This window comes from Mesorhizobium sp. M0159, from assembly GCF_040322295.1.
Lineage (GTDB): Bacteria > Pseudomonadota > Alphaproteobacteria > Rhizobiales > Rhizobiaceae > Mesorhizobium.
In genome coordinates this window covers 1-55,274 of sequence record NZ_JAMYTF010000015.1, presented here as the reverse complement: position 1 = coordinate 55,274, position 55,274 = coordinate 1, and the positions used below count along the sequence as shown (strand labels likewise).

The 55,274-nt window shown below is 61.9% G+C and carries 57 protein-coding genes, 3 pseudogenes and 1 riboswitch; of the genes and pseudogenes, 24 read left to right on the top strand and 36 right to left on the bottom strand.

Going from position 1 to position 55,274, the window contains the following annotated elements:
* Positions 1-21: 21 nt before the first annotated feature.
* From ehuB to NKJ32_RS16825, 5 genes are read left to right on the top strand one after another with little or no spacing between them, the layout of a single operon-like run.
* A complete protein-coding gene (gene ehuB, locus NKJ32_RS16845) occupies positions 22-891 on the top strand; it encodes an ectoine/hydroxyectoine ABC transporter substrate-binding protein EhuB (RefSeq protein WP_352592569.1) in 870 nt (289 codons plus the stop codon).
* A gap of 53 nt (positions 892-944) precedes the next feature.
* A complete protein-coding gene (ehuC, locus tag NKJ32_RS16840) occupies positions 945-1,673 on the top strand; it encodes an ectoine/hydroxyectoine ABC transporter permease subunit EhuC (RefSeq protein ID WP_352592572.1) in 729 nt (242 codons plus the stop codon).
* Positions 1,670-2,329, top strand: a complete 660-nt coding sequence (gene ehuD / locus NKJ32_RS16835) for an ectoine/hydroxyectoine ABC transporter permease subunit EhuD (protein ID WP_352592574.1) — start codon at positions 1,670-1,672, stop codon at positions 2,327-2,329. The genes ehuC and ehuD overlap by 4 nt, the downstream gene beginning before the upstream one ends.
* A complete protein-coding gene (gene ehuA, locus NKJ32_RS16830; protein WP_023717024.1) occupies positions 2,326-3,105 on the top strand; it encodes an ectoine/hydroxyectoine ABC transporter ATP-binding protein EhuA in 780 nt (259 codons plus the stop codon). Before ehuD ends, ehuA begins: the two co-directional genes overlap by 4 nt.
* Positions 3,102-3,833: a GntR family transcriptional regulator gene (locus NKJ32_RS16825; RefSeq protein WP_023674261.1), complete on the top strand. Its 732-nt coding sequence runs from the start codon at positions 3,102-3,104 to the stop codon at positions 3,831-3,833. Before ehuA ends, NKJ32_RS16825 begins: the two co-directional genes overlap by 4 nt.
* A gap of 145 nt (positions 3,834-3,978) precedes the next feature.
* Here NKJ32_RS16825 and NKJ32_RS16820 read toward each other — a convergent pair whose 3' ends face one another.
* Both NKJ32_RS16820 and NKJ32_RS16815 read right to left on the bottom strand, forming a co-directional pair.
* Entirely contained in the window at positions 3,979-4,410 is a 432-nt protein-coding gene (locus NKJ32_RS16820; protein ID WP_352592577.1) for a VOC family protein, read from the bottom strand.
* A 92-nt stretch (positions 4,411-4,502) separates the two neighbouring features.
* Complete coding sequence (locus NKJ32_RS16815) at positions 4,503-5,273, bottom strand: helix-turn-helix domain-containing protein (RefSeq protein ID WP_352592580.1); 771 nt, start codon at positions 5,271-5,273, stop codon at positions 4,503-4,505.
* Positions 5,274-5,560: 287 nt separating this feature from the next.
* On the opposite strand from NKJ32_RS16815, the gene NKJ32_RS16810 reads away from it, so the two are divergent.
* Together NKJ32_RS16810 and NKJ32_RS16805 are read left to right on the top strand one after the other, a co-directional pair.
* A complete protein-coding gene (locus NKJ32_RS16810; protein WP_352592683.1) occupies positions 5,561-5,926 on the top strand; it encodes a VOC family protein in 366 nt (121 codons plus the stop codon).
* 30 nt (positions 5,927-5,956) lie between these two features.
* Positions 5,957-6,289 carry a DoxX family protein gene (locus NKJ32_RS16805; protein WP_352592583.1) on the top strand — a complete coding sequence of 111 codons (333 nt, stop codon included), beginning with the start codon at positions 5,957-5,959 and terminating at the stop codon, positions 6,287-6,289.
* An 81-nt stretch (positions 6,290-6,370) separates the two neighbouring features.
* Here the strand turns inward: NKJ32_RS16805 and NKJ32_RS16800 are convergent, their stop codons facing one another.
* The gene (locus tag NKJ32_RS16800) at positions 6,371-6,613 is read right to left on the bottom strand and encodes a DUF1127 domain-containing protein (RefSeq protein ID WP_352592586.1); all 243 of its coding nucleotides are present in this window, start codon (positions 6,611-6,613) and stop codon (positions 6,371-6,373) included.
* Positions 6,614-6,870: 257 nt separating this feature from the next.
* On the opposite strand from NKJ32_RS16800, the pseudogene NKJ32_RS16795 reads away from it, so the two are divergent.
* A pseudogene (locus NKJ32_RS16795) lies at positions 6,871-7,735 on the top strand (tetratricopeptide repeat protein); the annotation flags it as partial.
* 33 nt (positions 7,736-7,768) lie between these two features.
* Here NKJ32_RS16795 and NKJ32_RS16790 read toward each other — a convergent pair.
* Together NKJ32_RS16790 and NKJ32_RS16785 are read right to left on the bottom strand one after the other, a co-directional pair.
* On the bottom strand, positions 7,769-8,161 hold the full coding sequence (locus NKJ32_RS16790) for a GFA family protein (RefSeq protein WP_352592589.1): 393 nt from the start codon (positions 8,159-8,161) through the stop codon (positions 7,769-7,771).
* A gap of 167 nt (positions 8,162-8,328) precedes the next feature.
* Positions 8,329-9,177, bottom strand: a complete 849-nt coding sequence (locus tag NKJ32_RS16785) for a beta-keto acid cleavage family enzyme (RefSeq protein WP_352592592.1) — start codon at positions 9,175-9,177, stop codon at positions 8,329-8,331.
* A gap of 96 nt (positions 9,178-9,273) precedes the next feature.
* Between NKJ32_RS16785 and NKJ32_RS16780 the strand changes: the two are divergent.
* The 10 genes and pseudogenes from NKJ32_RS16780 to NKJ32_RS16735 all read left to right on the top strand — a co-directional run bounded on the left by NKJ32_RS16780 (position 9,274) and on the right by NKJ32_RS16735 (position 21,271).
* Positions 9,274-10,178 (top strand): annotated as a pseudogene (locus tag NKJ32_RS16780) (MurR/RpiR family transcriptional regulator).
* Positions 10,175-11,506, top strand: a complete 1,332-nt coding sequence (locus NKJ32_RS16775; protein WP_352592595.1) for an aspartate aminotransferase family protein — start codon at positions 10,175-10,177, stop codon at positions 11,504-11,506. The pseudogene NKJ32_RS16780 and the gene NKJ32_RS16775 overlap by 4 nt, the downstream one beginning before the upstream one ends.
* Before the next feature lie 95 nt (positions 11,507-11,601).
* Positions 11,602-12,555 carry a TAXI family TRAP transporter solute-binding subunit gene (locus NKJ32_RS16770; protein ID WP_352592598.1) on the top strand — a complete coding sequence of 318 codons (954 nt, stop codon included), beginning with the start codon at positions 11,602-11,604 and terminating at the stop codon, positions 12,553-12,555.
* Between the two features lie 56 nt (positions 12,556-12,611).
* Positions 12,612-15,212 (top strand): TRAP transporter permease, encoded by a 2,601-nt coding sequence (locus tag NKJ32_RS16765; protein ID WP_352622856.1) that lies wholly within the window; start codon positions 12,612-12,614, stop codon positions 15,210-15,212.
* Between the two features lie 88 nt (positions 15,213-15,300).
* Entirely contained in the window at positions 15,301-16,206 is a 906-nt protein-coding gene (locus NKJ32_RS16760; protein WP_352828100.1) for a DMT family transporter, read from the top strand.
* 147 nt (positions 16,207-16,353) lie between these two features.
* Positions 16,354-17,073 (top strand): FadR/GntR family transcriptional regulator, encoded by a 720-nt coding sequence (locus tag NKJ32_RS16755; protein WP_352452148.1) that lies wholly within the window; start codon positions 16,354-16,356, stop codon positions 17,071-17,073.
* A 51-nt stretch (positions 17,074-17,124) separates the two neighbouring features.
* The gene (locus tag NKJ32_RS16750; RefSeq protein WP_023717039.1) at positions 17,125-18,099 is read left to right on the top strand and encodes a sialic acid TRAP transporter substrate-binding protein SiaP; all 975 of its coding nucleotides are present in this window, start codon (positions 17,125-17,127) and stop codon (positions 18,097-18,099) included.
* A gap of 143 nt (positions 18,100-18,242) precedes the next feature.
* A complete protein-coding gene (locus NKJ32_RS16745) occupies positions 18,243-18,815 on the top strand; it encodes a TRAP transporter small permease (RefSeq protein WP_352455843.1) in 573 nt (190 codons plus the stop codon).
* 3 nt (positions 18,816-18,818) lie between these two features.
* Positions 18,819-20,225, top strand: coding sequence for a TRAP transporter large permease (locus tag NKJ32_RS16740; RefSeq protein ID WP_352622855.1), 1,407 nt, complete (start codon positions 18,819-18,821; stop codon positions 20,223-20,225).
* Positions 20,222-21,271 carry an L-idonate 5-dehydrogenase gene (locus NKJ32_RS16735; RefSeq protein ID WP_352592608.1) on the top strand — a complete coding sequence of 350 codons (1,050 nt, stop codon included), beginning with the start codon at positions 20,222-20,224 and terminating at the stop codon, positions 21,269-21,271. Before NKJ32_RS16740 ends, NKJ32_RS16735 begins: the two co-directional genes overlap by 4 nt.
* 189 nt (positions 21,272-21,460) lie before the next feature.
* Here NKJ32_RS16735 and NKJ32_RS16730 read toward each other — a convergent pair whose 3' ends face one another.
* The 12 genes and pseudogenes from NKJ32_RS16730 to NKJ32_RS16675 form a co-directional block, all read right to left on the bottom strand.
* Positions 21,461-21,769: a type II toxin-antitoxin system RelE/ParE family toxin gene (locus tag NKJ32_RS16730; protein ID WP_352592611.1), complete on the bottom strand. Its 309-nt coding sequence runs from the start codon at positions 21,767-21,769 to the stop codon at positions 21,461-21,463.
* The gene (locus NKJ32_RS16725; RefSeq protein WP_352452153.1) at positions 21,766-22,026 is read right to left on the bottom strand and encodes a CopG family ribbon-helix-helix protein; all 261 of its coding nucleotides are present in this window, start codon (positions 22,024-22,026) and stop codon (positions 21,766-21,768) included. Before NKJ32_RS16725 ends, NKJ32_RS16730 begins: the two co-directional genes overlap by 4 nt.
* A gap of 54 nt (positions 22,027-22,080) precedes the next feature.
* Positions 22,081-22,416: an ABC transporter permease family protein gene (locus NKJ32_RS16720; RefSeq protein ID WP_352786856.1), complete on the bottom strand. Its 336-nt coding sequence runs from the start codon at positions 22,414-22,416 to the stop codon at positions 22,081-22,083.
* A gap of 59 nt (positions 22,417-22,475) precedes the next feature.
* Positions 22,476-24,219, bottom strand: a pseudogene (locus tag NKJ32_RS16715) (relaxase/mobilization nuclease domain-containing protein).
* On the bottom strand, positions 24,216-24,467 hold the full coding sequence (locus tag NKJ32_RS16710; protein ID WP_156937256.1) for a hypothetical protein: 252 nt from the start codon (positions 24,465-24,467) through the stop codon (positions 24,216-24,218). The pseudogene NKJ32_RS16715 and the gene NKJ32_RS16710 overlap by 4 nt, the downstream one beginning before the upstream one ends.
* Positions 24,464-25,510 carry a lytic transglycosylase domain-containing protein gene (locus NKJ32_RS16705; protein ID WP_352592620.1) on the bottom strand — a complete coding sequence of 349 codons (1,047 nt, stop codon included), beginning with the start codon at positions 25,508-25,510 and terminating at the stop codon, positions 24,464-24,466. Before NKJ32_RS16705 ends, NKJ32_RS16710 begins: the two co-directional genes overlap by 4 nt.
* A gap of 4 nt (positions 25,511-25,514) precedes the next feature.
* Entirely contained in the window at positions 25,515-25,841 is a 327-nt protein-coding gene (locus NKJ32_RS16700; RefSeq protein WP_352592622.1) for a DUF736 domain-containing protein, read from the bottom strand.
* A gap of 44 nt (positions 25,842-25,885) precedes the next feature.
* The gene (locus NKJ32_RS16695) at positions 25,886-26,446 is read right to left on the bottom strand and encodes a S26 family signal peptidase (protein ID WP_352592625.1); all 561 of its coding nucleotides are present in this window, start codon (positions 26,444-26,446) and stop codon (positions 25,886-25,888) included.
* A 438-nt stretch (positions 26,447-26,884) separates the two neighbouring features.
* Positions 26,885-27,175: a helix-turn-helix transcriptional regulator gene (locus NKJ32_RS16690; RefSeq protein WP_352828097.1), complete on the bottom strand. Its 291-nt coding sequence runs from the start codon at positions 27,173-27,175 to the stop codon at positions 26,885-26,887.
* Between the two features lie 114 nt (positions 27,176-27,289).
* A complete protein-coding gene (locus NKJ32_RS16685; protein WP_352452158.1) occupies positions 27,290-27,814 on the bottom strand; it encodes a DUF2285 domain-containing protein in 525 nt (174 codons plus the stop codon).
* 46 nt (positions 27,815-27,860) lie between these two features.
* On the bottom strand, positions 27,861-28,046 hold the full coding sequence (locus NKJ32_RS16680) for a transcriptional regulator domain-containing protein (protein ID WP_352455880.1): 186 nt from the start codon (positions 28,044-28,046) through the stop codon (positions 27,861-27,863).
* 167 nt (positions 28,047-28,213) lie between these two features.
* Entirely contained in the window at positions 28,214-28,492 is a 279-nt protein-coding gene (locus NKJ32_RS16675) for a DNA -binding domain-containing protein (RefSeq protein WP_023674289.1), read from the bottom strand.
* 126 nt (positions 28,493-28,618) lie between these two features.
* Between NKJ32_RS16675 and NKJ32_RS16670 the strand changes: the two genes are divergently transcribed.
* Positions 28,619-28,834 (top strand): helix-turn-helix domain-containing protein, encoded by a 216-nt coding sequence (locus NKJ32_RS16670; RefSeq protein WP_023674290.1) that lies wholly within the window; start codon positions 28,619-28,621, stop codon positions 28,832-28,834.
* Between the two features lie 192 nt (positions 28,835-29,026).
* Here the strand turns inward: NKJ32_RS16670 and NKJ32_RS16665 are convergent, their stop codons facing one another.
* The 5 genes from NKJ32_RS16665 to NKJ32_RS16645 form a co-directional block, all read right to left on the bottom strand.
* Positions 29,027-29,356, bottom strand: a complete 330-nt coding sequence (locus NKJ32_RS16665) for a DUF736 domain-containing protein (protein WP_023674291.1) — start codon at positions 29,354-29,356, stop codon at positions 29,027-29,029.
* A 195-nt stretch (positions 29,357-29,551) separates the two neighbouring features.
* Entirely contained in the window at positions 29,552-29,791 is a 240-nt protein-coding gene (locus NKJ32_RS16660) for a hypothetical protein (RefSeq protein WP_352826971.1), read from the bottom strand.
* Positions 29,792-30,204: 413 nt separating this feature from the next.
* Positions 30,205-31,140, bottom strand: a complete 936-nt coding sequence (locus tag NKJ32_RS16655) for an SLOG family protein (RefSeq protein WP_352592630.1) — start codon at positions 31,138-31,140, stop codon at positions 30,205-30,207.
* Between the two features lie 313 nt (positions 31,141-31,453).
* Positions 31,454-32,500 (bottom strand): DUF7146 domain-containing protein, encoded by a 1,047-nt coding sequence (locus NKJ32_RS16650; RefSeq protein WP_352622878.1) that lies wholly within the window; start codon positions 32,498-32,500, stop codon positions 31,454-31,456.
* Positions 32,500-32,739, bottom strand: a complete 240-nt coding sequence (locus tag NKJ32_RS16645) for a hypothetical protein (RefSeq protein WP_352828095.1) — start codon at positions 32,737-32,739, stop codon at positions 32,500-32,502. The genes NKJ32_RS16650 and NKJ32_RS16645 overlap by 1 nt, the downstream gene beginning before the upstream one ends.
* 1,030 nt (positions 32,740-33,769) lie before the next feature.
* Here NKJ32_RS16645 and NKJ32_RS16640 point away from each other — a divergent pair.
* A complete protein-coding gene (locus NKJ32_RS16640) occupies positions 33,770-35,041 on the top strand; it encodes a tyrosine-type recombinase/integrase (protein WP_352622847.1) in 1,272 nt (423 codons plus the stop codon).
* Positions 35,042-35,587: 546 nt separating this feature from the next.
* Here the strand turns inward: NKJ32_RS16640 and NKJ32_RS16635 are convergent.
* From NKJ32_RS16635 to NKJ32_RS16570, 14 genes are all read right to left on the bottom strand, one after another.
* Complete coding sequence (locus tag NKJ32_RS16635) at positions 35,588-36,655, bottom strand: ABC transporter ATP-binding protein (protein ID WP_352707120.1); 1,068 nt, start codon at positions 36,653-36,655, stop codon at positions 35,588-35,590.
* On the bottom strand, positions 36,655-37,443 hold the full coding sequence (locus tag NKJ32_RS16630) for an ABC transporter permease (protein ID WP_352622846.1): 789 nt from the start codon (positions 37,441-37,443) through the stop codon (positions 36,655-36,657). Before NKJ32_RS16630 ends, NKJ32_RS16635 begins: the two co-directional genes overlap by 1 nt.
* Positions 37,443-38,312 carry an ABC transporter permease gene (locus tag NKJ32_RS16625; RefSeq protein WP_352622845.1) on the bottom strand — a complete coding sequence of 290 codons (870 nt, stop codon included), beginning with the start codon at positions 38,310-38,312 and terminating at the stop codon, positions 37,443-37,445. Before NKJ32_RS16625 ends, NKJ32_RS16630 begins: the two co-directional genes overlap by 1 nt.
* Before the next feature lie 67 nt (positions 38,313-38,379).
* Positions 38,380-39,441, bottom strand: coding sequence for an ABC transporter substrate-binding protein (locus tag NKJ32_RS16620; protein WP_352786862.1), 1,062 nt, complete (start codon positions 39,439-39,441; stop codon positions 38,380-38,382).
* 39 nt (positions 39,442-39,480) lie between these two features.
* Positions 39,481-40,467, bottom strand: a complete 987-nt coding sequence (locus tag NKJ32_RS16615; RefSeq protein ID WP_352592648.1) for a PfkB family carbohydrate kinase — start codon at positions 40,465-40,467, stop codon at positions 39,481-39,483.
* Positions 40,464-41,522, bottom strand: coding sequence for an ADP-ribosylglycohydrolase family protein (locus NKJ32_RS16610; protein ID WP_352786863.1), 1,059 nt, complete (start codon positions 41,520-41,522; stop codon positions 40,464-40,466). Before NKJ32_RS16610 ends, NKJ32_RS16615 begins: the two co-directional genes overlap by 4 nt.
* Before the next feature lie 3 nt (positions 41,523-41,525).
* A complete protein-coding gene (locus NKJ32_RS16605; protein WP_352622844.1) occupies positions 41,526-42,251 on the bottom strand; it encodes a GntR family transcriptional regulator in 726 nt (241 codons plus the stop codon).
* Between the two features lie 849 nt (positions 42,252-43,100).
* Positions 43,101-43,874, bottom strand: a complete 774-nt coding sequence (locus tag NKJ32_RS16600) for a hydroxymethylpyrimidine/phosphomethylpyrimidine kinase (RefSeq protein WP_352708191.1) — start codon at positions 43,872-43,874, stop codon at positions 43,101-43,103.
* The gene (locus NKJ32_RS16595) at positions 43,865-44,470 is read right to left on the bottom strand and encodes a thiamine phosphate synthase (protein WP_352596356.1); all 606 of its coding nucleotides are present in this window, start codon (positions 44,468-44,470) and stop codon (positions 43,865-43,867) included. Before NKJ32_RS16595 ends, NKJ32_RS16600 begins: the two co-directional genes overlap by 10 nt.
* On the bottom strand, positions 44,467-45,240 hold the full coding sequence (locus NKJ32_RS16590) for a thiazole synthase (protein WP_352786865.1): 774 nt from the start codon (positions 45,238-45,240) through the stop codon (positions 44,467-44,469). The genes NKJ32_RS16595 and NKJ32_RS16590 overlap by 4 nt, the downstream gene beginning before the upstream one ends.
* A gap of 1 nt (position 45,241) precedes the next feature.
* Positions 45,242-45,439 (bottom strand): sulfur carrier protein ThiS, encoded by a 198-nt coding sequence (gene thiS / locus NKJ32_RS16585; RefSeq protein WP_352828091.1) that lies wholly within the window; start codon positions 45,437-45,439, stop codon positions 45,242-45,244.
* Positions 45,408-46,409: a glycine oxidase ThiO gene (gene thiO / locus NKJ32_RS16580; protein ID WP_352643587.1), complete on the bottom strand. Its 1,002-nt coding sequence runs from the start codon at positions 46,407-46,409 to the stop codon at positions 45,408-45,410. The genes thiS and thiO overlap by 32 nt, the downstream gene beginning before the upstream one ends.
* Positions 46,406-48,241 (bottom strand): phosphomethylpyrimidine synthase ThiC, encoded by a 1,836-nt coding sequence (thiC, locus tag NKJ32_RS16575; protein ID WP_352624553.1) that lies wholly within the window; start codon positions 48,239-48,241, stop codon positions 46,406-46,408. The genes thiO and thiC overlap by 4 nt, the downstream gene beginning before the upstream one ends.
* Positions 48,242-48,345: 104 nt before the next feature.
* Positions 48,346-48,462: riboswitch (TPP riboswitch) on the bottom strand.
* Positions 48,463-48,644: 182 nt separating this feature from the next.
* Positions 48,645-50,189, bottom strand: a complete 1,545-nt coding sequence (locus NKJ32_RS16570) for a Fic family protein (RefSeq protein WP_352624551.1) — start codon at positions 50,187-50,189, stop codon at positions 48,645-48,647.
* A 1,142-nt stretch (positions 50,190-51,331) separates the two neighbouring features.
* On the opposite strand from NKJ32_RS16570, the gene NKJ32_RS16565 reads away from it, so the two are divergent.
* The 4 genes from NKJ32_RS16565 (at position 51,332) to NKJ32_RS16550 (ending at position 55,164) form a co-directional block, all read left to right on the top strand.
* Entirely contained in the window at positions 51,332-51,787 is a 456-nt protein-coding gene (locus tag NKJ32_RS16565; protein ID WP_352596050.1) for a YybH family protein, read from the top strand.
* Positions 51,788-52,305: 518 nt separating this feature from the next.
* Positions 52,306-54,303, top strand: coding sequence for a conjugal transfer protein TraG (locus NKJ32_RS16560; protein ID WP_352624550.1), 1,998 nt, complete (start codon positions 52,306-52,308; stop codon positions 54,301-54,303).
* 4 nt (positions 54,304-54,307) lie between these two features.
* Positions 54,308-54,742 (top strand): CopG family transcriptional regulator, encoded by a 435-nt coding sequence (locus NKJ32_RS16555; protein ID WP_352596062.1) that lies wholly within the window; start codon positions 54,308-54,310, stop codon positions 54,740-54,742.
* A gap of 245 nt (positions 54,743-54,987) precedes the next feature.
* Positions 54,988-55,164, top strand: a complete 177-nt coding sequence (locus NKJ32_RS16550; protein ID WP_352708175.1) for a hypothetical protein — start codon at positions 54,988-54,990, stop codon at positions 55,162-55,164.
* Positions 55,165-55,274: the final 110 nt, after the last annotated feature.

Here is a 55,274-nt window from a genome sequence, read left to right as displayed (position 1 = left end):
GTTGTCCAATGGGAGAAAAGCATGCTCAAATCATCGATATCGCGCCGTATGGTCGTGAAGGCGGCTGCCTGCATCGCGCTCGCCGCGACGTCATTGACGTCGTTGTCCGCTCACGCGGAAACCACCCTCGAACGGGCCAAGAAGGACGGCTACATCCGCGTCGGTTTCGCCAACGAGGCGCCGTTCGGTTACGCCACGCCAGACGGCAAGCTGACCGGCGAGGCCCCTGAAGTCGCCAAGGCGGTGCTCGCCAAGATGGGCATATCGCAGGTCGACGGTGTTTTGACCGAATTCGGCTCGCTCATTCCGGGTCTCAAGGCCGGCCGCTTCGACATCATCGCCGCCGGCATGTTCATCACTCCGAAGCGCTGCGCCGAGATCAACTACTCCGAGCCGTCCTACGGCATCGGCGAGGCTATGCTGGTGGCAAAAAGCAATCCGAAAGGCATCAAGGATTTTTCCAGCATCAAGGACAATCCGGATCTCAAGCTTGCCGTGATGGCCGGCGCCGTTGAAGGCGGCTTCGCCAAGGAAGCGGGCGTTGCCGATGGGCAGATCGTCTCCTTGCCTGACCAGTCCAGCCTGGTCGCCGCCGTCCAGTCGGGCCGCGCCGACGCTGCCGCGCTGACCGCTCTTTCGATCGCCGACATGGCCAAGAAAGCCGACGGTGTCGAATCGACCAAGCCCTTCGGCGAGGTTGCCGGCAAGTCGGTGAAAGGCCATGGCGGCTTCGGCTTCCGCAAGGAAGACACCGACCTGCAGGAGGCGTTCAACGCCGAACTGAAGAAGTTCCTCGGTTCGCCGGAGCATATCGCGCTGGTCGAGCCACTCGGCTTCGGCAAGGACTATCTCCCCAACAAGACCACCGCAGAGCTCTGCGCGGGCAAATAGGCTCCCAACTGCTGGCGGCGCGAAAGCGCCGCCCTTTTCCTTCGGGGAATCGCATGGGTATCCGTACGCTCGTTGCCATGCTGGTCATCGCGCTTGTCGTGATCGGTGCCTTGGCAACACAGGAATCATATCAAGTGTTTATGCCGGGGCTGCTGCAAGGCGCGGTCCTGACAATCGAGATCGCCGTCCTCGGCAGCCTGCTCGCAATTATCATGGGCGTGCTTGCAGCACTTGCAAGGATGTATGGCCCGACGCCGCTCAGATGGCTGGCCACGGTTTACGTCGAGATCTTCCGCGGAACGTCGGCACTGGTGCAATTGTTCTGGCTGTTTTTCGTGCTCCCGCAATTCGGCGTCACGATCAACGCGTTCGTGGTGGCGGTGCTCGCGCTCGGCCTGAATGTCGGCGCTTACGGATCGGAGTGCGTGCGCGGCGCGATCCAGTCCGTCGCCCGCGGCCAGTGGGAAGCGTGTACTGCATTGAACATGAGCCGCCCGCAGATGTTGCGTCGGATCATCCTGCCGCAGGCCTTTGTCGCGATGATCCCACCCTGGGGTAATCTGTTCATCGAGCTTCTGAAATCGACGGCGCTGGTCTCGCTGATCACGCTTTCGGACCTCGCCTTCAAGGCGCAGCAAATGAACCAGAACACGTTCAAGACCATTCCGATCTTCACCCTCGTTCTTTTGATGTACCTGGCAATGTCGCTGGTTGTGACCATCGGCATGCGGCTTCTTGAAAGGCGGGCGTCGCTCGGACTGGCGCGGGGGAAGGCGGCATGATCTGGGATTGGGGATTTGCCCTGGAAATCCTGCCGGTGCTTGCTCGCGCCGCCGTCATTTCCATCGAAGCGACGCTGATCGGCTTTGCGCTTGCCGCCTCGCTCGGCCTGGTGCTGGCCGTTGTCCGCATCGCCGTGCCATGGACCAGCTGGACGATTTCGGTGCTGGTCGAGCTGATCCGCTCGACCCCGCTGCTCATCCAGATATTCTTTCTCTATTTCGTCTTTCCGAAATTCGGTGTCGTGCTCGACGCTTTCACCGCCGGGGTGCTGGCCATCGGCATCCACTACGCCGCCTATTGCTCCGAGGTTTATCGCGCCGGATTCGACAACATCCACCGCGGCCAGTGGGAAGCCTCGATCGCGCTCAATCTTTCGTCCTGGACGACGTTCCGCGACATCATCATTCCGCAGGCGGTCCCGCCGATCGTTCCGGCGCTCGGCAATTATCTGGTGGCCTTGTTCAAGGAAACGCCGTTGCTTTCCGCAATCGCCGTGATGGAACTGATGCAGACCGCCAAGATCATCGGCTCCGAAACGTTCCGCTACACCGAGCCGATCACGCTGGTCGGCCTGTTTTTCCTTGCCATGAGCCTGGTTTCGGCGGCGCTCATCCGCTCCCTCGAAGGGCTGCTCAACCGGAGGACCACCCGATGACTGAACAACCGATGGTCCGCTTCGACAATGTATCGAAACGCTACGGCACGTTAACCGTTCTCGACGGGCTCAATCTCGAAATAGCGCGCGGCGAAAAAGTCTCGGTCATCGGTCCGTCGGGTTCGGGCAAGACGACGGTGCTGCGCATGCTGATGACGCTGGAGACGATCAATGACGGCGTCATCTGGGTCGAAGGCGAGCCGCTGACCCATATGGAGAGGAACGGCAAGCTTGTTCCCGCCGATCTCGCCCACATCCGCAAGATCCGCGCCAAGATCGGCATGGTGTTCCAGTCGTTCAACCTGTTTCCGCATATGACGGCGATGCAGAACTGCATCGAGGCGCCGATAACGGTGCTCGGAATGAAGCGGGCGGACGCCGAGGCACGAGCGGCCGAGCTGCTGGAGCTGGTCGGTCTGGCCCAGAAGAAGGACCACTATCCGTCACAGCTTTCTGGTGGCCAGCAGCAGCGCGTCGCCATCGCCAGGGCGCTGGCCATGCGGCCCAAGATCATGCTGTTCGACGAGGTGACGTCTGCGCTCGACCCGGAGCTTGTCGGCGAAGTGCTGCAGGTGATAAGGCAGATCGGGCGCGAGCATGATCTAACCATGCTGATGGTCACCCATCAGATGGGCTTCGCCAAGGAGTTTTCCGACCGCGTTTGCTTCTTCTATCAAGGCAAGATCTGCGAGCAGGGGCCGCCAAGCGAACTGTTTGGTGCTCCCAAGAACGAGCGGACACGGCAATTCCTGCACGCTGTCCTGGAGGCTGGGTGACGATCGAGACAGAGGCCAAGCCGCCCACGACGGTGACCGCCGCGCCGCCGCGCCCGCTCTCCGCGCGGGAGCGGTTCGAGCGCATCTACCGGATATTGCGTGACCGCATCTGCCTGCTCGATTATGCGCCGGGAAGCCACCTGTCCGAGGAAGAACTTGCCCAGGAATTCGAGATCAGCCGCACGCCGGTCCGGCGCGTGCTGGCGCGCCTTGAATCCGAGGGTCTGGTTCAATCCGTCCACGGCGTCGGCACGATCGTCACCGACGTCGACATCGAGGAATTGCAGCAGGTCTATCATCTGCGCCTGGAGCTGGCGCTCCTCGTCGGCAAGCTTTCGCCGATCCCGCGCACGGCGGACGACCTCGACCGGATACGGGCGCTCATCGCGCGCTGCGATTCCGACATACTCAATCCCGACCAGCGCGCTTTCCTGCGCCTCAACATGGATTTTTTCTACGAGCTCACGGCGATGACCGGCAACCAGCCACTGCGCGAGATCAGCGAGCGCCTGTATTTTCAGGTCGCGCGCGTCGTCCTGAAGCTGATGCCGCAATTGGGCCTCGTCGAGGAATTCACCGCGTTCCGCCGCGAAATGGAAGAGGTCCTTGCCGCGGCCGAAATCGGCGACTGGGAGTCCATCGGGCACATAAGGCGGGCGCATATCTCGATGAGCTTCCGCCGCATGATGCGCCATGCAGGCGAGGCGAATCTGGATAGAGCTACATAATCAGCCCCGTAAGATTGTGCTAGTGGACTGCCGTCGAACTGGCTTCGTTTGCCAGGGAAAGCAGGCCGCCCGCCCCGATCCCGACAGAATTTGCCAGCACCGGGAATGACCAGAACGGCCCGATCCTGCAGGCCCATACCTGCCCTCAGAGAGCGTCCTCATTCGGTATGTTGGCGGGGTTCCAGACGACCTCCCACAGGTGTCCGTTCGGATCGCGGAAGTATCCGGCATACCCGCCAAAGAATGTGTCCCGAGCAGGCTTGATGATCTCGGCTTCGGCGCGAGCGGCCTCATCCATCACTTGATCGACTTCTTCGCGGCGCACAACGTTGTGGCCGATTGTGAACGAGGTCGAGCTGATCGGCGCCTTGGGCAGGCCGGTGTCGCAGGCGAGGTCGTCCTGAGCCCAGATCGCGAGCTTCAACCCGCCGGACAGCGTGAAGAACGCGACGGCGCCATGCTCGAACTCGCGGCCGATGATCCCTTCCGTCGGCAAGCCGAAACCGTCGCGGTAGAACGCGAGAGAACTCTCGAGGTTGGCGACAGCGATAGTCAAAACCGAAATGCGCGGTTTCATGGCAGTCTCCTGTGGTTGTCGGAGACACCAGGATAAAGTCGGGCGACAGTGAAGACTTGAACAAAACGGCCAATGAAGAGCGCGACGTGGTTTCACCCGTTCTGCAGCAGGTGATGAATCTGTCGCGGGGTGCTTCCCGTCAGGCGGCGGCTCTCGCGGACAAGATGCGCCTGGTCGGAATAGCCCGCCTCGGCTGCCAGGATGGCCGTAGCGCTGTTCGATTGGCTCGAAAGCCGCAGAAAGCGCTGGTAGCGGAGGATACGGTCAAGCGTCTTGGGGCCATAGCCGAAGCTCTCGTCGAAGCGCCGGCGCAACGTTCTTTCGCTCATCTCGAGCGCGCGCATCAACCAGGGGACGAGAGGCGCGTCGGGTGGCGGCCCGCGCTCGATCAAGCGATATGCCGCCTGCATGGGAACGTCTGTCGCGTGGGAGGCCATTTCCTCGGCGACGACCTGTTCGAGCGAACAGGCGAGATCCTCGAGATTGTCACCAGCGCGCACGCGGCTGGCGAGGCGCCGGGCTCGCGCTCCCCATAAATCGTCGAGGGACAGCCTCTGGCCGACAAGCTCGATTTGCGGCACGCCGAGCCATGCCGCCGCCGTGGCAGGATAAAAGCGCAAGCCGATCACGACCTCGTCTGCCGCCAGAACCTCGGTCTGCGGCTCCTTGTCGGGGCCGGCAACTCGGAAGCTGCCTCCGATCCATTGCAGATCGATCGTTGCGTCGGGCATGACGACGATTGGCGGTGCGCCCGCCGGGTCCATTCGATGCACCCACACCGAAGCAAAGCATCCGCGAAGCCGCGCCGACGGTGGACGTTGCTGAAATGAACCCGTTGCCTGCGCTGGGACGGGATCGCTCATCTCGCTCCTCTTCGGATTACCGGCGGTGAACCTACGACGCAGTGGCTGCGCCCGCCGTCGCTCGAGACAAGAATCTGCACGACCGACAACGTCTGCCAATCGAGAACGGTTGCAAGAATCGGTTGTTTTCTTCCGGCCGGAAGGAAGAGGGCAGGTGAGGGGTGATGCTACGTGCATCGCCATCGGCAGCGCCGTGTGCGGCTCATACGGCGATGGCCGTTTCGTTCAATCCGGCAAGCGAGATGCGTGCTTATCTTTCGGCGTCGTACATCACACGAGAGGTATGCATCATGAGCAACAACAACGATCAACGGATCGACTACGTCGAATTCAACGTGAAAGACATTCAGCGGTCACGCGACTTCTACGGAAAGGCCTTCGGCTGGACCTTCACTGACTACGGCCCGCAATATTGCGAGTTCAACGACGGGCGCTTGTCAGGTGGCTTCGCCGCTGGCCCAGCGAGGTCCGGAGGAGGCCCGCTCGTCATCCTCTATGCAGATGATTTGCCGGGAACGGTCAAGCGGGTCGAGCAGGCGGGAGGCAAGATCGTCAAGCCGATCTATGGATTCCCGGGCGGCAGGCGCTTCCATTTCGCGGACCCGGATGGTTACGAGCTTGCGGTTTACACCGAGGACGGCAGCAAGGAATGATCGCGTTCTTCCACCACCTCGGATTGGTTTTTGCTCGGCGGCGTCTTTATCTGGGCGGGCGCCGGGCATTTTCCTCAGATTCCGGGCGATTGTAGCGTCCCTGGCCGAGCGGCCTTTCCTGCTCCCAGGCCTCTTCTCGCGGCCGGATCGGTGCTGGAGATCCCAGGCGGCTTTTGCCTCGCAACGGGCCTTGGTGGGCCCTTTCCCGCCGCGGCATTGGCCGTATTCACCATTGCAGCGTCCTTCATGGCGCTCAATTTCTGGCGCTACAGCGGCGATGAACGCGAAGCCCTTCGTACCGTCTTCACCATCAATGTCGCCGTCTTGGGCGGATTGATTGTCGCCGCGACCAGTAGCCTGTGACGTCGTTTCGGGGCGGCGGCTTCGTCTTCATCTGCCATCAGCCGCTGGTCGTTGGCGATCCGGCGTCTTTGCAGCATTCGCCTATCGCTGCCAGAAGGGCAGCTTCGCGATCTCTTCCTCGGCCTGTCGTCTCGTCAGACCGATATCGTCGATCAGATGGGGATTGGTCTCCGCCAATCGCTTGAGGTCCCAGCGAAAGCGTGTCGGCTCGCGCCCGGCCGCGATAATGCTTCGCAGCGTCGTCAGGCTGTAGCGCCGACGCGACGCTTCCGCCGGCCGCGCTGCCTGAAGCGGGGCCGAGGCAAGGGTGGGAATATCGCTCATGGCAACCTCCATATGGTTTGAGGGGGCCCTTACGGTTTGGGGGGGCCTCGTCCTGAAAGAGGCTGAATTCTGCAGGATACGACCGGCGTCGTAATTAAGATCTCCCAAATAGTTCTCAAAACTTCCAAACGGGCTATAGATGCGCCGTATGCAGGGACCGCGCTTTGCCTTTGGTCCGTTCGTGCTTGATCCGGGTGCGGGAACGCCGCAAGCAGCTTTAGTCCGCGGTAGCTGACGGCAACGGGGACATCGTTCCGAAGGAGCGCTTCGATCGCAGCCTGGAAGATATTTTTGCCGTTCAGGACGAGGTCACCGGCAAGATCGTCGAGGCGTTACTCGGCCGGCTGCGTGCACCGTCGCCGCGCAATCGGCCCCAAAATCTCGAGGCCTACGATCTCTGCGTGCGGGCGCGCAAGCTGATGGATGATTCGCCGCAGACGGCGCAGGAAGCGCATCTTGATGCTGACCCGCGCGGTTTCACTCGATCCGGAATATGCCGAGGCCTATCGCTGGCTTGCCATGAACCACTGGATGGGATGGGTGCATTCCGGCGGACCAACCGACGCATCCCGTAGCGCTGGTTTGGAACTGGCGCGCAAAGCCGTGGCGATCGACCCCAACGATGCCGGCTGCCGCTGGGTTTTGGCTTACCTGCTTGCCTACGAGCGCAGCTTCGCCGAGGCGGATGCGGAATTCGCCAAGGCGATCGAGCTCGACCCGAACGAGGCCGATGCCTGGGCGGCATTGTCCGACATCGCGGTCCTGGCCGGACGGGTCGAGGAGGGTCTTGAGCACATTCGCAAGGCGTTCCGGCTGAATCCGTTTCCGGCAAGTTGGTATTATCTCGCGCTCGGCCAGGCGCAATATGCGGCCGGCGAATACGAAGCCGCTGTCGGGACACTGCGCAGGGACGAGACTTATCGTACAAGCTCACGCCGTTTCCTGGCGGCAAGCCTTGCCCAACTGGGGCGGCTCGACGAGGCGCGCGCAGAGGTCGAACTGTTCCTCGTCGGCAACCCGCATTTCACAACCCGCCACTGGGCCACGACGGAGCCATTCCGCGACGCTGCGGCGCTTGAGCATTTCGTCGATGGCTTCCGCAAGGCCGGCCTTCCGGAGTGACGCGCGCCGGCGCCTTCGCACCGTTCGTGCAACCTACTCCTCAAAGCGACCCGAGGCGTCACGATCGCGCTCGTATCGTCTGGTGAGCGGAAACGGCGGCAACCAGGACTCGCGACGAATGATCCAGCTTTCGTAGGTTGGCATCAGCTGGTCAGGCGCATCCAGGGATCCCAGGTTCACTTCGATTTCGTCGGCGGTGCGTCCGAAAATGGACGAGCCGCAGCGGGGACAGAAAAACCGCCCGGCGTAGTCGCGTGTTTCGCCGTCGATCGTCACCGCATCCTCAGGAAAAATCGCGGAAGCGTGAAAAAGGGCGCCATGGTGCTTGCGGCAGTCAAGACAGTGACAAAGGCCGACCCGGTATGGGCGCCCCGACGCGATAATTCGAACGTTGCCGCACAGGCAACCGCCGGTGATTCGGTCCATGCTGCGTCTCCTCCAAAATCAAGCCGCCGGAATGGTTACAACGACCGGCACTGTTGTTGCAATCGCCGCGCCGGGGGCGGGGACACGTCGTTCTTCCGTGGCGATGACATTGCAGCCGCCTGTCTATGCCTTGCGCGAGCTTGCCGCCGAAAATAGGCTTTGGTTTGTTATATGGAACGAAACGGCGCGTTCCATTGTGCCGCCAACTCGGCGGCCGAGGCGATCTTGATGCCGCAGTCGGCGAGTATGCGTGCGACGGTCGCTACCGGTTCGGCGTTGGACGAGGCTATGCTGCCGTCCGGAAGGAAAAGATTGTTTTCGAACCCGACCCGGACATGACCGCCGAGCAGTGCCGCGGCCGTCACACACGCCCCTTCGTTGCGGCCGAAGGCGCAGACGCTCCAATGATCGAAGCGCGGCATGTTCGCCGCGAGGAATGGCAGGAGATCGGCAGGAACGGACGTCTGTCCCGGCGTGTAGCGGCCCAGCACGTAGAGAACCGGTATGCTTGCCCAGGGGATCAGTCCGCGTTGCTGCATATCCGAAAGCCTGACAGCCTCCTCGGGCGAATAGAGGATGATCTGCGGCGCCACACGCTCCTTATGCAGCCAGGCCATGAAGCGCGCGAAGGCGGGTTCCGATCCGGCATCTGGAACGATTTCGCGAAGCGCCAGGGAGACCGCTTGCGGCTTCACATCTTGTACGACGGCCATCTGTTGGACCGGCGAATAGATACCGAGCGCTTCGGAAGTGATCTGAATTAACAGCCGGTCACCGGCAGCACCGCGGATGGCCGCGATTGCCTGGCGGTAGGCGTCGGCGTCGAGCAGATGGTTGCCGCTTCTGTCGCGGACATGAACGTGGATCATAGCCGCACCGGCATCGGCGCATTCCGCGGCCGTCCGCGCCAGCTCGGCCGGTGTGAGCGGAATCGCCGGATGGTCGGCCTTGCTGCGACGCCCCCCGTTCGGCGCGACGGCTATGGCGATGCGGCCGAGACCAGTGGCCGGCTTCATGGAGACGGTTTTCGGGCGATAAGAGTCATATGAATCAATCTTTGACCATATTGAAACAGACGTTGCAATCGCCGGTCTGGCGAGCTAGCAATATCCATGGACCAGGGAGAGCTTGCTGGACAGATCATCAGTGCCTTCGACGGCATGTCGGCGCAGCTTCGGTCCGCCGCGCGGTATGTCCTTGATAAACCGTATGATGTCGCGCTGTTGTCCATGCGCGAGCAGGCCCGGCACGCAGGAGTGCAGCCGGCGACGATGACGCGGTGGCCCAGCATCTCGGCCTTGATGGCTACGAGACCGTACGCGATATTTACGCCGCCGCGATCCGGGACGGCGAAATCGGTTTCGCCGGCAAGGCGGGCCTCCAGGTGGCCAGCCAAAAGCTCAAGGGCGACCACGCGCTGGCGGCCGATATTCTGGATTCGATTTCCAGCCAGCTTTCCCATCTGGCCGAAGGTAGGTCGATCGACCGTCTGGTCGAGACGGCCAGGGCGCTGAGTGCGGCAAGGCGCGTCTATTGCCTCGGCCTGCGCTCAAGCCACGCAGTCGCCTGGCATCTGCATTACATCCTGTCGCTGATCGGCGAGAAGTCGGTGCTGCTGCACGGCATCGGCGGAACCGATGGCGACGCTCTGGCCCATGCGACCAAGGACGACGTGCTGATCGCCGCCAGCGTCCTGCCCTACACGCGCTTCACCATCGAGCTTGTCGAGTACGCTGCCGGCCGCGGCGTACCGGTCATTGCGATCACCGACAGCGGGGTAGCGCCCTTGGCGCTGCTTGGCGATCACCTAGTCGTCGTGCCGACCGGCAGCCCGTCCTTTTTCCACACCATGACGCCAGCTTTCATCGTTGCTGAGATCCTCGGTGCTCTTGTCGCAGGGCAGGCAGGCGAGGGCGCTGTTGAGTCCCTGCGACGTTTCGATGAGCAGGGCGCCGCTCTCAAGACCCATCTGAACCAACGTCCGCCGAAGAAAATGCCCATGAGGGACCGTCGATGACACACATTCTTCATCGAATCATCCACTCGATGCTGCCGGTCGCCATTCGCGGCCAAGGCATCGAACTGTTCGATGCCGAGGGCAAGTCCTATTTCGACGCGTCGGGCGGCGCGGCCGTGTCCTGTCTCGGCCACGGCCATCCCGACGTGATCGCTGCACTGCACACCCAGCTTGACCGCATCGCCTACGCCCACACCAGCTTCTTCACCACCGAGGTGGCGGAGCGCTTGGCGGATCGGCTGGTCGAGGACGCGCCGAAAGGCTTGGACCACGTCTATCTAGTCAGCGGCGGCTCGGAGGCGGTCGAGGCCGCGCTCAAGATGGCCAGGCAATATTTTGTCGAGAAAGGCGAGCCGCAACGGCGCCATCTCATCGCACGCCGGCAGAGCTATCACGGCAATACGCTCGGCGCTCTCGCCACCGGCGGCAACGAGTGGCGGCGCGCCCAGTTCAGGCCGTTGCTGATCGAGACCCACCATATCGACCCCTGTTACGCCTATCGCTATCAAAAGCATGGCGAAAGCGACGAAGCCTATGCGGCGCGCGCCGCCCAGCAGCTCGAAGACAAGATCCTCGAACTCGGCGCGGACGAGGTCATCGCCTTCGTCGCCGAGCCGGTGGTGGGTGCCACGCTCGGCGCGGTGCCGCCGGTCGCGGACTACTTCAAGCACATTCGCGCGATTTGCGACCGCTACGGCGTGCTGCTCATTCTCGACGAGGTGATGTGCGGCATGGGCCGTACCGGCACGCTGCATGCGTGCGAGCAGGACGGCATCGCTCCCGACCTGCTGACCATCGCCAAGGGACTCGGCGGTGGCTACCAGCCGATTGGCGCGGTGCTGCTCGGCCGGCATATCTTCGACGCCTTTGCCCAAGGCTCGGGCTTCTTCCAGCATGGGCATACCTATATGGGCCATCCAATGGCGGCGGCGGCCGGCCTTGCCGTGCAGGAGGTCATCCGGCGTGACGGTCTGCTCGACAACGTCAGCGCAATGGGCGCGCAGCTGGACGAACGCCTGCACCACCGCTTCGATAACCACCATAACGTCGGCGACATTCGCGGGCGGGGTCTATTTAGGGGAATCGAGCTGGTGGTTGATCGCGCCAGCAAGGAACCATTCGACCAGAGGCTTGAACTCAACGCCCGCATCAAGCGCGAAGCAATGGCCCGCGGCCTAATGATTTATCCGATGGCCGGGACGATTGACGGCGTGCGGGGCGTTCATGTGCTTGTGGCGCCGCCTTTCATTATTTCCAAACAGGATATCGATCGGATCGTCGAACGGCTCGGTGAGGCCATCGACGCTGCGATCGCTTCAGCGGCCTGACCTGCACGACGCGGACCGCCTCAACCCAGTTCCAACGCGTCATCGGCGACGGGGCCGGGACAACCACCAGAGAGGTAGCAACCATGTTTAATTCAATGAAAACCCTGATCGGCGCGGCGGCCTGCATGCTGCTGGCGCTGCCATCCGTCGCTGCCGAGCAGCACTTCGTCACGGTCGGCACCGGCGGGGTCACCGGCGTCTACTACGCTGTTGGCGGCGCCATTTGCCGACTGATGAACAAGGACCGGCAGAAAACCGGCATCCGATGCTCGACGGAGTCGACCGGCGGTTCGGTCTTCAACGTCAACTCCATCCAGACCGGCGACCTCGATTTCGGCTTGACCCAATCGGACGTCCAGTACCAGGCCTATGAGGGGACCGGAAATTTCGACGGCAAGTCGTTCAAGGATCTGCGCGCCGTGTTCTCCGTCCATCCCGAGCCGTTTACCGTGCTAGCGCGGCCGGACGCCGGCGTCACCAAATTCGAGGACTTCAAAGGCAAACGCTTCAACGTCGGCAATCCCGGGTCAGGCACCCGCTCGTCCATGGAGGAGTTGCTCAAGCAGATGGGCTGGACGCTCGGCGATTTCTCGCTTGCCGCGGAGCTGAAGGCGGACGAGCAGGGCAGCGCGCTGTGCGACAACAAGATCGACGGTTTCTTCTACGGCGTCGGTCATCCTTCCGCCGCGATCCAGGATCCGACCACGGCCTGTGGCGCCAAACTCATCCCGCTGACCGGTCCGGCAGTGGACGCGCTGTTGGCAGCTCATCCGTACTATTCAGTCGCCACCATCAAGGGCGGCATGTACGCCAACAATCCGGACGACGTGACGACATTCGGCGTCCGCGCGACAGTGGTGACGAATGCCAGCACGCCCGATGAGGTGGTCTACGAACTGGTGAAGTCGGTCTTCGAAAATTTCGACGACTTCAAGAAACTGCATCCGGCTTTCGCCAATCTCGATCCCAAGGAGATGATCAAGACCGGTCTGTCGGCGCCAATGCATCCGGGCGCGGAGCGCTATTACAAGGAGAAGGGCTGGCTCTGAGGCCTTCAATGCGAGGCGCCACAGGCGCCTCGCATCGCAAATAATTGTGGGGAACGATGACAGATCAAAGCCAGCGGGCGGCAGGGCCTGACCAACCCGTTATCGGCATTGACAAGCTTAGCGAGATCGTCGCCGAAGCCGACACCGGTGGGCGCAAGCCGACCGGCCGCACCGCGAAGCTGATCCTCGGCGTATCGCTGGCATGGTCGCTGTTCCAGCTCTGGTATGCCTCGCCCCTTCCGTTCATGCTCAATTTTGGTGTCGTCAGCGACGGCATCGCCCGCTCCATCCATCTGGCCTTCGCCCTGTTTCTGGCGATGCTGACGTTTCCGGCCTTCAAGACCTCGTCGCGCAGCCGGGTGCCGCTGCCCGACTGGGTGCTAGGCATCGCCGGGGCGGCGTCCGCCCTCTATCTGTTGGTCTTTTACAGCGATATCGCCCATCGGCCGGGCCTTCCTACTACGGCTGACCTGGTCGTCTCGATCGCCGGCGTCCTCATCCTGCTCGAGGCCGCCCGTCGCGCCGTCGGGCCTGCTATCACCGTCATCGCGGCGATCATGCTGATCTATATCTTCGCCGGGCCTCACCTACCTGGCCTGCTCGGCCACAAGGGCGCGACGTTATCGCGCGCAGCCTCGCAGATGTGGCTGACGTCGGAGGGGGTCTTCGGTGTTGCCCTCGGTGTGTCCACCAACGTCGTCTTCATGTTCGTTCTGTTCGGAACATTGCTGGAGCGCGCCGGCGCCGGCGGCTTTTTCATCCAGCTTGCCTTCTCGCTGCTCGGCAAATACCGCGGCGGTCCGGCCAAGGCCGGTGTCGTGGCTTCCGGCCTGACCGGCATGATTTCCGGGTCGTCGATCGCCAATGTCGTGACCACCGGAACCTTCACCATCCCGCTGATGCGCCGGGTCGGATATTCTGCGGTGAAGGCGGGCGCCATCGAATGCGCGGCCGGCGTCAATGGTCAGCTGATGCCTCCGGTGATGGGCGCCGCCGCGTTCTTGATCGCGGAATATGTCGGCATCTCCTATGCCGAGGTGGTCAAGCACGCCTTCTATCCGGCGCTGCTGACCTACGGCTCGCTGTTCTACATCGTCGATATCGAGGCGATGAAGACGGGGATGAAGGGCCTGCCGTCACGCAGCACGCACTCCGCATTTCAGGGCGCGCTGCGCGGGCTGATGGGCGTATGCGGTTTCATCATCCTCGCAGGGCTTGTCTATTACGGCATTGGCTGGACGAAGATCGTTTTGGGCGCGGCCGCGACCTGGATGATCACTGCCGCGCTGATCGCCGTTTACATCGGCCTTGTCGCCTACCGGGCGCGTTATCCCGACCTGCCGCTGGAGGATCTGGAGGGCGAGATCGTCAGGATTCCCCACTTCGGCGAGACGGCGCGCACCGGCCTGCATTTTCTGCTGCCTGTGATCCTGCTGATCTGGTGCCTGATGGTGGAGGAGTTGTCGCCCGGCCTGTCGGCATTCTGGGGCGCTGTCGCCCTTATGGCGCTGATCGTCACGCAGCGGCCGCTCACCGCCTTTTTCCGCAAGGACCGCGCGCTGGCGCAGCATTGGCTTCACGGTTTCGACGATCTGGTCGGTGGGCTGTCCGCCGCCGCACGCAACATGACGACGGTCGGCATCGCCACTGCGACGGCCGGCATCATCGTCGGCACGGTTCTGCTCACGGGCATCGGGCTGGTAATGACCGAGCTGGTCGAATTCATCTCGGGCGGCAGCTTCATCGTCATGCTTTTGTTCACCGCGGTGATCTGCATCATTCTCGGCATGGGCATGCCGACCACCGCAAGCTATGTCGTCGTCGCCACCTTGATGGCGCCGGTCATCGTCGATTTGGCGGCGCAGAACGATCTCGCTGTGCCGCTGGTCGCCGTCCATATGTTCGTTTTCTATTTCGGGCTGATGGCGGACGTGACGCCGCCAGTGGGCCTGGCGGCTTATGCTGCTGCGGCAATTTCCGGCGCCGACCCGGTGAAGACCGGAATTCAGGGTTTCAAATACGAGATCCGTACCGGTCTCTTGCCGTTCATCTTCATCTTCAACACCGGGCTGCTGATGATCGATCTCGAAGGTCCGTTCGACTTCGTCGCGATGGTCGTGACATCGACACTGGCCATGGTCTCGTTTGTTGCAGCGACGCAGAATTGGATGCTCGTGCGCAACCGCTGGTACGAGACGATTGCGTTGCTTGTGGCCTGTTTCATCTTGTTCAGGCCGGGATTATTGCTCGATCAGGTGAGCGAACCGTATCGGGCAGTACCTGCCTCCCAACTCAGCCGTATCGTCGACGAGACAGCCGAGGGGGGCGCAGTTCGCTTGCGCCTGACGACACTGAACCTCAACGGCGATGAGATATCGAAGCTGGTACGTCTACAACTCGGGCCTGCAAATTCATCGGCAGAACGCCTGAAGGCCGCGGGCCTGGACGTCAGTGCGCTTGGCGATAGCATGACGATCGGCGTGGTGCGGCTGGGCAGCCAGGCGGCCAAATTCGGCCTGCAGCCCGGCGACGAAATCAACCAGGTGCTAGTCCCTGCGGAACGGACGTCGCGCTATTGGTTCGCCATTCCGGCTCTGCTGTTGCTCGGTCTCGTCGTCTGGGGCCAGAAGCGGCGAAGGCGGGCGGTTGGTCTGTAAACGTCTTGTGAGCGGAAGCGTCTTGGCCAGCATGTCGGTAACCAGAGAACCAAACGACGCCCCGGAGCCGGCTAACGCGGAAATGCGCATGGCGACGCGCGACCGCCCCTTCGAACCCGTCGACTACGGGTTTTACGCGCTGACGGTCATTGCCTGGAGCGCATCGTGGTTCGCGATCGAGCTTCAGGTCGGCAGCGGCGTGTCGAACGAGGTCAATCTGGTTTGGCGCTTCGCCATCGCCACGCTGCTGATGTTTGCCTGGGCAGGTTTTTCCGGCCGGCGGCTCCGCTTTTCGATCACCGATCATCTGCGCTTTGCAGTGCTCGGCATCCTCATCTTCTCGTCGAACTTCCTGTTTTTCTATTACGGCGCCGGCTATCTCGTCAGCGGCTTGCTCTCGGTCGTCTTCTCGCTCGCCTCGGTAATCAACATGCTGCTCGGTGCCTTGGTCATCGGCGAGCGCCCGGCGCCGCGCATTCTCGCCGGCGGCCTCATCGGCTTCGCTGGCATAGCGCTGATGTTCTTTCCCGAAATCGCCGCCAACGGGCTTTCCGGCGGCACGTTGGTGGGCCTTCTTCTGTGCCTCTGCGGCACGCTGAGCTTCTGCGTCGGCAATCTCGTCTCCGTCGCAAACCAGCGCCGCGGCCTGCCGCTCGTTTCAACGAGCGCCTGGGGCATGCTTTATGGCACTCTGTGGTCGACGTTCCTGGCCTTGCTGCTTGGTGAGCCGTTCGTGTTCGCGACGACCGCCTCTTTTATCGGCTCGCTGGTCTTCCTCGCCGTCATATCGACCGTCGTGGCTTTCGCTGCCTACCTGACGCTGCTCGGACGCATTGGCGGCGCCCGCGCCGGCTATGCGACCGTCATATTTCCCGTCTTTGCGCTTTTGATCTCCACGGCGCTGGAAGGCTATGCCTGGACCGCTTACGCGATCGCCGGGCTCGTCCTCGTCGCCGCCGGGAACGTCCTGGTCATTCGCGGGGGACGGCGCTGACGCATGGAATGCTTGCGCAATGCCGCCGAGTTCCGGTTGTGCGGGCCGCGGTTCTATCGAGCTTGACTCTCCGCATCCTCTGTCTAAGCTGCGGTCAATGGGTCAGACCAATGTACCAGGGTTGGCCCGGGAGGGAACTAAACGCGCATGCCGATCCAGGCCGTTGAACCTCGCCGGCTATACCGACAGGTCGCCGATCAGCTCAGGCAGCTGATCGATGCCGGCGAGTTTTCCGTCGGCGACCGTCTGCCGACCGAGCGGGATCTGGCCGACCAGCTCGGAATTTCCCGCCCGACGGTCCGTGAAGCGTTGATAGCGTTGGAGGTCGAAGGCCGCATACGCATCCGAGTCGGCTCGGGTATCTACGTCACCGATCCGCCGAGCGCCGCCGCCTCCGAACCCGAAGTCGAGGAAGGCCCGTTCGAGCTGTTGCGCGCGCGCGAATTCGTCGAAGGCGCGATCGCCGCCGAAGCGGCCCTCCATGTCCGGCCTGCAGATATCGAACGGCTCGACGACGTGCTGCGCCGGATGGAGGCCATGCGTCACCCCAACAAGATGACCATTGCGCTCGACCGGGAATTCCACACCGCTGTCGCCGGCATTCTCGAGAACGCGGTGCTGGTGCGCTTCATCGGCGAGCTTTTCGACCAGCGCATGAACCCGTACTTCGAACGCCTGTCGATCTATTTCGAGACCAGCGATTCCTGGCAGGTCGCGGCAAAGGAACATCGTGCCGTGCGCGATGCAATTGCCGCGCGCGACCCCGAGCGGGCCAAGGCCGCCATGCAGCAGCATCTGCGCCAGTCGCAAATCAGATTCTCACGCAATTTCGATGAGAGAGCCGCAGCCAAGGAGGTTGCGGAATAGCAGTTGGCCGGGGGGAGATCCGGCCGTCAAGTTCAACCAGGGAGGAATTAGATGCTGAGAAAATACGCAGTTCTGCTCGGTGCGATCGCCGCAATTGCCATACCCATGGCGTCGGCCTCGGCGGAAACGGTCCTGAAATGGGCACATGTCTACGAGACGACGGAGCCCTTCCACACCGAATCCGTGTGGGCTGCCGACGAGATCAAGAAGCGCACCCAGGGCCGCTACGCCATCGACGTCTATCCGGCCTCGCAGCTTGGCAAGGAAGCAGACATCAACCAGGGCCTGATGCTCGGCACCGTCGATATCATCATTTCCGGATCGAGCTTCGCGGCGCGCGAATATCCACCCATCGGCGTCACCTATTTCCCATACACTTTCCGCGATGCCGACCATCTGCTGAAATACACCAAAAGCGACGTCTACAAGGCCCTGACCAAGGGCTATGAGGACAAGACCGGCAATCATATCGCCGCCACCACCTATTACGGCACGCGGCAGACCACCTCGAACCGGCCGATCGCCAAGTGCTCCGACATGCAGGGCCTGAAGATGCGCGTTCCCGACGTGCCGGCCTATCTGGCCATGCCGCGTGCCTGCGGCGCCAACACGGCGCCGATTGCCTTCGCCGAGGTCTATCTGGCCCTGCAGAACGGCACCGTGGAGGCCCAGGAGAACCCGCTGACCACCATCGAGGCGAAGAAATTCTACGAGGTGCAGAAGAACATCGTGCTCACTGGCCATATAGTCGATCATCTCAACACCATCATATCGGCGTCGCGCTGGGCCTCGCTTTCCGATGAGGACAAGAAGATCTTCACCGAGGTGATGCAGGAGGCTGCCGCCCGCGCCACGGCAAAGATCGTCGCCCGCGAAAAGGAACTGGTGCAGGTATTCAAGGACCGCGGCATCAGCGTAACCGATGTCGACCGTGCCGACTTCGAGAAGAATGTGCTGGAGAAGGTCACCTTCGAGGAGTTCGGCTACAACAAGGCCGATTGGGAAGCGATCCGCGCTATCAAGTAGAGCATCGGAAACCCGATGCTCAATCAAGAGGATAGGGCGGCAATCGGAATCGCCGCTTTAACCTGCCCATCCGTCCGGCTTCAAATTGCGCCGGACGGCCTTTTCAATCCTTGACGACCCACCAGCTTCGGGAGCCCGCGCCGATGGCCGAGGAACACCACACCGAGATCACCGTCGAAGAGATCGCGCACGCCTTCGAGGAGGTGCCGGTACACGTCGACCTGTCGGACCACGGCATCGAGGACTGGATCACGCTTGCCGTTTTCTGGGGCATGGTCGTGTGTGTCTTCCTGCAGTTCTTCACCCGCTATGCGCTGAACAACAGCCTTGCCTGGACCGAGGAGATCGCCATCAACGCGCTCGTCGTCGTCGTTTTTCTGGGTGCCGCCATGTGCGTGCGCCTTTCGCGCCATATCCATGTCGACGTGCTTTACCACTATCTGCCGGAGCGCGTCGGCCGCTGGCTGGCGCTCGCCGTCGATGTTATCCGCATCGCATTCTTCGCCTACGGATCTTGGCTGATGTGGCGCTACGTCACGATCGTGGCGCATGAGCGCATGGTCACCGTCAACCTGCCGCGGCGCTGGTTCTTCTACGCCGTACTGGCCGGGTTCGTGCTGATGCTTCTGCGCTCGATCCAGGTCTTCATCGGCAATTACAGGCGCGGCTATTCGGTGCTCGAGCGTCCTGGTGCGTTCGAGACGGCGGGGGTCTGAGCGATGCTGCTTCTGGTAGGGGGCTTTCTTGTCCTGATGCTCATCGGCGTGCCGGTCGCCGTTTCGATGGCGGCCGCGTCGATCCTTTACCTCGTCATCTACGGCGTCGCGCCCGATATCATCGCGGCCCAGCGCATGATCGCCGGGGTGGAGAGCTTTCCGCTGCTCGCCGTTCCGTTCTTCATCCTGGCCGGCAACCTCATGAACATCGCCGGCGTCACCGGGCGCATCTATTCCTTCGCCCTTGCCCTGGTCGGCTGGATGAAAGGCGGCCTGGCGCAGGTCAACATCATCGGATCGGTGATCTTTTCCGGCATGTCGGGCACCGCGCTCGCCGACGCTGCCGGCATTGGCACCATCGAGATCAAGGCGATGAAGGACCACGGCTATCCGATCGACGCCGCGGTCGGGGTTACCGCCGCTTCAGCCACGCTCGGACCGATCTTCCCGCCTTCGCTGCCCTTCGTCATCTACGGCATGATGGCCAATGTCTCTATTGGCGCGCTGTTCATGGCCGGCATCCTGCCCGGCGTGGTCATGACCGTGCTGATGATGATCACGGTCGCCATCTTCGCCTACAGGCGCGGCTGGGGCTCCGACACATCCTTCGAGCTTCGGCGGCTGGCCGAAGCGGCGGGCGAGGTGCTGGTGGTGGCTGCCTTTCCGATTGGCTGCTATGTGCTGGTGCAGCTTGGCCTGTCGATCAATATCGCGGTCGGCATAGCGCTGCTGGTGCTGATCGTGGCGGACTGGTATTTCGATTTCTCTGCGGTCATGGCGCTGATGACGCCGGTCATCCTGATCGGTGGCATGACGATGGGCTGGTTCACGCCGACCGAAGCGGCGATGGCGGCTGTGATCTGGTCGCTTTTCCTCGGGCTGGTGCGCTACCGCACGATGACGCTGCGTTTGCTTGCCAAGGCCAGCTTCGACACGATCGAAACGACCGCCTCGGTGCTGTTCATCGTTACCGCCGCATCGATCTTCGCCTGGCTGCTCACCGTCAGCCAGGCAGCACAGCTGTTTTCGAACTTCATCTTCGCGCTCACCGAAAACAAGTGGGTCTTCCTGATCCTGGTCAACATCCTGATGCTGGTGGTCGGCTGCTTCCTCGATACGATCGCCGCGATCACGATTCTGGTGCCGATCCTGCTGCCGGTCGCTGCCGTCTACGGCATCAACCCTGTGCATTTCGGGCTGATCATGACGCTCAATCTGATGATCGGGCTTTTGCACCCGCCGCTCGGCATGGTGCTCTTTGTGCTGTCGCGCGTCGCCAAGCTCTCGGTCGAGCGCACCACCATGGCGATCCTGCCGTGGCTGGTGCCGCTGATCGTGGCGCTGCTTCTGATCACCTTCATACCCGCCATTACGCTCTGGCTGCCGACCGAGATGGAACTGATCCGGTGAGTGGCCAGGTGATTGCCGCGACGCTGTTCGGCCCGCAGGACCTTCGCGTCGTGGAGCATCCGCTCGAACCGCTGGCACCAGGCATGGTGCGTGTGCGCTTCGGGGCAGGGGGCATCTGCGGCTCCGACCTGCATTATTTCCGCCATGCCCGTACCGGTGACTTCGTCGTCACCTCGCCGCTTGTCCTCGGCCACGAGATCTCGGGCGAAATCGTCGAGATCAACGGCGCCGCGCCCGGCCTGGGCGTCGGCGACCATGTCGCGGTCAATCCGTCGCGCTGGTGCGGGCATTGCGCGCGATGCCTGGAGGGGCGGGCCAATCTCTGCGAAAACATCTACTTCATGGGCTCGGCATCGAAGACACCGCATATGCAGGGCGGCTTCGTCAGTCTGTTCGACGCCACGCCCGCGCAATGTTTCAAGGTTCCACTTGATGTGGCCTACCAGGCGGCGGCACTTGCCGAACCACTGGCGGTGAGCCTGCACGCCGCCGCGCGGGCGGGCGACATCAGGGGCCGCAACGTCATCCTGTTCGGTGCCGGCCCCATCGGTCTCTTGACCATGCTCGCGGCCAGGCTTGCCGGCTGCGCTGAACTGACCGTCGTCGATATCGCCGCCGCGCCGCTCGCCTTCGCCCGCAGTTTGGGCGCCGACAGGACGATCGACCTTTCCGGCGGCGACGCCGAACTCCAGGCGCTTGCTGCCGGCGGTTCGCTTGATGTGGCGTTCGAGATTTCAGGCACTGCCGCCGGCCTTGCCGCGGCGATCGCCAGTGTCCGGCGCGGCGGCACGGTGGTCCAGGTCGGCAATCTTCCCGGTGGCCAGATCCCGCTGCCGGCCAATGCGGTGATGGCCAAGGAGATCGACCTCAAAGGCACATTCCGCTTCGGCACGGAGTTCGGCCGGGCGGTCGATCTCATCGTGTCGGGGGAGGTGGACGTCCTGAAGCTGATGACAGCGGAGCGCACGCTTTCTTGCGCCCCCGATGCCTTCCGACTTGCCGCCGACCGTTCACAGAGTGTCAAGGTCGTGCTGACCGCGGACTGAATCGTGGTTTTTGCCAGATCGTTAGCAGCCATAACTCATTGCGAACGGACGAAACTCAGAACGTGCTCGACGTATATGCTCCCACCCAGGTCTCCGGTTAAACTCGGGAGCAATACCCGGCAGCTTGCTGTCAAAATTGTTGGCAGCAAATCCGCTCGCGATTAAAGCCCCTTCGTCGCGAGATCTCGCTCAGTTCGGCCATTCCTCGTCCTGCCAACCGCGCGCTGCGTGGATCACCCGCAAAATTGAAATGCTTTCCCGGCCGCCCTTGGCGGTCACGGCGTAAGCGATGATGTAGGGCAGGCGACTCAAAGGCTTTTCATAGGTGCCGGATACACGGCCGGGTCGCCCGGTTGCCATTTCCCCAAGCGCGGCCCCTGCTTCCAGAATCCGGTCTGCGACCAGGCGCGCAGCGCGCGGATTATCCTGCGAGATATAGGCGATCTGTTCCTTGATGTCGTCCAGCGCACCGCGAGACCACTGAACGGCTCGCGTCACACCTTGCGGCCCGTGCCTGCATCAATCGCGGCATAAATTTCTGCCATGGCCTTATCATGAGACACGATGCGCCCAGCTTCGACATCAGCAAGGCCGCGCTTGATACCTTCAATGATTTCAAGCTCGCGATCGACATACGCTGCGACGGCTTCACCTGCGAGGAACGACTTGCTACGCCGGGTGTCGGTTGCGATCCGGTCGAGCTTTTCCTTTACATCGGGACTGACGCGAATTGTCATAGTGGTGCTAGCGGCCATAGCGGTGTCCTGTTGATCTGTGTACACCTTAGCACAGAGCGCCGCGCTGGTCCATTATCCCTTGACCGCCGAGCCGACGATCGAATCCACGAAGAAGCGCTGCAGGAAGGCGAAGAGCATCAATGGCGGCAGCACGGCGAGCGTGGCGCCGGCCATGACCAGCCCTGTATTGAGGGCGCCTCTGTTGTAGCTGAGCAGGCGGCTGAGGCTAATGACGATCGGATAATCCTCTGCATTGCCCTGCAAAACTGTCAGCGGCCACAGATAGCTGTTCCAATGATAGACGAAGGCAAACAGCGCCAGTGCCGCGATCGCGGGCGCCAGACTGAATCGAGGATGCGCAAAGTCCCTGTTTTGCGAGGCAATCGGCGCTTCACTGCGCGGGTACAAATAGAATGTGCGACCGTGCTGGCTTCCCAGCATCAGGATAGAGCATACGCCTGTAACCTTCATAGCCCGATGCCGCGCTTCTTTCCCAGGTTCCAATCCACGCCCCCCGTATCCGAGCACACGATCCCGATGACTTGATTACCCAATCGCTTTTCGAGCGACGGCGACCAGGGCACGAGCTTGAATTCGAGCCCATTGTCGATCATCGCGAGCCGGCCTGAAGCCAGCGAGAAACGCCGCCGGTAAATCCCAGCCACATGATCGCCGTTGGCAGCCTTCGTGAATGAGAGGCCCGTCTCGGCGGCGAGGCGGGCACCGAGCGATTCCACCTCATGATCGTGTAGAGTATCGATCAGATTGCGCACAAGAATGACGCGCTGTCCCTCGCGCCTGGCCAGATCGCGGCTGACAAGGTGGTCGACCCGATCTTGCAGTGCCTGTCTTACGTCCCTGCCAAAGCCGCCGTCACCGAATTCGGCAGGCTCGCGTGCAACGAGTTGGCGATCGAGCCAAGTCGCGCCGGAAGCATGGACCTGCTGTTCGATTGAGAGGTCGGAGCGGACCGCGAGCGTGACCCGGCCACCGCCATTTGCACTCGCATCGCGGCACAACTCCACGACCGAGCCCGGGTCGGAGTCTCCGGCCGCATCAGGGTCATGGAAGCGAATGTGGTGCGTGCGTCCATCAATGCCATCGACGATGGCATAGGCCGCGCCGCGCCGTTCGTCATCAAGGCCGCGTTCGAGCAGTCGGCCGATCACGGGCGCATCAATCTTTTCGGCGGCCAGCACATAGTCGGCCGTCCCTTTTTCTAGCCCATGCACAGTGAGGCTGCGGTGCATGCGCTTGATGATGTCGCCGCGTTCACCGAGGGCGCGCAAAGTGGCCTCGGCCTCTTCGACCACCATCCACTGGCCGGGACGGATCTCGTTCGCGAGGCCCAGGCTTTCCAGTTGCCGCAGCCGGCCGACTTTGAGCCCCAGGAACTCGTCGGGCCGGCGATCAGGGTGTGGCGCGAGATCAATGATACCATGACGGTCGGCGTCACGAACAAGCTGGCGATCGAGCTGCGTCCAGCGCTCAGTGTCGACCTGGTGCTCGATGGCCTGGCGGATGTCGAGGTCCGTGCGGAGCCCAAGCGTCTGGGTGAGAATGTCGCTCGCCCGATCGCGCATGCCCTGGCGGATGTAGTCGCGCGAGATGACAAGGCTCTCGCCATCGTCGGCAACGCCGCGAACGAGGATGTGAACGTGCGGATGTTCGGTGTTCCAGTGATCGACGGCTATCCAGTCGAGCCTCGTGCCGAGGTCGCGCTCCATGTCGACCATCAGGTCACAAGCGAAGTTCTTGAGGTCGCCGAGCTCCATTGCATCCTCCGGCGAAACGATGAAACGGAAGTGATGCCGATCATCCTTGCAGCGGTCGCAGAAGGCGTCATGATCTGCATCTTTGGTGTCGGGACCGAACATCCTCGCCTTCTCACCATCACGTGTAACACCTTCGCGGCGAAGATATTTGAGATGGGTGGCGAGTGGCGCAGACCCTCTGAACTGCCGTACCACACGGGTCTTGACGACGGCGCCGCGTGAGCTGTCAGAGATCGAGGCGACTGGCGCGGATGCTCGCTGACCGGCCGCGGCCAAACGTTGAAGCTCGCGGGGAGGTGATCCGACCCTCGCGTGTAAGGTGCCCGCCGGCGCGCTGTGTGGCCGCAAGAGCCTGGAAGATGAAGGGTCGTGCGCGCTGGCCGGCGCGGGAGCGGATGCGACCGGGGCGGACGCGAAAGCTATCGTCACGCTTCATGCTAGACGGCCACGAGGTGCGGTTTCCATTGAAAGACTGAAAAATTGGGAATAGCGCACATCGCTGATTGTGCCAGCACATTGCGAAATGAGACGAAAATCGTAAGGAAAACAATCGGCCGAACCGAGCCGCACCTCGCGGCCCTTTATCCTGCCAATCTCTCTGTTCTCATCCACAGCCAACCCTTCCGCCGCAATTTCCGCGACGGAACAGGCCGGAATGCAATTGAGGAGGAACGTGGCGATCATCGCGATATGGCTAAAGAGGGTTGAGCGAATAGGCCGGAAACAGCGTGGTTCGATTGGAAATCGGTTTCACCCGGCCGTGGCTCGATCGCGGTCAGGTCCGCAACAGGATTGCCCATTGGCGACCGCATTGCGGACGAATGAATCGCCGCAAAGATCGTCTCGCCATAACCATTGCCATCCGATGCAGTGGCGTTCCGAATGTCATGGGGATGCGCAAAGATCGTTGGACGGAGAGAGCTGGCTCTGCCCCTTCCTTGCCGCGCGCGCCGCGGACTGAGAACTGCACCATCGAGCAGCGGCGCGAGTTTCCTGACGTAGTCGACCGTCTCGCGTGGCAGCGGACGGCCGGTTAAGAGATGTTCCGTGTACCGACCAGGACCGGCATTGTAAGCGGCAAGAAAGCCGCTGCGCCCGAAGCTGTCGAGCATTTCGCGAAGATATGCTGCACCTGCAAGAATGTTGTCACGCGGTTGATAGGGATCGTCACCGAGACGGTATTTGATGCGCAGTTCTTCCCACGTCGCCGGCATGATCTGCATCAAGCCCATTGCGCCCTTGCTTGAAAGCGCACGAACATCGCCGACGCTCTCAACATGCATGACGCCGCGCAGCAACCGCTCTGGAATGGCGAAGCGTTTTGACGCTTCCCGGATATGCTGCGACCACGGGCCAGCCGACAAGATCGTCGACTCGGAGTGCGCCGGCCGTTCACCAGCAGAGGAAGCCGCTGCACCAGTTTCGGGCGCCACGAAGCCGAGCATGACACATGCGGCAAACGTCGTCATGCCTCTGTGGGCTGCATCCCGCAGACCGCAGAACCGATGCGCTGCCAGCCTGCGACGGTGTTCGCTTCCGTTAAGGGCAGGGGCTTGCCAATCGAACCGGCTTTGCCAAAACTGTGATGAAATCGGCGTCCGCAGCCACAAGCAAGTGTCCGGCCCCCTCTGGGCTGCCTCGCGGGCGGTCAGATCGAAGGGTTTGACCGGCGCGCAATGGATCAAAAGGGTTGGCGAGAAAGATTCGTCGAAGGGCTCCAGAAGCATCTGTTCAGCCTCGCCCGTCGCGCTTCGATGATCGGTTCCAGTGCAGGCTCCAGACGTTGTTCTCTGCATCGGACCGGAACAGCTTGGCGCGGATCGGCTGCGTAAAGGACGGGTCGTCAATTGAGACGGAGAGGTAATCCCCAGCCTTGTCTCCAGCGCGGTCCCAAGCCGCACCGACCGCCATCCCTTCGCAATAGATCAGATGGTCGGGCGCGTTTTCGGTTTTGGATTTCTCGGCAGGCAGGATGGCAATCTTCGCCTCGATTGTTAGCGTGGAGAGATTGCCGAAGAAGCCGTCATCGTTGCGCGTGAAGGTTCCGATCTGGGTCATTGCAGTGCTCCTTTCTGAGTGTTAGTGCGCGTCGAGCCAAGCCGTCACGGCTCGCTAGCGAGGGGATCGTTGGTGATATCCAGCACCGGAGTGGTGCGCTCCGTGGTCCAGACGGGAACCGCGCGGCCAACTATCGATGAGAGCGGGAGCGGGCCGAAATAGCGGCTGTCAAAACTGTCGGCTGCACCCAGGTTCATAAGGAAGACGTCGGCCTCTGCAATGTCGCGGCAGCCCTGCCAGATGGGCAGGGGTCGACCGCGACTGTCACGCTCGCGCGCATGTCCATACGTCTTGCCGTTGACGATGATGGTTGTGCCTTGGCGACAGACGGTTGCGCCCCCGAGTGCCAAAATACGCTTCAGGAGCGGCACATTTTTCGGCAGATACCCGCGTCTTGCCATGAAGGCCGCCAAGGGCTCGGGCGGCATGATGACGGCGATATTGGCAATACCGATTTTGTCGGCCGGCTGGACGCGATAGAGCCCGACGGGGATGCTCCCCGATGCGTTCCAGATGGATATCGGCGGATGGCTAATCCATGCCGGCGCCGCGGCGAGCACTGCGCCGCCAACCATGGTGGCGATGATCTTTGTGCGCTTGCTCATGACTCGATCCCGGGGCGCAGCAGGCAAGCTTTAAGACGCTTGCCCGTGTATGGACTCGGCTGCTCGCGTGCGGCTATCCGGCTGTGGACGTGCCGCCGTTTACGCGGCGACATGAAGGTCAGGGTTTGCTGCTGTTTCGCCGCTACCAGGCGGCGCGGTTGCAATCTCCTGGCTTGCGCGTGGATGTTTTGCGACACAGCCCAGACCAGGATGGCAGCGATTCCAAATCGTTGCCATGCCGTGCACACTTGCCGCCTCAACGCAGGTCGCGCGCATGAGAGTGGATCGGTGTCAGGCGGCGGGATTTCACCAATAAGACGAGCTGCCGCGCCACGACGTCCTCCGTGCCGCGTGGAGGGAAGCCGGATGAGGGGACATGAGGCAGCGCAAATTGCTGCTGAACGGTCTCGCGATACTGCATTTTCGGTGCGCCACAGATCAGGAGCTGCGGTCGCGTCTGCCGACATAGGCGGGCGCGCGGGCTGCATGGGGTTTTGCCGGCGCAACATAGGTCGCGTTGACATCGCTGGTGGAGGTGCGTGCCCCCAGCTCTATCCAGGCGTGCAGGTCGTTGATGTCGTAGAGAACGCGCCCGCCGACCTTTCGGTATTTTGGGCCGGTGCCGTAGGTCCGGTGCTTTTCGAGTGTGCGGGCGCAGAGCCCGACGATGGGTGCTGCCTCCTTCGTGCGCAAATACTTTTGGGGCGCGTCCGCGGGACCCTTCGACATCGCTCGATCTCCATTCGGTTCTGCTGTCGTCCTGGCCTGCCGGGACGCGCGAAGTGGACCATGATCGAAATCAGGAAAGGCGAGGGAGGGCAAAGATTGGGGGGCGCGTTTTTGCTACCCCGAAGAAGGACTTCGGCGGCCGGACTTTTCGCTACGGTTGTGGGGGTAGAAGAGAAGATCGCGATAGCCGCCGGCGACTAAAAAAGCTGCACGGCGTAAGATAGCTCGGACCTTGTGGCGGAGATGATGATCACGCCAATCTCGCGGCACAATCGGCTCCTGCGAAAACAGCACCTCCGCGAGCTGACGATAGGTTGCACCCGTGCGGTGACCATCATGTGCGCGTAAATTGAGGATATGCCTGGTCTTGGTCTGTTGCGGCAGCGCGCCGTAAGATGGACTGGCTGCCCGGCCGTTCAGTGCGCGCCAGAACCGGCGCGCTGCATCGAGCCGCGTCTCGAATGCAGCGTCGAGCGGCAGAAGGATAGCGTTGAATTCACCGGCGCGGTCGTCAGCGACGAGATGACTTTTCCCAATTAAGGTAGACCAAATAATGTGAAGGCCTTCGTCCTGCGGCCAAACGCTGGCTCCGGCAAGGCTGGAAGGTCGAACTGTTTGATGGGATGCAGATACCCGCATGACCCGGAGCACGCGCGGCGAGGCCTGTTCTGTCCAGATGATATTGTCAGCTTTCGGAAGTCCGGCACCGGCAGTTTTGAAATCGCGCGCCCCAACGGGCGGCGAGATCGGGCTGACCGGCAGGTTCTCCAGAACCAGCGAATTGCGATGCAAGCTGGCTGCACTCTGCCACGAATTCGTCATTCCGGATCAGATACTCGGCAGCGAACTCCGTAGCCTGGTAGCTGCACATGTGTGAATACGCCGCCGGATCGGTCCAATCGCCTTGCACTGTTCCTGTCCTCTCCGCGTACCCGGATGTGAGGCGTCGGCGTCAACATTCAGGGGCATAAGGAAGTTGGATAGTTTGAGAGTCGGCAAACCATTATGCCGATTCAGCAAAATGGAGCGCCGGCCGCGTCAGTGCGGAGCGCCGCCAGCGAGAAGATATCGGTAGCCGCTGGTCGTCATCCATCGCGCGCGGGCAAGATGGGTCTCCCAGGACCGGAACGCTCGTTCCGGCTCCTGCTCCGGGTCTATATGCAAGACGATCCTGGCCACCTCTCGCCAATCGGCATCTTCCGCTGCCGCGTCAAGCAGGCGAATGTAGGTGAGCAGACGCTCCTCGTCATAGCCGGTCAGGACCGGGGCATCCGGCGCAATGTCGGCGACATCAGGATCGAGCAGCGGTTTAAGCATTGTATTTGACCGTTCATATTTCGATCGCGATCTCGAAGGAGCCGTCCTTTAGATCGAGCACCAATCATAGCGAATAGGAACGATCATTCCTAGAACGATAGTTCCCTTTCTGGTCCCTAATCCGTCATGAATCTCAAGGAGATCATGGCGGCCAACATGCGTCGTCTGCGCCATGACCAGAACGTGACGCAGGAGGAACTGGCCGCCCGCTCTGGACTGAGCATGCGTTACGTCGGATCGATCGAGCGCGCTCGGGTCTCGGCCAGCATCAGTGTTCTTGGGAGGATCGCAACTGCGCTGAATGTGGACCCATGCGAGTTGATCAGAAAATCGGCACCGTGAGTTGACGCGGGAAACACCGCCAATTTTCGATGATCGGCGAGGCAACATGCAGGAATGAAGTCTCCAGTCGCGAACACGACAGGTAGTCGCCCCAAGTCCGACGGAGCTCGTTGCGCAGCGACTGCGCTCACCTTGTCGTGAAAAGGAGGACGGCCCCGCCCTGTTCGTCCGGGCGGAGCCTTGGTCGGGGCCTTACTCCGCGTTGCGGCGGCCGTTGGGGCGCGACCAGATGAGGCTGTAGCCTTCGCCTTCCTCATCGTTGAAGAGGTTCGCGTAGATCGGAGCAGTGAAGCTCGGATCGTCCAGCTTCACGCCGAGATAGTCGCGGCCGTCATTGGAGCGCTTGGACCATGCGGCGCCGATCTCGACCCGCCCGACGAAGACACGGTGGCTGGGGGCGCTGTCGCCAGAGCGGTTGGTCTCGGGCACGACGCGGACGTTCTTGGTCTGGAGCGAGAGGGTGACGATTTCGCCGGTGAACTCGTTGTTGCCGGTCCTCTTGAAGGTTCCGATTATCGCCATGAGTTTTCTCCTTGAACTCTGTTTCGAGCCCGCACCATTGCGGCCTCGATGGCGATCCGCGGGCCGGAGGCGATCGACGCCGCATCGCTTGCGACCGCAGCGCCAGCGGAGGATGGCAGCCAAGCGACTTTGTTGTTTGGCGAGGAATGACGGCGCAGCCGGCAGGGGAAGAAAGTCGATCGGCGCCATTGCGGCTTAGGCGATCGAGGCGCAGCCGACCTTCGGCCAGATCAGCCCATTAAAGAGGCCGTTTGGAGCGGCCCACCAGATAGAGACATCAACGGAGAACCTGGCGATACCGTCGCTGGCGAAATCCCGGCTACGACGATCACCGGCCTCGATGCTCCTCTGTACAGGCATCGCGAAGTCGCAAGCTGTTGTCGGCACCGCGCTTAAGGCACGCACGTGACGGTTCAAGTCACGGCTGACGTGCATCACCGGATATCCGCTATCTTTGGAACGAGACGGCACGCCGTCGTGGATTCGAACTGTGCGTCGCGCGATGCCGTGCCAGCGACAACGCTAACAATGCGACGGCCGGTCAGAAAAAAACATCCTGCCCGCGCCGGTTGTTCGGTGAATTCGCCCAGATCCAGCCCCTGTTCGGTTGAACGGGCGTCGTTATTCGCAGCTGTGATGCCAGCTGCGACGCAGCTGAAACGTTGACGGCAAGCGTGACGGCGTCGCGCGCCTTTGCTAGGGCGCGGACTGAGTATCGCAAAAGACGGGCGGCGCCGGGCGGAGATCCGGCATCCCGGGCCAAGCACTCCAGCGAACTGCAAATACAGTACACGCTGCCCGACCGCGGCCGTATCGTACAATCGAAAAAAGGGTAGGGCGGGCAGCGCTTACGCGCCGCCTCCCTTGGGGCGGAAGTCGAGGACTGGGATGCCGAGCTTCTTTGCCTTGTCTGCAAGATTGTCCTGAATTCCGGTCCCGGGAAAGACGATGACGCCTATCGGCAGCGCCTCCAGCATTGCGTCATTGCGCTTGAACGGGGCGGCTTTGGCATGCTTTGTCCAATCAGGGGCAAAGCCGATTTGGGGTACCTTGCGATGGTCTGCCCAACAGGAGGCGATCTTTTCGCCACCCTTCGGCGATTTCCCGTGCATCAATACCATGTCGGGATGCCTGGCGTGGACCTGGTCGAGTTTGGCCCAGATCAGCTGGTGGTCATTGAAGTCGAGCCCAGCGGTGAAGGCGATTTTCGGGCCAGGTGGCAGAAGGACTTCCTGCGAGGCGCGTTTCTTGGCGCTGAGAAAATCGCGGCTGTCGATGAGCGCAGAGGTCATGTTGCGATGGTTGACCATCGATCCGCTGCGCGGTCGCCAACTCGATCCGGTGTGGCGCTCGTAGTGCTCCGCGGCCTGATCACGCATCAGTTCGAAGGCGCTTTGGCGTTCGATCAGCGTCTGCCCTTCGGCCGTCAGGCGTTCCAGCTCGACCGATTTCACTTCGCTGCCGTCCTGCTCACGCTGGCTGCGGCGTTGCGCCTGCTCGTTGTGATCGAGTTCGCGCTCGATCCGATCTGCGGCGCGGTGAAAGATGTTGACGGTCGACCACAGAAGATCGTCGAGATCGGGCTCGAGGCGAGTGTCTTGCAGTGCCACGATGAGGGCGTCGAAGATGTCGGCCATCGCGCCGGCGACGCAGTGGCCCTCTGGAAGCGGTCGAGGATCAGGCTCATCCACGAAGGGACGGTAGCCATAGAGCTGGAGTTCGGTGAGGACGTGGTCGATGGGTGAAGACGAGTGCTGTGGTTCGTAGTCGTCATGCTCGCTCATTGGATGCTCCGCCGGTTGGACCGCGACCCTCGCGGCCTTCATGGCGACGGAAGCCGGCGGACGGGACGGACCTGCACCCGCAGCGAAGCGAAGGGCCGGAGTGTCAGCGGAGGAGGGTGAAGGCCGGCTATTTTGCTTCGCGATGGAAAGCGCTCCCTTGGGGAGCGCGCCGGAAAATAGTCGGCCGGAGACATTGCGGGTCCGGGTCGTTTGCTGGCCGATCGCCCTCTGGAAGGCCCGCAGGCGCGGTTCTCTTCGACTTCAGGAGCATCCAAGTGATGCAAGCGACAGCGGACAGGCTGTTCGTTCCGAGTTATCCCGCCACTGCCATGAAACGGGCGATGTCCTGGGGGGCGAGCTGAACACGGACTGCTGCTCGAACGGCATCCACGCCTAGCGTACAGAGATCTTCGTTGAGGTCCCCAAGTGCCGGCGAGAGCACGACCGGCTCGATCCCGGCAGCATTCGCTCTTTCGATCAAGATGTCACGCACGCCGTTACCGGCTGGATCGGCGTCGCGCACGATGTAGAGCCGTCTCAGTGTGGGGGGGAACAGCATGGCAGCAAGATGGGCGGCCGAGAGTGCCGCTGCCATGGCCATATCGGGCAGGATGCACCGAAGCGACAAGACGGTCTCGATGCCTTCGCCGCCCGCCATGACGTCGCCCGGCGGGCCAAAGCGAACCGCGTGACCGAGAAGATCGCCCATCGCGCGCCTCGGCGTACCGACCGGTGCCTTGCCCCTGCCGGAAGGATCAAGCCATGTGCGATGTACGCCAGTCAAATGGCCGTCGAGATCGGTGACGGAAGCGATCATCGCCGGCCAGGTCTCAGTCGGCGCTTGTTCGTCGGGCCGGTAGTAGCAGCGCGGGTGAAAACGCAGACTTCCGGTCCCGTGCAAAGCGGCAATACTGCGGTTGTGCAGATACGCCTCTACGACCGTACCCGCAATCGGCTGCGACATCGCAAATAGCCGACGCGCTTTCTCCGACATTTCCGACGGCGCGGCCAGCAACTTCGACCGGATTGATGTCTGCTCTGGTTCGGGATGGGGTAGGCCGAGAAACGTTATTGCCTCATGGGCAACGTCCCTGAAGTCGCTCAAGCCGCGGCTTTCGCGGATGATATCGAGAAGATCGCCATACTCCCCGGTCGCCGCGTCAGTCCATTTGCCGGCTGCGCGCTTTCCGCTCTGCGAGCCGACGAGCCGCACGAACATCGAGCGACCCGGCGTGTTTCGGACATCGCCAACAAGCCAGTAGCGTCCCTCGCGATGTCCGCTCGAAAGATAGTGGCGACAAACCGCTTCGGCCTGTCGGCCCAGGCGGTGGGCCAGTTCGGACGCATCGTGTCGGGGCATCATGCATCCTCCCGCATGTCGATGCGCTGATAGCGCTCCAGCAGCTTGCCCAGAATTGCGGGTTCGGGCGCCTGTGGCTCAGTGGGACTGGCCGACCCTGCGCGAATCTCGACGGCAAGGCGCTCGATGCAACCACTGGTCGTCTTGCGCACGATGAGGTGCGAGTGGGTCGTCACTTCAGCTACGAGGTCAGGTAGGTCCTCGATCCAGATGTCAGCCTTGACGCGGACCTGGGACATGGAGAACTCCACGTTCTTGAAGGCAATGTCTCGCGAGGACAGAAGGGTAATTTTCTGAGGGGTAGTCGCCATCGGGATGTACTCCGAGACGGGCAGTCGAGAGCCTCTCTCTCGACCTTCAAACTCGTCATGGAGATCCCGGCACTCCTCGTCCTCTTGTGCTTGGCAGCCAACCGAGGTTGTCGCGGGGTAGCAACTCAGTGACGGCGTTCCTGTTTACAAACGCGGCTGCAACATACAAACGTGCAGCAGTAGCGATTAAGGACCACAGCGCGGCGATGAACGACGAGCGGGGCCGGTCGCCCCATTGGAAGCATCTGCGTTCTTCATCACGCCTTCGGCGCTGTGGCGTGCGACACCGAGGGCATGCGGCTGAGTTCGAGAGCGAACAGAGCGCTTTTTGCGACGGGAAATCGATTTGGACGTGGTTGGTCATCACGGGCGGCCTGCCGCTAATCGTCGCCAGCAATGACGCTGCCAGCCAAGAAGCGAAGGAGATACTCCGCTGCCCTGCTCGCCTGAAGGCGGCGCGGCGCGCGCGGGCGTTGCGACGCAATAGGCCCTGCCGGCAGTATTGATACTGAAACGACGGTCGGATCCCTTTAGGAGTGTGTCTGGCCGGACTGGAAGCAGAGGCCAGCCATAGACTTGTTGCGCAACCACTCCGATTGACAGGTCGAAGGCGCCTCTTCGCCGCAGCACCTCCGGCGGGCGGTTTTCGCAGCCGGTTTTTTGGAGAAGAGTTCTCCGGCAGGACCATGTCCAGAACGGCGAGACAGGACGGAGTGCTCAACGAGGTCGGCGAACAGCTCGGACCTAAGAACTGCTGAGGACTTCTTATGAAAATCGCCGACCAATTCGACGAGACCACACCACTGCGCGTCGAAATCGCTGCGCGAATTGCCTTTCCCGACGGCTCGATGAGCGCAGCAGGCCTACGCAAGGAACGTGACGCCGGTCGACTTGAAACGGAGCTAATCGCCGGAAAGGAATACGTGAGCTTGATGGCAATCGCGAGGATGAGGGAACTATGCCGCGGACGTCGAAAGGGCCACGCCTGGTATGGCGTGACGAAAGCTGGAAAAAAGATGGAACGCGCCGAAACAAAGCTGGATGGTTTATCCGCGATGGATCCAGCTTCATCAGCGCTGGCGGCGGCGAAAAAGGCCGTCCAGGAACTGAAGCTGAAAAGGCGCTCGCCGCCTACATCGGAAGCAAATACCACCGAGCGCGGGGAGCCGAGGACGTCTTAATTGCCGATGTGGTCAACCTCTACCTTAAAGAGGTTGCACCGAAGCACGCGACACCAGAAGAGACGGCGGCTCGGCTGGACAAGGTCCTTGATTACTTCGGGGAAAAAACTCTCGCCGCCATCAATGGCAAACTCTGCCGCGAGTACATTGCGTCGCGCCCCACCGAAGCCGCGGCGCGCCGCCAACTCGAGGATCTTCGTGCCGCCATCAACTACTACCGCAAGGAGGGTTATACAACCGCCGCACCGGTCATCACCCTGCCAGACAAGGCCGCCGCCCGCGAACGCTGGTTGACCCGCAGTGAGGCGGCCGCACTGATCTGGGCAGCTTGGCGTATGAAGCAGACATGGAAGGGCCAAGAGAGCGGCCGGCGCACTGGGCGACATCTCGCGCGCTTCATCCTCGTCGCACTTTATACAGGAACGCGCTCGGCCGCAATCTGCGGTGCCGCCATGCGCCCAACGAAAGGGCGCGGTCATGTGGACCTAGACCGCGGTATCTTCTATCGCGGTGCCACCGGCACAAGGAAGACCAAGAAGCGCCAACCCCCTGTACCGTTGCCCGAGCGGCTGCTGGCGCACCTCCGGCGCTGGGCGCGCACTGATCTTCACATCGAGACCAAATCGGGCGGCAAAAGTGCGAACATCGGTCGCAAGATATCGCAGGATTTTGTCGTGGAATGGAATGGAAAGCCGGTGCAGTCGATAGACAAGAGCTTCAAGACGGCGCGCGAAATCGCCGGCCTAGGGCCCGACGTTACTCCGCACGTGTTCCGCCACACCGCGGCGACTTGGATGATGCAGGCCGGCACCGATATGTGGCAGGCTGCGGGCTTTCTTGGCATTACAGTGGATGTCCTGATCGAAACTTACGGCCATCATCATCCTAATTTCTTGGCAGACGCCGCCGAGAAGATCACGAAGAAGCCAGTTTTCTCCAAGTCGCCGCAAACCGTTCCGAGTATAACTCAAATCACAAGGCACAAACGCGGTGTGCTCATCCCACAGGTTTCCCACAGAAACGGCGAAAGGAAACGCGACCAGTCGTGAGCGAACGTGGCGAAGGAGCCCAGGAACAATAACGACTTGCTGGTAAATCTACATCGTTCGGGACGATGGGATCGCACGTTCAAAGCTGCCATCCGCACCCCGCTCAAAGGTCTACTCCGGCTCCCCAGGGCGCGTGCTCGCAGCCGTGCCTTGGATCGGTTTGCCGGGTCCCGAAAGCGACATTGAATGTGGGAGGATTAGAGGCAAAGATCGTGATGCCTGGCTTGACGGAGGCTTGTCTTCGAGGCCAATGAATCGCACCTGGCCAAATCTCAAAACAGCAGCAAACGGCGCACTAGCCGCAAGCCCGGCGCACCGCTTCTGAGTGAAACTATCAATCGGCAAGACCTTGGCGATGCCAACCATGTCGTTGTCCATCCCATTGCCGGGATCGGTTGCTCCGGGCCGCAAGACCACCAAAAAATTGCGATGGTCTCGTAGGGGGGACGTATCGGCGTTTCTGGCGCGGACCTCAACCAGGAGGTCGCAATCTTTTGCCATCACAAAAGCCCCATCTGAGTCGGTCAGTGGTGTATCTCTGGCCTGCTACCCCGCGACGATCAAGACGGTGCTTTCCGGCGACCAACGCAGCACGACATCCTGACCTTCCGCCAGCCTGACAGCGCCGGTGTTCTGCACAATCACCTTGAGCGTCTGGCCAGCACGCTCGACAAAGTAGGTGCTGCTATTTCCGGCGAAGATGCGCTTCGATACCTGGCCTCGCAGCAGATTCCCGTTGGCCGCATCCGGAGCCTCGGCATCGGTGAAGATGCGGATGCGTTCGGGCCGCACGGCGCAGCTTGCCTTGGCCCCAGCGGCAAGCTTGGTACCGGAGCCGACGGCAATCGCTGTGCCGTCCGGCAGCCGGATGCCGTTGCCCGTGCTGTCGCCGCGAAGGATGTTGGCGTCGCCCAGGAAGGTGGCGGCAAACTCACTCGTCGGCCGATCGTAGATCTCCTCGGGCGGGCCTTCCTGCACCAGCTTGCCATCGCGCAGAATGCCGATACGGTCGCTCATCGTCAGCGCTTCTTCCTGATCGTGGGTGACGAAGATGGTGGTGATGCCGATCTCGCGCTGGATGCGCTTGAGCTCGATCTGCATGTCGACCCGCAGCGCCTTGTCCAACGCCCCGAGCGGCTCGTCGAGCAACAACACGCGCGGCCGGATGACGATCGCGCGAGCGAGCGCCACCCGTTGGCGCTGGCCGCCGGACAGCTGGTGCGGCCGTCGGCCGCCGAGCCTGCTGAGCTGCACGAGGTCGAGTGCTCGCTGCACCTCGCTGGCAATCACCGCCTTTTGCTCGCCGCGCACCGACAAGCCGAAGGCGATATTGTCGGAGACGCTCATATTGGGAAACAGGGCGTAGTTCTGGAACACCATGCCGATGCGCCGTTTTTCGACCGGCACCCGTTCGACGCTCTCACCACCTATGGTGATGCGACCGGAATCGGGAAAGTCGAAGCCCGCGATTTGTCGCAGCAGCGTGGTCTTGCCGCTGCCTGACGGCCCGAGCAGGGCATAGAAGCCGCCATCGGCGAAATCGATAGACACATCGTCCAGCGCCTTGTGGGCACCGAAAGCGCGCGACACGTTCGCTACTTGGACGCCAGCCATTACTTCTCTCCGCCGAATTTGAAGAAGCGCGCCGTCAGCAGCATCAGTGCCATCGACACGACAATGATGATCGTCGAGACCGCATTGATCTCGGGGGTGAATCCCTTGCGGATCGCGGCGTAGATTTCGACCGGCAGCGTCGTCTGGCCGGGCGTCGACAAGAAGTAGGATACGACGAACTGGTCGAAGGACACGGCGAAGGCGAACAGCCCGCCGGCAATGACGCCCGGCATGATCCAGGGCAGCGTGACGCGGTTCGTCAACTGCCATTGATTGGCGCCGAGCGAGCGCGCCGCCTCTTCCAGCTCGTGCGCGAAGGTCTGCAGTCGGGCCGACACGACGACAATGACGTAGGGAAGCGCAAGCGCGACGTGGCCAAGCAGGATAGCGAACAGGCCGCGCCCAATGCCGACGCCGAAGAAGAAGATCAACATCGCCGTGCCGGTTATCAGCCACGGAATGGCGATTGGCGGAAACAGCAGCGCCTGCAGGAATTTCTTGCCGCGAAACTCATAGCGGTAGAGCGCAAGTGACGCCGCCGAGCCAAGCACGACGCAGATGATGGTAGTGATGACTGCGATTTCGACACTGTTCCAGGTGGCTGAGATAAGCTGGTCGTTCTGCCACAGCGAGACATACCATTCCGTCGTCCATTCGAACGGCAGCTGGTAGAAGGGCGAAACGTTGAAAGACATTAGCGCCATGATGATGATGGGCACATAGAGGAAGGCGAGCAATAGCCAGATGTAGAGGCGGCCGAGCCATTCGAGAACACGTGTCGTCGCCATCACGTAGCCCTCCGCAGCACCGGCGAGGCAACCGCCAGGATGACCAGCACGACGGCCAACAGGATAAAGGAGAGCGCAGCACCCAGCGGCCAGTTGAACACGGCGACGAACTGGTCCTCGATGACAGTGCCGTAAAAGGTGCCGGTACGGCCGCCGAGGATGCGCGGTTCCATGAACGAACCAACAACCGGGACGAAGACGAGCGCTGCGCCCGCCACCAGCCCCGGCATCGACAGCGGAATGATGACTCGATTCAGCACCTGCAGCCGCGAGGCGCCGAGCGAGCGCCCGGCCTCGATCAGCGAGTCATCGATGGCCTGCAGGGTCAAGTAGCACGTCAGCACCATGTAAGGCACGTAGGAGTGCACCAGCCCGATGATGACGGCCGGATAGGAATAGATAAGATCAATGTTGATCTTGAACGGCAGGACGGCGTTGAGCGCAGTGTCGAGGATGCCGCCTTCACGCAGCACCATCGCCCAGGAGAAGATGCGCACCAGCCCGTTCGACCAGAACGGCAGGATGACGAGCAGGAAAATCGCCTCTCGGCTGCGGCCTTTCAGCACCTTAGCCAGCACATAAGCGGCGGGATAACCGATGACGATGCACCACAGCGTCACCTCGAGGCCGAGGCGCAGCGAGGCCAAAAGCAATGTCAGATAAAGGCTTTGTGAAAAAAAGGCGGCATAGTTTTCGAGCGTGAACGCCCACGGCTTTCCCGACAGCGGCAGGTCGGTCATGAAGGAGAAGAAGACCATGGCTGAGAGCGGCAGGAAGATCGCAACCGTCAGCCAGAGATAGGCAGGCGCCAGCAGCGGCAAGGCCGATCTCAATCCGCTGCGCGACGCGGCCGCAACCTGTGCTGCCATGACATCCTCCTCCCAGGATGGGAAGCATCAGCCGACATGGATGGTCGGCTGATCCCGGCTTCTGCTGTTACTTCACGTCGACCTTGAGCTGCTGCCAAAGCGACAGATAGGTTTCGCGCTGGGCGTCTGTGATCGGCGCCTGGAACTGAATGCGCTTGGCGACTGCCGGGTCACCCATCACCTTGCGGTTGAACGCATCGCCGGGAAGTGCTTCTACAGCCTTGGTGTTGGCGGATACCGGGGCTCCGACCTTGGTGACCCATTCGACATAGAACTTCGGGTCGATCATGTAGTTGATGAAGGCCTCGGCGCCGGCGACATTCTTGGAACCGACCGGAATGGAGAAGGCGTCGAGCCAGGCGACAGCGCCCTCCTGCGGGATCACGAGCGAGACCGGCAGCTTGAAATGGGTCTTGGCGCGGTCGGCCGAGCCGCTCCAATAGGTGCCGATGTCGATCTGGTTAGAGGCAGCCATCTGGTTCCAGTCGTTTTCCGAGCTCCAGAACGTCTTGATCTGCGGCATCAGCGAGGTGAGCTTCGCCTTGACCGCCTCGATATCCTTGATGTCGTTGATGTTCTGGCCGGTGGCAATGGCGCCGAACTGAACCGCCTCGACGGCATCATCACGGATGGTGACGCGGCCCTTGTGAGCGGGATCCCACATTTCGGCGATGCTCGTCGGCGGCTTGTCGAAGGATTTTTCATTGATGGCGAGCGCCGTCAGGCCCCAGACCCACGGCACGCCATAGACCTTGCCGTCATGGACGAGCATCGGCGATCCGGCCTTGTCCTTGCTGATGTCGGGAAAGTTCGGCAGCTTGGACGTGTCGATCGGCTGGATCAGCTTTTCCGCCATCGCCTGGTCGTTGAAGGCGGCGTTGATCATGACGACATCGTAAAGGCCGGGATTGGTCCTGAGCTTGGTCAGCATCTCCTGTTCGGAATTGAAAAAATCGTTGACGACCTTGCTGCCGGTCGCCTTCTCAAAGGCTTCGATGGCCCACGGCTCGTCGGCGCCGTAGCCCTTCCAGTTGAGTACGTGCACCTCGTTGGCCTTGGCGGCAAATGCGAGTGCGGAGGTGAAGACGGCGGTCGCCGTCAGCAGGGCAGTCAAGTCGGGCATGCGCATGTTCGTTCCTCTCTGTGTTTGCCCGCTTCCCGGGCTTTGTCAGGCTGTCGGGCGTTTGGCCTCTTGCTTCCGGCCATGGAGGCCGATCGGCGGACCGCCGGCATGGCTTAGGAATGTCTGGATCTCGTGGTCGGTCGGCGCTGATGAACCACCGTGGCGGGTGACGGAAATGGCCGCCGCCGCATTGGCGTAGCGCGCTGCTTCAAAAGGCGGCGCGCCGCGCGCCAGCGCACTGACGAAAGCGCCGATATGGGTGTCGCCGGCGCCATTGGTGTCGATGGCGTCGACCTCGAAGCCGGCACTCGTTTGCGCCGAGCCATCGGCCAGCCGTATGTGGCAGCCTTTCGCTCCGGCGCGAATAACGACGCCGACGGCCTTCGGGGAGTGGTCGCTAAGAAGCCGTGACGCGAGTGTCTCGACGTCGCCCGGACCGGCAATCGCGGCCGCTTCCATCCTGTTGCAGCTCAACCAGGTGGTGCGGGCGAGTATCCGAGGCAGGATAGGGCGGGGAATGTCGACGACGACAGGTGTCGGGTCGAGGACAAGCGGTGTGTCGGCCGGAAGTGCCTCGATCCAGTCGACAAGCGCGTCTCGGCTTCCCGGATAGCTAAGCGTATAGCCGGAGGTGAACACCCAATCCCCCGGGGCGACCGAGACGGGCGCCATCATGTCAAGGCTGAGCAAGCTCTCCGCACCAGGCCACGAGACGAAGGTGCGCTCGGCATCGCTGCTGATCATGGCGACGCAATTGCCGCTGTCCATGATGGGCGATGGCGTCGTCAGTGTCTCGATCCCCTCGCTGGCTAAGGCCGCGCGCAGGAAGTCGCCGTTGGGTCCGCTGCCGAGCTGGCCGCCGAACACCACCTTCATGCCGGTGCGGCTGGCCGCGACCATCATGTTGAAGCCGCCGCCGGCGACTTGCGTGTAGCTCGACGCCGTCTTCTCCGTACCCGGCGCCGGCAAGGCGTCGATGCGGTAGACATAGTCGACCACCGCGCTGCCGACATGGACGACACGCCCACTCATATCGCCGCATCCTTGCCGGGACCCGTCCTGTCGGCACGGCGCTTGGATACACGGGCCGCAACAAGGTCGGCGGTGAGCGCGCCAACCGCCGCAATGTCGATGCCCTTGAGGTCTGCAATGCGGTTCTGAGGCAGTCGGGAAAAGCCGGTGCAGGCGCCGGCCATGCCGGTCGCGATGGCGCCGATCGTATCGGTGTCGCCACCGAGATTGGCACTGATGACCGCCGCTTGCCAGGGATCATCGCCGGCGACTTCCAGCACGGCGAATGCAGCCGGAACGGACTCCTGACTGGCGACGCCGGTGCCGACCAGATCGGTGATCAGCCGGATCGCGTCCTTCGTCGCCTTGCCGCGCACAAGCTCCTGCGCCCACCCAATGCGGGCGGCAATGTCACCGCCGGTCACCCAATAGCCGAGCGCTGCTCCGCACCTCGCCGCGGCGATGGCGCTGTCGGAAGCGGCGCGCCAGTCGCCGCCGGCGACGCCGCAGCTGACGGCCGCCGCAACGGCGGCTGCGGCCGCAATGGCAACCGAGGTGTTGTGCGTGGCCCGGCAGGTCTCGGCAACTTTGGCGACCAGCGCGTCCAGCGGCTCTGGCGGCATCATGATGCCGACCGGCGCAATGCGCATGGCCGCACCATTTGTGTCGCCGCTGCGCCCCGCTTCCTCGGCCGGCACGCCATTGTTGATGGCGTCGATGGCGCGTTTGGTCGATGGTCCCAGCAGATCGTAGCTGCCGCGCGCTTTGACGTCGCGCTCCCAGTCGAGCAGCGCGTTGACCCACCGCGCATGATCGAAGCGGTTACCGGATTCGACCAGGATACGGCCAAGCAGAAGCGCCTGTTCGGTGTCGTCGGTGATCGTTCCAGCGGGAAGCCCCTTCGACACCGGATGGTCGGCGAAAGGAGCAATGAAGCCCTCTACATGGGCGTAGAGTTCGGCAATCCGGGCCGGCGACAAAAGCTGCGTCGGCATGCCCAGCGCATCCCCCAGTGCCCCGCCGACAAGCGCCCCCATGGCCCGATCAGTCATATTCCCGGTGTTGTCGTCCGGCATCACTCAGAACCTCATATGCAGCGCAAAATGCGCCGGGTTGAGCAGGCTGGTCACATATTCGATCGGCCGGTCATCGGCGGCGCGGGTCAACCGGCGACCGCGAAGGAACGGCGTGCCTTGCGGGCAACCGAGGATTGCAGAGTCCTCGGCGTTGAGCATTTCGATGCCGACCCATTCCTCGCCATGGTCGGGAATGAGGCCGGCGCCGCGCAGCGTCTGGTGCAGCGAGCCTTCGCGCAGCCCGCGTAACGGCACGTCCTCCAGTTCCGGCGACAATGGCAGGCGGCTGCGCTCGATGGAGATGGCGTGGCCGTCGCTGGCATTGGTGCGCACCCGGTCGACAGCGATGAAAAACGGGTTTTCTATACCAAGCAGTGCGGCAAGATCGGGATCCTCGATCACCTCGAGCCGCAGCGTCCGCGTCTCTGCATTGGCGCCGGCATTGGCGAGCGCCCGCGACCAACCGATGGAGTCATCAACGGGCTTGCCATCGTAGGTGACGAAAGAGCCGATGCCGACTTTGGTGGTGATCAGCCCGCGGCTGGACAGTTCCTCGAGGCCTTTGCGGACGGTGTTGCGGCTGACGGAGAAACGATGGACGAGCTCGTTCTCGCTTTGCAGCCGGTCGCCGAAGCCGAGAACACCGGAGCGGATTTCATGTTCGAGAACGGTGGCGATCTGTTCGGGCTTGCCCGTGCCGGGAGACAGTTGAACCGAGCGTCGCTTCATATGGGTACCTGTTCAGTGAGCCTGTATAATCCTGTTCATATCACGGCAGGCTTGTCAACGAGTGCCACATGGAGCTGCTATCGGGCTTGATTAGGCGTCGCGACGAGCAGTCGCCGGTTCCGTCGTCGTGGGACCTGGCGTCCAGCGCCAGCTCCGCATCATCGGCAACATAGCGGGCGTTGCGGTAGTCGCGAATGAAGCTGATCCGACCTTCACACCACTCGAGCCACATAAAGTGGTTGGGTTCGCGTCGGCTCGGTCTCGAACACCGCGATCACCTCCCGGCCCTCGTGCCAAGCCGGCTTGAGCCACACGCCCTCGCTCTTAACGTGGTGAAGAACCTGCTGACGTCTGCTGAGCCTGAGCGAAGCGGATGCAAGGACGGATGAAGCTTCACTGTTTTTCGAAGCCGATAATCCCTTGAATGACAGGGATGGCCTGCATCGCTTGAGCACACCGGCGGTGACGATGAAATGGCCGTAAGACGGACAATGTTCATTCATTGTCGGAGGCAGTTCGTGATCCCGAGTCCGGTTCAACAGGACGGCCTAAGGAGCGTCAGCCTAGCGCCGCCGCAGCCGAGACGCGGGATCGACCGCTCCCGTCGAGGGGCGTCGTTTAGCAGGAGCTCGCGACCAGGTGAATTCCAGGATCACAGTCGGATGTGGGGAAAGGATGCCACACAACGCACTAGATACGGCGCACGACGGCCGCCTCGCCATCGTTGATCTCGCGGTCGCCGCCTGGCGAGGGCGTCAAACTACTCCTGTCGAGTGAGGTGAATTAGGAGGGGAAATTACCAGCCCGGACCCGCGAGAGGCAGGCGTGTCTTTCGAGAGTTGGAAAATCTTACAAGTTTCGTCGGTCTGCTGCATTCTTCTTAAACATGGCCAAGACAAGCCGCTTGCCTTCGCGCACACTGTCTTCGAGCGGCTTCGCCTTCGCCAGATGCGCCGCAATCGCGCTAGCCAGCATGCAACCCGTCCCGCGCATTGATGCGACAAGACGAGGTGCGTCGAAGCGGATTGGTTCTTGATCGGAACGCAACAGAATATCGGTTGATCGAGGTCCTGATGCATGGCCCCCTTTGATCAGCAGGCCCGGCACGCCGGCTGCCAGCAATTTCCGTCCCAGTCTCACCGCGTCGCTCTCGTCGGCTGGCGGTTCCGCACCAACAAGGACCGCCAGCTCGAGGAGATTGGGGGTCACAAGGCAGCAAAGCGGCATCAGATCGCGCCTCATGGCAGCGATGGCACCTGCTTCCAGAAGCCCCCGGCCGGAGCTCGAGGCCAGCACCGGATCGAGCACTGCCGGCACCTGCGGATTTTCGCGTAGCACAGCCGCGACGGCAACGACGATCTCGGCCGTTGCGAGCATGCCGATCTTAATTACCGCCACCTTGTTGGCCTGCAGCGCGGCGCGCATCTGATCGGCCACAAGATCGGGCTGCGAAGGATGGATTTCCATCACGGCTTCGTGCGTCTGCACCGTCAGCGCTGTGACAGCCAGGCAGGTGCGCACGCCAATGGAAGCGATCGTCTCGATATCGCGTGCAATTCCAGCCCCACCGCTGGAGTCTGATCCGCCGACCACGAGCACATGCGGTTCTCGACTCAGCGCCATGGCTTTGTCTTTTCGATCCATTCTCGCGTGCGCGCTTCGGGATCGGCATTCAACGTGATGTCGGTGACCACCGCCGCGCTGTCCGCACCAGCCTCGAAGACACCGTCGAGCCGGTCGGGGTTGAGGCCGCCTATTGCGACCAATGGGATCGGTGCGACCCGGCGCTTCCACTCGCTGATCCGTTCGAGCCCTTGCGGCGCCCATTTCATCTGCTTCAGGATGGTGGGATAGATGGGGCCGAGCGCGATATAGTCGGGCTCGGCAGCGATAGCCGTTTCCAGTTCGAGATGATCGTGCGTGCTGAGCCCGAGCTTCAATCCGGCGTACTTAATCGCCAGCAGGTCGGCCGCAGCCAAATCCTCTTGGCCGAGATGGACGAAGTCGCAGCCTTCCTCGATTGCCGTGCGCCAATGGTCGTTGACGATCAGTTGGCAACCATGGACCGCGCAGACGCCGTTCGCGCGGCGGATTTCCGTCCGCAACGTGGCCTCGTCCCTATCCTTGATGCGCAACTGAACCAGCTTGACGCCAAGCGGCACCAGCCGTTCGATCCAGGCGGCGCTGTCGACGATCAGGTAGAAGGGGTCGAGCTTCATGAAAAAACTGCCCTGCCAATTGTCGGCGTCGACGGCACGGCGACGTCGCGCGGTTCGAGCATTCCCGAGTTGAAAGCTTCACGACCGGCCTCGACCGCCTTGCCGAACGCACGCGCCATGCCGACCGGATCGGCCGCCTTGGCGACCGCGGTGTTCAGGAGTACGGCGTCAAAGCCGAGCTCCATGACGGTTGCCGCGTGCGACGGCCGTCCGAGCCCCGCATCCACGATCAGCGGAACGCCTGGGAAATGTCCGCGCATCGAGCGCAGCGCCGTGATGTTGATCGGTCCGAGAGCGGAACCGATCGGCGCGCACCACGGCATCAAGACCTTGCAGCCCGCCGCAAGCAGCCGCTCGGCAACGACAAGGTCGTCGGTAGTATAGGGGAATACAGCAAAACCGTCCTCGCACAGGATGCGGGCGGCTTCGACCAGACCGAACACATCCGGCTGCAGGGTGTCGTGGTTGCCGATCACTTCGAGCTTGACCCAGCTCGTACCGAAGACTTCGCGCGCCATTTTCGCAGTCGTGACCGCTTCCTTGACGGAGTGGCAGCCAGCAGTGTTGGGCAGGATTCTGACGCCGAGCGAGCGGATCAACGACCAGAATTTTTCGCCGGCCCTGCCGCCTGCCATTTCACGGCGCAAGGAGACGGTCAGCACCGACGTGCCCGACGCCTTGACCGCATCGGAAAGGATAGCCGGCGAAGGATATTGAGCCGTGCCGAGAAGCAGGCGGGAGGGAAGCGTCGTCCCGAGAAGTTCGAACATGTTAGCCTCCCTGCATCGGCGAGAGGATTTCGATCCGGTCGCCGTCGTTCAATTGGAATTCCGCCCGGCTGGCTTTGTGCACGAGGTCGTTGTTGACGGCGGTCGTGAGCCAATCGCCCTCATAGTCAAGCGCGGCAAGCAGCTCGGCCAGCGTGGTGGCGGCAACCTCATGCACTTTGCCGTTGACCATCAGTTTCATGAGCAAGCTCCTTGGTTCCGTCTTGATTGAAAACCAGGTCGGCAGCCTGGCGCGCCATGGCGGGAGCCAGGAGAAAACCGTGACGATAGAGCCCGTTGATCGCGATGATCTCACCGTTCGTTTCGGCGCGCGGCAAATTGTCGGGAAAGGCTGGACGGACGCCAACACCGGTTTCAACGATCTCGGCCTCGCCAAAGGCCGGATGGAGGGCATAGGCGGTACCCAGCAGCTCCAACATGGAGCGCGCCGTAACCGGTCCGGCGGACTGGCTTTCAATCATCGTCGCACCAACCATGAAACGGTGGTCGGTGCGCGGCACTGCATAGAGTGGAAAGCGCGGATGCAGCAGCCTGACCGGGCGCGACAGCGAGGTATCAGGGGTGCGCAGGATGAGCATTTCGCCGCGAACGCCGCGCAACCTGTCATCGGCGGCTGCCATTCCCGTGCAATCGATCTGACGATCGAAACCAAAAACATGCTGGGCGTCGGCGCCGAAGTGGAATTCGACACCCATGGCCGCGAGCTTGTCATGAAGCGCTGCCATCGCCTGGCGCGGATCGAGATGGCCCTCATCGGGAAAGAGCAGTCCGCGGCGGAAGCGGCCGGCTAAGTCGGGCTCCAGCAAGGCAATTTCATCTTCCTCGACGCGCCGATAGCCCGACGTGCGGCTGGCGAACCGGTCGAGCTCGCCCGCATCGCGCGGCGCGGCCACGACCAGCGTTCCCCGTCGTGTTACCAAGCCGGGCGTTGCGGCGTCCCACCAGTCGGCGGCGTCGCATCCGAGATCCAGCACCGGCTGCTCGGCGCTTTCACGCTCGCACCATGGCGCCAACATGCCACCGGCGAACCACGACGCATTGCCCCCAAGGCCAGGCCTTGTCTCGGCAACGGAAACCGCCGCGCCGCGTGCGGCGAGCTCGAAGGCCGCGGTGAGGCCGGCAACGCCGGCCCCTTTGACCAGCACCTTCATGATGGCTCATGCGCCTGTGGCGAAAGCGGTGCGCCGGTCTCGTCCGCCGGCACGTAGAGATCGCCGCCCTCGCGGTATTTCGCCGCCATCGCCGCCATGCCCTCCTTCTGCGCTTCGGCGCGGATGTCGTGGGAAATTCGCATCGAGCAGAATTTCGGTCCGCACATCGAGCAGAAATGCGCCAGCTTGTGCGCCTCCTTGGGCAAGGTCTGGTCGTGGAAGGACCGTGCGGTTTCGGGGTCGAGCGACAGGTTGAACTGGTCCTCCCAGCGGAACTCGAAGCGCGCGCGGGAAAGGGCATCATCCCTGACTTTCGCCGCCGGATGACCCTTCGCCAGGTCGGCGGCATGGGCGGCGATCTTGTAGGTGATCACGCCAATCTTGACATCGTTGCGATCGGGAAGGCCGAGATGCTCCTTGGGCGTGACGTAGCAGAGCATGGCGGTGCCGAACCAACCGATCATCGCCGCGCCGATGCCGGAGGTGATGTGGTCATAGCCCGGCGCGATGTCGGTCGTCAGCGGGCCAAGCGTATAGAACGGCGCCTCGCCGCAAACGGCGAGTTGCTTGTCCATGTTCTGCTTGATCTTGTGCATCGGCACGTGGCCAGGCCCCTCGATCATCACCTGGCAATCCTTCGCCCAGGCGATCTTCGTCAGCTCGCCAAGCGTTTCCAGCTCGGCGAACTGCGCCGCATCGTTGGCATCGGCGATCGAGCCGGGACGAAGGCCGTCGCCGAGCGAGAAGGAGACGTCATAGGCGCGGCAGATGTCGCAGATCTCCGCGAAGTGCTCGTAGAGGAAGCTTTCCCGGTGATGGTGCAGGCACCATTTTGCCATGATCGAGCCGCCGCGCGAGACGATACCCGTGACCCGGTCAACGGTCAGTGGGATGTAATGCAGCCGCACGCCGGCATGGATGGTGAAATAGTCAACGCCCTGTTCGGCCTGTTCGATCAGCGTGTCGCGGTACACCTCCCAGGTCAGATCCTGGGCAATGCCGCCAACCTTCTCGAGCGCCTGGTAGAGCGGCACCGTGCCGATCGGCACCGGCGAGTTGCGGACGATCCAGTCGCGGATGTTGTGGATGTTGCGGCCGGTCGACAGGTCCATCACCGTATCGGCGCCCCAGCGGATCGCCCAGACCATCTTTTCGACCTCTTCAGCCATCGACGATGTGACGGCGGAGTTACCGATATTGGCGTTGATCTTGACCAGGAAATTGCGACCGATAATCATCGGTTCGCTCTCGGGATGATTAATGTTGGCGGGAATGATCGCGCGTCCGCGCGCCACCTCGTGGCGGACGAATTCAGGCGTGACGAAATCGGGCAGTGTCGCGCCGAAAGCCTCGCCGTCGCGCTCAAGCTTGCCGTGCAGGATCTCGCGACCAAGGTTCTCGCGGATGGCGGCGAACTCCATTTCGGGTGTGATGATGCCGGCGCGCGCATAGGCAAGCTGGGTCACCGCCTTGCCTGCTTTGGCTCTGAGCGGTCGGTGGCGAATGGGAAATTCCGGCGTCAGGCGTTCGCCCGCGGCGAATCCGTTGTCCTCCGGCCGGACATGGCGGCCGTCATAGGCCTCGACATCGCCCCGCGCCGTAATCCATTCGTGGCGAAGCCGTGCAAGGCCATTTTCGATGCTGGTTTCGACAGTCGGGTCTGTATAGGGGCCGGACGGATCGTAGACGGTGACGGGCGGTTCGCCGGCCGTCGGATGGACGGAGATTTCGCGCATTGGCACCCTGAGCTGCGGGTGGATGGTACCGGATTTGTGGATTTTGCGTGAGGCAGGCAGCGGTCCCGTCGAGACGGCGGGGGTGAGGGCATTCATCTTGAGGCTCCTTTGCTCGTTGCATTGGAGACCCAGTTCTGTGCCGGAAGGATGAAAAGACGCTTCTAGCGACCTGCCGAAACAGGACCTCGGGCGTAAACTCCCGCAAAGCGCTTGCACCGTCCCTACGCCAGTATGAACTGGATCAGGTTCAACGGGTCACTGCGCCGCGAATGCCAACAGTATCTCAGCCCCTTGCCGGGACTCCCCTGGTGAATGCGTGAGGTTGGACGGGACGGCTCCGGTTTGTCAAGCGCGTTCTGGCCGCGGCTGATCGGCGGTCGGTCAGACCGTGCGGAAAAAATCGTGCATGTCTCGGCGACAAGTCAAGCGTCGGAGATGAAGGCAGGGACAAGGGAAACGCAAACCGTCGGACTAAAAATCGATCCTGATGATCACACCTTCAATGGGCACCAAAGGTTTGCGCGTAGATCGCCTCGATTCTTCCTGCCTCGTCACTGGTCAGCGCGGCGAATTCCTTTTCGCGCGCGCGGTTCGATAGATGTCCATCATTCTGGTGAAGAAAACGGAAGAGCAGATCGGTCAACCGCTCGGGCATGTCAATAAAGGCGTCCACCTGCTGTCGGAACTGATCGTAGCGCTGCAGAAATGCGGTTTCCTGGGGAAGGTCCCGTTCGATCGTCCGCTGAACGCAGGCATAGAGGAATTCGGCATGCGGGGTTGCATCGAAGAACCGGTAGAAATCACCGGTGTCATTCAGCACCCGGACGTTGAATTGCGGCGTCGGTTCCCATTCCACCAACGGCAGAAGGCGCTGCGAATAGCTCTCGAGCACGCCCCTGTACTCGTTGATCTGGTCCAGGATCGCGGCCGAGACGGGAAAGACAACTCCCGGCGGATTGAAGCCGCGCATGGCAAGGACGTGGTGGATTAGGTAGCGGTGAATGCGGCCGTTTCCGTCCTCGAACGGGTGAATGTAGACAAAGCCGAAGGCGAGGATTGCGGCGGCTACGACTGCATCAAGGTTTTGCGCGGGGCCCTGATCGAACGCCGCCATTCCATCAATTAGCCGCGGCAGGTCCTCGGGCCGAGCGCTGATGTGATCGGGCAAGGGCGTGCCGTTGTCTCGGTCATGCTCACCGACGAAACCTCCTTCTTTTCGGAAGCCAAGTCTTACGAAACGGGCGTCGCCAAGTACAATTCTTTGCAGACGCAGCAGCTCATCGCGATTGATCGGCCAGCGGCCGGATTCGCCGATGGCGCGGCCCCAGCGCTGGATGCGATCTTGCGGCGGGTGCTCGCCCTCGATCGCATAGCTTGATCGCGAGTCTTTGAGCAAAAGAAAGGCGGCGGTCCGAGCAAGAAGGTCGCGCGGCACGTCCGCTACGATTGCCTCCGCGCGCCGCGGTAGTTCAAGGCCGATGAATTTTTCGAGAATCTTGGTGCGGAACACCAGAGGGCAGAACTCACGCGTGCCGGGGAGATTGTCCCTTACGCGGTAGCGCGAAGCGGTCTTGTCGGGTCCCGGCCACTGCAGCTCGGGATCGACAACCGGAATGTATCGTCCGGCCTTCGCGTCCGGCAGATCGATACGCGCGCCCCTCAGCCATTCATATAAAAACCAGATGCGTCGGGCATAACTGCCGGTCGGGCTTTCACGGACCAGCGCCTCGATCGGCGCGGGACCGGTCACTTGGAACAGCCGCTTGAGGACGGCAAGGTCCAGTCCCTCGTACTTGAGCGCAAAGGTCAGGTGGCCTTCGAGGGTAGGATTTGGGGCATGGCGGGGGGTCATGATCCGCCAGCCATCCCGTTCGGTAATGCGATGATGCTCGCCCGTGGCGAACAACCTACGGGGCAAGGGCACGGCGAGCCTGTAGGCTCCGATCAGGGCGCTGTACCCGGCCGGGGTCGCCGTTTCAGGAAGGCGGATTTCCTGAAAAACGGTAACAGGACCTGAAAATTGGTGCTCTTGCACCGCAGGCATGAAAAGCGAATCCTTTCATCGAATTTTGGTTAGTTCGGCCAAAACCTATGAAAAATGATCCTATCCCATGAAAATTGATGCCACAAGACAAATTTTCCGAAAACCGATTCTAAAACGGTGCTGAAGTCGATCAAGCAAGAACTCCGCCACCGGCTCAAGGAAGCGACTTCAGACAAAAAGGTGAGTCCAGGAACCGCCATTCGCCCGCCTGTTAGTCACGAGGCCGGCACGAATGGCCCGCCTTACGTCGAGCCGGATTGCTCGAGGAGCAGCGCGCCGTTCGGGGCTGCCTCATAGAGCGCTCCGGCGCGCGATCCCGATTTGATAGCCGCGATCACGCTCGCGACTGATCTTGGTGACGTGGCGGCGTCGGAGTAGAAAAGTGATGCAGGATCTCGGTGGCGTCGTGTGTGTGTGACCTGAAATGAGTTCTCTACGGTATGGGGGGCGGCACGCAGCGCGCGCGTCTTCTCGGCAAACAGATCGACGAAGCGGCACCGAAGGGAAGTTCCCGGCATTCATTCTCGCCATCGCTGCCCCAATTTGCCGACCGGACTGCCGATCGATCTCGGCCAATACCTTGCGCGCGCAAGGGCCGAAGCTGAACTGGGCGGCACCTGCTCATTCGGGAGCTAACTCATGCTTGGCGCGCTAGCCCGAGAGAGCTGTGCCTGATCGAATGCGTGAAATCGTAGCTCGGGGTGGAGAGGCTGACGCGGTCATCTGTCACCCGCCTTCGGGCTGTAACGAAAAGCGCGACATCGTCTCCAATGCTCGTTCCCCACGTCGAGGGCCCAGCGGCTTGGCTGCGGGGGGACTGTCAGCTAGTGGCCGCTGGGCCTTGACGACCAGCGAGCGTAAGAGGAGGCCCTGTGCTGGCTGACGAAAACTTGCGAGCAAAGCCGCGGAAAAGCATCATTCGAACGAATTCTTTCGTCGAGACGAGGAGGCAGTGAGCGGTAGCCGCCGCTTTGAAGCTCTCCGGCAGCTGCTACGCTGGTCGTTCAGAGGGTCGCAGCTGCGCTTGCGCCGTCATATCAGATAAGTCTAATATAATCCGCGCCTGGCCATCGAACGCCGCGGCGCCCTCGGGTCGGCGCTATTCATCGGGTGGGCATGTCGGGCACGCAAGGGAGGACGAAATGAGACTGGTTCAGTCATTTGCATTTGCTGCTGTGCTGCTTCTTTCGTCTGCATTGTCTGCGGCCCCCCACTCGGCTCGTGAGGACATCGAAGCGGCGTTGGTAAAATTCATGGACGCCTTCAACAGCGGAAACGCAGCAGCGGTAGGTCAAATGTATACCGACGATGCCGCCCTGCTGCCACCCGACGGCAAACGCATCGATGACCGCAAGGGCGTGGAAGAATTCTGGCAGGGCGCAATCAAGGCCGGGATGAAGAATCTCACCCTGAAGGCGCTGGAAGTGGAAGGGAGCGGGAATCTCGCCTACGAAGTTGGCGCATTTACGCTCAGTGTGCCGAGCAAAGGCGGTGCCCCTTCCACCGTTGCGGGCAAGTACATTGTCGTTTGGAAAAAAGGGGACGACGGGACATGGCGCCTGCATCGGGACATCTGGAACTTAGGTGCGGCCGAATAGATTCCGCGACCCGTGAGGCCGGCGCGGCTTGCAACAGTTCCAACGAAAGTCCATGGCAATAGTTGATGTGACTGAATTGATTAACAAAATTGAACAGACTTGATGGGTCTGCTCATCGAGTCGGCTCTGGATCTATCGCGCTACCGATCAGGGAGGCGGTAAGATTCGAGCTCAGCAGAACGGCTGACCACCACTTGCCGGGACTAGAGTGTTCTCCGGCTCGGCGCGCCGCTGAGGACTCTTGTTCATTTGGTCATGCGCAATCCGTGGTTCTCCAAGAACCCGTCCATCTCGTCGAATGCCATCTGAGCCGAGACAACTAACTATCATTGGGCAAGTAGCGGCTCAACGGCTCCAGAAGAAAGCAGCCCCCCTATGCTCGTTCAACATTCGAGATCGCATCGGGCAAGTCTTTCCACGTCCGGGTACGCCATGCTGCTTCGACCGCCCCTTTTTTCTTGCGAATTTAGGAATTCGAGCTTTTCGGTTGTTCCGATCATCCATTTGGGAAACGACCGATGCCGGCAAGCAAGGTTTTATGGGGCCAGATCCTCACCGCCTTTCTGATCGTCGTCGCGACAACATGGGGAGCAACACAGTGGACGGCAGGGCGGCTCGGCTTTCAAAGCCAACTCGGTCCGCCGTGGTTCGAATTGGCTGGACAGCCCGTTTACCCGCCGCCAGCCTTTTTCTGGTGGTGGTTTTTCTACGACGCCTACGCGCCGAAGGTCTTCCTGGAGGGCGCGGCGATTGCGGCGAGCGGAAGCCTCATGGCTATCGTCGCAGCGATCGGGATGTCGCTGTGGCGGGCGCGCGAGGCAAAGGATACCACGACTTACGGCTCGGCGCGCTGGGCGACGCGAGACGAAATCAAGGCCGCTGGGATGATCGGTCAGGATGGGGTGATCCTGGGTATGTTGGGCCGACACTATCTGCGCCACGACGGTCCGGAACACGTGCTATGTTTCGCACCGACCCGAAGCGGCAAAGGCGTCGGCCTGGTCGTACCGTCACTACTGACCTGGCCGGGTTCGGCAATCGTCCACGACATCAAAGGCGAAAACTGGGAACTGACGGCCGGATGGCGGGCTCGTTTCGGCCAGGTGCTTCTGTTCGACCCGACCAATGCTGGATCCGCAGCCTACAATCCTCTGCTGGAGGTGCGACGGGGCGAGTGGGAAGTTCGAGATGTGCAGAACGTGGCGGATGTCCTGGTCGACCCAGAAGGCACATTGGAACGCCGCAACCACTGGGAGAAGACCAGCCATGCGTTGCTGGTCGGCGCAATACTGCACGTGCTCTATGCGGAGAAAGACAAGACCCTCGCAGGCGTGGCGAACTTCCTTTCCGATCCAGAGCGGCCAATCGAGGCAACGCTGCGCGCCATGATGCTGACGCGGCATTTGGGTGATGCAGGCCCGCATCCCGTCGTGGCGTCGGCTGCTCGGGAACTGCTTAACAAGTCCGAGAACGAGCGTTCCGGCGTGCTCTCGACGGCCATGAGTTTTCTGGGCCTCTACCGCGATCCAGTTGTGGCCAAGGTGACGTCATGCTGTGACTGGCGGATCGCAGACCTTGTCGAGGAGGCACGGCCGACGACGCTCTATCTGGTCGTGCCGCCATCGGACATCAGTCGCACAAAGCCGCTGATGCGACTCGTGCTTAACCAGATCGGCCGCAGGCTCGCCGAAGATCTTCACGCGAAGGATCACCGGCAGCGTCTTTTGATGCTGCTGGACGAGTTTCCCGCGCTCGGCAGGCTCGATTTCTTCGAAAGCGCGCTGGCCTTCATGGCCGGGTATGGCATCAAGTCGTTCCTGATTGCACAATCGCTCAATCAGATCGAGAAGGCCTACGGACCGAACAATTCCATCCTCGACAATTGTCATGTGCGGGTGAGCTTCGCCACGAATGACGAGAGGACGGCCAAGCGCGTCTCAGACTCTCTGGGGACCGCGACCGAGTTGCGCGCCATGAAAAACTATGCGGGGCACAGATTGTCGCCCTGGCTCGGGCATCTGATGGTGTCGCGGCAGGAAACGGCGCGTGCACTGATGACGCCGGGCGAGATCATGCAGCTGCCGCCTACCGAGGCGATCATTATGATCTCGGGCCAGTTCCCAATCCGTGCGAAGAAGGCACGCTACTTTGCCGACCCGCGTCTTGCCGAGCGTGTCTTGCCGCCACCAAGGACCGGAGGGACAACGCAGAACGCTCGCTCTGACGACTGGACCAACACGACACTTCTTGCTGAGCCGGAAGGCAAATCTCGCAAGCTGAGGCTTGCCAGGGATCAGCAGGACGAGGATCCGGCCAATGGCGGCATTCGCCGCCAGCCCGAGCTTCCCGAACACGAAGACATCGCGCCGGAACGAACGCCACGCTGCGACGATGAGTTCGACCTCGACAGGGACGAGCCCGACGATGACGCCGTTCGTCGCCGCAGTGTCGATCAAGCCATGAGACGCGCAGCTCGTCAGGCCGCCCTTGACCCCAATGATGGCATTGAGCTTTGAGCGCATGAAGAACGCCAAGAAAAAACGTCTCTCTGCCTATCTTGATCCTGACGTGATGAACGCGCTGGCAGACTACGCGGAGCGGCGCGAGGCCTCGCTGTCACTGGTTGCCGAGGCTGCGCTCGCGTCGTTCCTGTCGCCGGATGCCGAAGAGCGAAAGCAAGCCGCGATCACTCGACGCCTCGACCAGATCGATCGACGTGTGCAGCGTGTCGAACGCGACGTCGGAATTGCTATTGAGACGCTCGCATTGTTCGTCCGGTTTTGGCTCAATTCGACCCCAGCCTTGCCGGAATCCGCTCAGGCCGAAGCCCGCGCGAAGGGTTTGCAGCGCTACGACAATTTCGTCGATGCGCTCGGTCGCCGGCTCAGCAAAGGACCAAGGCTCAGGCAAGAAATAGCCGACGATGTCCCGCCAGCGCCGCCAGCGACTGGATGACCTGCCGGCAAGACAGTGCGCTTCAACAGCCCAACCCCAGTGCCCGATTTCCGAGCTATTTTGCGCAGCTGATGCCCATCAGATCACCTTTCATCGGAGCGGCGGGCCTCGGCAAGGTTATTGCCAGCGAAACCGGACATCGGGCCACGATCGATGCCCAGGGCTTCTTCTTAGGCGCAGTAACTTTGAAATAAATCCTGCCGGCAGGCGTTCCAGCATGGCGGGCGGCGTTGCCGGAGGACCCAATGCCCGACGAATACAATGACATCGTCATCCCCCAAGACCACGATGCATCGCCACTTCGGGAGGAGGAGTATTTCGTCCTCTGCCCGGCGTGCGGCCAGGCGTTCGACATCAGGTGTATGGCAGAGGCGCTTCATCACAACGACCTGGGCCACGAGCCCTACGACCTTGACTCGTAGGCAGTTACCGACGAACGTCGAGCCTGGTCGAGACCCACACCGAGGGTAAGTTCTCGCTCATCTGGCCGGCGTTGCCGTCTGATCGGCTTACAACGAATCCCCGTCGCAAG

Bases quoted from the DNA above. Each gene is read 5' to 3' on its own strand.
- thiS (WP_352828091.1), bottom strand. From the start codon at position 45,439: ATGAAACTGATGGTCAACGGCAAAGTGCATGAGGTTGCCGCCACCACG.
- NKJ32_RS16755 (WP_352452148.1), top strand. From the start codon at position 16,354: ATGCCGATCCAGGCCGTTGAACCTCGCCGGCTATACCGACAGGTCGCC.
- NKJ32_RS16660 (WP_352826971.1), bottom strand. From the start codon at position 29,791: ATGCACGTCAGCCGTGACTTGAACCGTCACGTGCGTGCCTTAAGCGCG.
- ehuA (WP_023717024.1), top strand. From the start codon at position 2,326: ATGACTGAACAACCGATGGTCCGCTTCGACAATGTATCGAAACGCTAC.
- NKJ32_RS16555 (WP_352596062.1), top strand. From the start codon at position 54,308: ATGAAGAACGCCAAGAAAAAACGTCTCTCTGCCTATCTTGATCCTGAC.
- NKJ32_RS16800 (WP_352592586.1), bottom strand. From the start codon at position 6,613: ATGAGCGATATTCCCACCCTTGCCTCGGCCCCGCTTCAGGCAGCGCGG.
- NKJ32_RS16565 (WP_352596050.1), top strand. From the start codon at position 51,332: ATGAGACTGGTTCAGTCATTTGCATTTGCTGCTGTGCTGCTTCTTTCG.
- thiO (WP_352643587.1), bottom strand. From the start codon at position 46,409: ATGAAGGTGCTGGTCAAAGGGGCCGGCGTTGCCGGCCTCACCGCGGCC.
- NKJ32_RS16605 (WP_352622844.1), bottom strand. From the start codon at position 42,251: ATGAAGCGACGCTCGGTTCAACTGTCTCCCGGCACGGGCAAGCCCGAA.
- NKJ32_RS16590 (WP_352786865.1), bottom strand. From the start codon at position 45,240: ATGTTCGAACTTCTCGGGACGACGCTTCCCTCCCGCCTGCTTCTCGGC.
- thiC (WP_352624553.1), bottom strand. From the start codon at position 48,241: ATGAATGCCCTCACCCCCGCCGTCTCGACGGGACCGCTGCCTGCCTCA.
- NKJ32_RS16650 (WP_352622878.1), bottom strand. From the start codon at position 32,500: ATGCCCCGACACGATGCGTCCGAACTGGCCCACCGCCTGGGCCGACAG.
- NKJ32_RS16745 (WP_352455843.1), top strand. From the start codon at position 18,243: ATGGCCGAGGAACACCACACCGAGATCACCGTCGAAGAGATCGCGCAC.
- NKJ32_RS16615 (WP_352592648.1), bottom strand. From the start codon at position 40,467: ATGAGTGGGCGTGTCGTCCATGTCGGCAGCGCGGTGGTCGACTATGTC.
- NKJ32_RS16700 (WP_352592622.1), bottom strand. From the start codon at position 25,841: ATGACCCAGATCGGAACCTTCACGCGCAACGATGACGGCTTCTTCGGC.
- NKJ32_RS16775 (WP_352592595.1), top strand. From the start codon at position 10,175: ATGACACACATTCTTCATCGAATCATCCACTCGATGCTGCCGGTCGCC.
- NKJ32_RS16685 (WP_352452158.1), bottom strand. From the start codon at position 27,814: ATGCGGGTATCTGCATCCCATCAAACAGTTCGACCTTCCAGCCTTGCC.
- NKJ32_RS16655 (WP_352592630.1), bottom strand. From the start codon at position 31,140: ATGAGCGAGCATGACGACTACGAACCACAGCACTCGTCTTCACCCATC.
- NKJ32_RS16675 (WP_023674289.1), bottom strand. From the start codon at position 28,492: ATGCTTAAACCGCTGCTCGATCCTGATGTCGCCGACATTGCGCCGGAT.
- ehuB (WP_352592569.1), top strand. From the start codon at position 22: ATGCTCAAATCATCGATATCGCGCCGTATGGTCGTGAAGGCGGCTGCC.
- NKJ32_RS16815 (WP_352592580.1), bottom strand. From the start codon at position 5,273: ATGAGCGATCCCGTCCCAGCGCAGGCAACGGGTTCATTTCAGCAACGT.
- NKJ32_RS16635 (WP_352707120.1), bottom strand. From the start codon at position 36,655: ATGGCTGGCGTCCAAGTAGCGAACGTGTCGCGCGCTTTCGGTGCCCAC.
- NKJ32_RS16645 (WP_352828095.1), bottom strand. From the start codon at position 32,739: ATGTCCCAGGTCCGCGTCAAGGCTGACATCTGGATCGAGGACCTACCT.
- NKJ32_RS16665 (WP_023674291.1), bottom strand. From the start codon at position 29,356: ATGGCGATAATCGGAACCTTCAAGAGGACCGGCAACAACGAGTTCACC.
- NKJ32_RS16595 (WP_352596356.1), bottom strand. From the start codon at position 44,470: ATGAAGCTCGACCCCTTCTACCTGATCGTCGACAGCGCCGCCTGGATC.
- NKJ32_RS16640 (WP_352622847.1), top strand. From the start codon at position 33,770: ATGCCGCGGACGTCGAAAGGGCCACGCCTGGTATGGCGTGACGAAAGC.
- NKJ32_RS16620 (WP_352786862.1), bottom strand. From the start codon at position 39,441: ATGCGCATGCCCGACTTGACTGCCCTGCTGACGGCGACCGCCGTCTTC.
- NKJ32_RS16820 (WP_352592577.1), bottom strand. From the start codon at position 4,410: ATGAAACCGCGCATTTCGGTTTTGACTATCGCTGTCGCCAACCTCGAG.
- NKJ32_RS16630 (WP_352622846.1), bottom strand. From the start codon at position 37,443: ATGGCGACGACACGTGTTCTCGAATGGCTCGGCCGCCTCTACATCTGG.
- NKJ32_RS16785 (WP_352592592.1), bottom strand. From the start codon at position 9,177: ATGAAGCCGGCCACTGGTCTCGGCCGCATCGCCATAGCCGTCGCGCCG.
- NKJ32_RS16560 (WP_352624550.1), top strand. From the start codon at position 52,306: ATGCCGGCAAGCAAGGTTTTATGGGGCCAGATCCTCACCGCCTTTCTG.
- NKJ32_RS16740 (WP_352622855.1), top strand. From the start codon at position 18,819: ATGCTGCTTCTGGTAGGGGGCTTTCTTGTCCTGATGCTCATCGGCGTG.
- NKJ32_RS16550 (WP_352708175.1), top strand. From the start codon at position 54,988: ATGCCCGACGAATACAATGACATCGTCATCCCCCAAGACCACGATGCA.
- ehuC (WP_352592572.1), top strand. From the start codon at position 945: ATGGGTATCCGTACGCTCGTTGCCATGCTGGTCATCGCGCTTGTCGTG.
- NKJ32_RS16670 (WP_023674290.1), top strand. From the start codon at position 28,619: ATGAATCTCAAGGAGATCATGGCGGCCAACATGCGTCGTCTGCGCCAT.
- NKJ32_RS16760 (WP_352828100.1), top strand. From the start codon at position 15,301: ATGGCGACGCGCGACCGCCCCTTCGAACCCGTCGACTACGGGTTTTAC.
- NKJ32_RS16710 (WP_156937256.1), bottom strand. From the start codon at position 24,467: ATGATCGCCACGTTCCTCCTCAATTGCATTCCGGCCTGTTCCGTCGCG.
- NKJ32_RS16770 (WP_352592598.1), top strand. From the start codon at position 11,602: ATGAAAACCCTGATCGGCGCGGCGGCCTGCATGCTGCTGGCGCTGCCA.
- NKJ32_RS16725 (WP_352452153.1), bottom strand. From the start codon at position 22,026: ATGGCCGCTAGCACCACTATGACAATTCGCGTCAGTCCCGATGTAAAG.
- NKJ32_RS16695 (WP_352592625.1), bottom strand. From the start codon at position 26,446: ATGAGCAAGCGCACAAAGATCATCGCCACCATGGTTGGCGGCGCAGTG.
- NKJ32_RS16765 (WP_352622856.1), top strand. From the start codon at position 12,612: ATGACAGATCAAAGCCAGCGGGCGGCAGGGCCTGACCAACCCGTTATC.
- NKJ32_RS16625 (WP_352622845.1), bottom strand. From the start codon at position 38,312: ATGGCAGCACAGGTTGCGGCCGCGTCGCGCAGCGGATTGAGATCGGCC.
- NKJ32_RS16570 (WP_352624551.1), bottom strand. From the start codon at position 50,189: ATGCCTGCGGTGCAAGAGCACCAATTTTCAGGTCCTGTTACCGTTTTT.
- ehuD (WP_352592574.1), top strand. From the start codon at position 1,670: ATGATCTGGGATTGGGGATTTGCCCTGGAAATCCTGCCGGTGCTTGCT.
- NKJ32_RS16790 (WP_352592589.1), bottom strand. From the start codon at position 8,161: ATGGACCGAATCACCGGCGGTTGCCTGTGCGGCAACGTTCGAATTATC.
- NKJ32_RS16610 (WP_352786863.1), bottom strand. From the start codon at position 41,522: ATGCCGGACGACAACACCGGGAATATGACTGATCGGGCCATGGGGGCG.
- NKJ32_RS16690 (WP_352828097.1), bottom strand. From the start codon at position 27,175: ATGTCGAAGGGTCCCGCGGACGCGCCCCAAAAGTATTTGCGCACGAAG.
- NKJ32_RS16680 (WP_352455880.1), bottom strand. From the start codon at position 28,046: ATGTGCAGCTACCAGGCTACGGAGTTCGCTGCCGAGTATCTGATCCGG.
- NKJ32_RS16600 (WP_352708191.1), bottom strand. From the start codon at position 43,874: ATGGCGCTGAGTCGAGAACCGCATGTGCTCGTGGTCGGCGGATCAGAC.
- NKJ32_RS16705 (WP_352592620.1), bottom strand. From the start codon at position 25,510: ATGCTTCTGGAGCCCTTCGACGAATCTTTCTCGCCAACCCTTTTGATC.
- NKJ32_RS16750 (WP_023717039.1), top strand. From the start codon at position 17,125: ATGCTGAGAAAATACGCAGTTCTGCTCGGTGCGATCGCCGCAATTGCC.